This window comes from Roseovarius gahaiensis, assembly GCF_011601345.1.
In the GTDB taxonomy this organism is placed as follows: domain Bacteria; phylum Pseudomonadota; class Alphaproteobacteria; order Rhodobacterales; family Rhodobacteraceae; genus Roseovarius; species Roseovarius gahaiensis.
In genome coordinates this window covers 1-54847 of sequence record NZ_JAAORB010000004.1, presented here as the reverse complement: position 1 = coordinate 54847, position 54847 = coordinate 1, and the positions used below count along the sequence as shown (strand labels likewise).

The window sequence follows — 54847 nt, the reverse complement described above, 5'->3', positions numbered from 1 at the left end:
CTTTGTGACATAGCAATATGAACGCGATTTTCGCCATTTGGGAAACAATACACTGCAGGTTGCCAACACTAATTACAGTGATAGACATGAACACCAGTTGAATAAACAGGCTTTCTTTGGTTTTTTTAGCAGGTTAGTAACCATTAGCCCGGACAACGCGGCAAACAGATAGAGGTGGCGGGCATGGGATTTCCCGGAACGTGGATGACCGAAAGCGAAAGCATGGTCTACAGGGTCGTGCCGAAATGCGCGTGTTCGACCATTGGCCAGATCATGTATTATTCAGATCACGGCACATTTTTCGATGGCGATATTCACGACGCCACGGACGGTTTGCACAAATGGGCCCGCGATGAAAGCCAATCGCTGATCAAGGCGAATGTCAAAACCCACACGTCCTATGCGTTCACCTGTGTGCGCAATCCCTACACGCGTATCCTGTCCAGCTTTTTCGACAAAATTTGCGGAATTCAGCGCAACGGCAAACGGTATCGCGGCAAGTTGGTGCCGCTTTTGATCCAGAAATACGGCATCGAAGTTGGCGGTGATGATGGAAAACAGGACTTTGACCAAATTCAAAGTTTCCGCCGCTTTTTGTTGTTCACCCGCGATACCATTCGTTGGCGCCGCCCGATGGAGCCTGACATTCATTGGTCTGCCATGTCGGGGCATGTTTCAACGTTCATCGTCAATGGCGGCACCTATGACAATATTTTCTGGACCGAACAGTTCAACGACGGCATGAAAGAGGTGTTGGAGGCCACAAATCCCCCGAACCCGGTGGATTTGGCCAGCATTCCGCGCTTCAATGAATCCGAAGGGCACGGCCCCAAGCGCGCGCATCCTGTCGAAGATTATTTCGACGATTTGTCGATGCATCTGATGAAAGAAATCTACCACCGCGATTTCGATCTGTTCAAATATGACTTTGACGATCCGTCCAACAAGATGCCGATCGGTGAGATTGATCTGGATGAGGTTCACGCCAAGCTGGGCGAGTGATCGGGTGAAACACCAGTGATTGGGGGCGCTGCCCCCGACGTTGAAAATCGGCGATTTTCAACGCCTCCCCCGGGGTATTTCCACCAAGAAAAAGCGGCTTACGCTTTGTTAACCATCCTCTGACTAGAGTGATCGTGCGGTACAGGCTGGGGAGCCGATGACCGCCCAAGGAAAAGCCGCCGCGCTTTGGTTGGTTTGCATCGGCACAGGTCCGAACGACGCCACCGGGCAAGGCATATTTTCCCGGTGCGCCCTATGTCCCTAGATTGCGGATGGGGCGCACCTTTTGGTTTTTTCTTGGTAAAAATACCCAAATCCGACAGATGCCACAGGCATGCAGTCAAAAATTCAAATCAACCCCTCGGCCACGAACATTGCCTTCACATCCGCTTCGGGGCGGGCGCCGTAATGGGTGATGACCTCGGCGGCGGCGATGCAGCCCATGCGCCCGGAGACCTTCAGCGATTTGCCGGTGGCCAGCCCGAACAGGAACCCGGCGGCAAACTGATCCCCGGCCCCGGTCGTGTCAAGCGGGCTGATCGGGTCAACCGGAACGCTGACGCTTTCGTCGCCCTCGGTGATCACCACGTCATGGCCCGAGCGCGTGCAGACGATAAGGCCGCTTTCGCTGGCCGCTTGTTCAAGCGCTGCGCCCAGATCATCTGTTTCGAACAGGGATTTCCATTCATGCTCATTGCCAATCACGAAATCCAATTCCCCCAGCAACTTGCGGAAATCCTCGCGGTGGCGGTCTACACAGAAAGGATCGGACAGCGTTATTCCGGCTTTGCCTCCCCCGGCCCGGCAGGCGCGCGCGGCAGCTTGGAACGCCGCCTTGCCCTTGGGTTTGTCGAAAAGGTAGCCTTCAAGAAACAAAAGCGCGGCAGCGCCGGCCACGTCGTCGTCCACGTCATCGGGGCCCAGTTCGGACGAGATGCCAAGATAGGTATTCATCGAGCGTTCGCCATCGGGTGACACGAAGATCATCGAGCGCGAGGTGGGCAATTCACCATTGGCGACCGGGGCGTTGACGAAATCAATGCCCTCACGCGTCATGGCGTTCGCGTAATAGTGCCCGAGTTCGTCATCATGCACGCGGCCAATGAACCCTGTGTTCAGGCCCAAGGCCCCCAACCCGGCAATCGTATTGGCGACCGAGCCACCGGGCATCTGCGTGCGGTTTTCCATCTGCTCGAACAAGAACGCGCCGCGCTCCTGCTCGACCAGTTGCATAACGCCCTTTTCAATTCCCATGCGGGTCAGAAAGTGATCATCGGCTTGGCTGATGACATCAACAACGGCATTGCCGATGCCGACGGCCTGATATTTGGTCATTGGGTCTTGTCCTCGAATTGGCACAGGTCACGGATTATACAGGTGGGGCACATCGGCTTGCGCGCCTTGCAGTGGTAGCGGCCATGCAAGATCAGCCAGTGATGCGCGTGTTGCTGGAAATCGACGGGAATATTGTCTTCGATGGCGCGCTCGACGGCATCGACGTTTTTGCCGGGGCAGATGCCGGTGCGGTTGCCGACGCGGAAAATGTGGGTATCGACCGCCTGAGCGGGATAGTGCCACCACATGTTCAAAACCACATTCGCGGTTTTGCGTCCGACACCTGGCAGCGATTGCAGTGCGGCGCGGGAATTGGGCACGATACCGTCATAGTCTTCGACCAGAATTTTTGATAGCTTGATCACGTTCTTGGCCTTGTTGCGATACAGGCCGATTGTCTTGATATGCTCGATCAGGCCCTCTTCGCCCAAATCCAGCATTTTTTGCGGGGTGTCCGCCACTTTAAACAGGTCTCGCGTGGCGCGGTTTACGCCCGCATCTGTAGCCTGCGCCGACAGGGCGACCGCCACAACCAGCGTATAGGCGTTGACGTGATCCAATTCGCCCTTGGGTTCGGGATCAGCCGCCTGAAACCGCAAGAAAATTTCGCGTATCGTATGATAGTCAAGTTGCTTGGCCATGTCCGCCCATATGCCCCGAACGGGCGCAATGCGCAACATTCGGGTCGCGCGATCGTCTTGCCGGTCGTAGAATAACCGTGCAGCCCAAGGAAATGCCATGCCCGATACGCCCCAGCAAAGCTACCATTACCATGTCATGCGCCGCGCGCTTGATCTGATCGACGCGTCGGACGCCCCCCTGACGCTTGAGGATCTGGCCCGCGACATGCAAATGAGCCCGGCGCATTTTCAGCGCCTTTTCTCGGCATGGGTCGGGGTGTCGCCCAAACGGTATCAGCAATATCTGACATTGGATCACGCCAAGGCGCTGTTGACGCAGCGGCATACCATGCTTGAGGCGGCAGATGCCGTGGGCTTGTCTGGCACAGGCCGGTTGCATGATTTGTTTCTGCGCTGGGACGCCATGAGCCCCGGCGCATATGCCCGGCGTGGGGCGGGCCTTGAAATCTGCTATGGCTGGTTCGAAAGCCCCTTTGGCGAGGTTCTGGCCATGGGCACGGGCAAGGGCCTGTGCGGTTTGGCCTTTGTCGAGGAATGCGGGCGTGATGAAGCATGGCGGGACATGACCAACCGCTGGCCCGAGGCGCAGTTTCGCGATGCGCCAGATGCCATCGCCGCATGGGTCAGCGCGGCCTTTGGCGGGCAAGGGCAGGCGGCGCTGCACATGATCGGCGCACCCTTTCAGATCAAGGTCTGGGAGGCTTTGTTGCGCGTGCCCTCGGGCCACGTCACGACCTATTCCGATATCGCCCGTGCGGTTGGAAATCCCAACGCCGTGCGCGCCGTGGGGACGGCTGTGGGGCGTAATCCGGTCAGTTTTCTGATCCCGTGCCACAGGGCGCTGCGCAAATCCGGTGGACTTGGTGGATATCACTGGGGGCTGCCGGTCAAACGGGCGATTCTGGCATGGGAAAGCGCCCGGGCCGAGGCCTGAATGGCGCCAGTCAGAAACGGCATTATGGGCGGAATGCTGCCGATTTCCCCGTCATTTTGTCTTGGGCGCACTCATGTTATTGAATAACGTATGCATAACCCTCTTGGATTGGAGGGACATGCAAAAAAGAGGCACGCAATATGATCCGAGCGAAACATTCTATTCTACTTCTGGCCGGGGCATCCCTATTGACAGCCACTGCCTGTACCGATCCCGGTATGGTTTCGGCACAGGATCCAAACCAGAAGACCAAGCAAGGTGCCCTATTGGGCGGTGTGCTTGGGGCTGGTCTTGGGGCAATCGTCAGCGATGACAAGGCCAAAGGTGCTGCGATCGGCGGCGCATTGGGCGCGGCCGGTGGTGCGGTTTATGGCAATGTTCTGGACAAGCAAGAGGCCGAACTGCGCCAGCAGTTGGACGATGACCGCGTGCGCATCACGAACACCGGCGACCGGCTGATCGTGACCCTTCCGCAAGACATCCTGTTCGACGTCGACAGTTCAACCGTGCAGCCCGGTTTGCGCGGCGATCTTTTGAGCGTGGCCAGCAACTTGCGCAGCTATCCCGACTCGACCGTTCAGGTCGTTGGTCACACCGATAACACCGGTGCCGCTACGTATAACCAGCGCCTGTCCGAGCGCCGCGCCAACGCCGTCGCCGATGTGCTTATGGAAGGCGGCGTGTCGCGTGGTCGGATGCAGACATTTGGACGGGGCGAAAACCAGCCCGTCGCCGACAACCTGACCGAAGCGGGTAAAGCCCGCAATCGTCGTGTGGAAATCGTGATTTTGCCGAACGCCACCTAATCCGGTCTTTCAAGACTGCAAAAGAAAACCCCGGCAGGCGCGGTGCTTGCCGGGGTTTTGTATTTTCAGCGTGGTCCGCCTTACATGGCGTCGATCATCTCGGCCTGTTTGACGATCACTTCCGCCTGCTTGATTGACGCGATATCAACCAACCTGCCCTTGTAGGTGGTTGCGCCTTCGCCGCGCGCCTTGGCGTCATCCATGGCTTGCAGGATTTCGCGGGCTTCTTGCACGGCTTCGGCGGATGGGGTGAAGATTTCATTGGACAGTGCGATCTGCTTGGGGTGAATGGCCCATTTGCCGACCATGCCCAAGGTGGCCGAACGGCGCGCCTGCGCGCGGAAGCCTTCCTCATCAGAAAAATCACCAAACGGCCCATCGACGGGCAACAGGCCATGCGTGCGGCAGGCGGCAACGATGGCAGTTTGCGCCCAATGCCACGGGTCGGACCAGTATTTTTCGCCCTCGCGCAGCATGTAATAATTTTCCTGCGTGCCGCCGATGCCGGTGGTGGCCATGCCCATCGAGGCTGCGAAATCAGCCGCCCCAAGGCTCATGGCCTGCAAACGCGGGCTGGCTGCGGCGATTTCTTCGACATGGGCGATACCGGCGGCGGATTCGATGATCACCTCGAAACTGATCGGCTTGGTCCGGCCTTTGGCCGCCTCGATTGAGGTCACAAGCGCGTCAACCGCGTAGATATCCCCGGCGCAGCCCACCTTGGGAATCATGATCTGATCCAGCCGGTCCCCGGTTTGTTCCAGCAGATCGACCACATCGCGATACCAGAACGGCGAATCCAGACCGTTGATGCGCACAGAAAGGTATTTCTTGCCCCAGTCGACGGTGTTGATCGCCTCGATCGTCTGTGTGCGGGCAAGATCCTTGTCGGTCGGGGCCACCGAATCTTCGAGGTCGATATTGATGACATCCGCAGCACTGGCCGCCATTTTTTCAAACAGCTTGGCGTTGGAGCCGGGGCCAAACAACTGGCAGCGGTTCGGGCGTGCGGGGGCAGGGGGTTGTAGTCGGAAACTCATGGGCGGGCCTCTTTTCAAAAGTTGCACGATTTATCGCGTGATCGGTATATAATTGCATATCACCCCGCAACCCGCTTTTCAGGGTGGTATTGCCCCGCGTTATGGCAGAACTGCCGACACGCTGCCCAGGAGCGCGGAAAATTATTCGTTAAAATGGAATAAAGCTCGAATAATCTTGCGCTGATTGGGGCGGGTTTGACAAAATCAAATATGATCTCGCGCCATGTTCGTAGGACACTGCGCGAGAATACGAATCCCCCAAGAGGTGCCGCAATGATTGAAACCCCATATTTGCTTTTTCTGGGTGATGCGCCCGACATGTTGGCGGCCAAGGTCGCCATCGGCATTCGCGACTGGCGGCCCGACAACGCCGTAGGACAGTTGCGGCTGGACGGCTGTGGCGCTGATCTGGGCTTGGCCGACATGACCTTGGCCGAAGCCAAGGCCGCAGGTGCCAAAACACTGGTGATCGGCGTTGCGAACCGGGGTGGTGTGATTTCCAAGGAATGGAAAAAGGTATTGGTCACCGCGCTGGAGGAAGGCTTTGATCTGGCGGCGGGCCTGCATAACCTGCTGCGCGATGAACCCGATCTGGTGGCCGTGGCCGAAGCGACGGGCCGCACCCTGCACGACGTGCGCGTGCCCGAGGTGGACTATCCGATTGCCGATGGCAAGACCCGCAGCGGCAAGCGCTGCCTGCCCGTTGGCACCGATTGCTCGGTCGGGAAAATGTACACGGCCATGGCGATGGAACGCGACATGCAAGAGCGCGGGATGAAGGCGACATTCCGCGCCACCGGCCAAACCGGCATCCTGATCACCGGCGACGGCGTGCCGCTGGACGCGGTGGTTGCGGATTTCATGGCCGGATCGGTGGAATGGCTGACACCGGACAACGACCCGGATCATTGGGATTTGATCGAGGGGCAGGGCAGCCTGTTCCATGTGTCGTATTCGGGCGTGACCATGGCGCTGATCCATGGCGGACAACCCGACGCGCTGATCTTGTGCCATGAACCGACGCGCGCCCACATGCGTGGGCTGCCTGATTATACCCTGCCTTCGCTGGAGGATCTGCGCGACACCGCCCTGCCGTTGGCGCGCATCGCCAACTCGGCTTGCGTGGTGGCTGGGGTTTCGGTCAATACTCAGCACATGAGTGAGGGTGAGGCCCGCGCCTATCTGGCCGAGGTCGAAGACCGCATGGGCCTGCCGGCCACCGACCCCTACCGCTTTGGCGCGGCCAAACTGGTGGACGCGCTGGCCGCCTTATGATCTGACGGCCGCGCTTGGTGCTTTCTGTCGGATGCCTCCGGCGGGAGTATTTTGGGAACAATGAAGGGGGCGCATGTGGACATTTCAGTGACACGCGATGTGTTCCGGCTGGCACAGGTGTTTACGATCAGCCGCGGCTCGCGCAGCGAAGCGCAGGTTTTGACGGTGCGCATCAGCGATGGTGGCGCCACCGGCTGGGGCGAATGCGTACCTTATGCCCGGTATGACGAGACGCTGGACAGTGTGACCGCGCAGATCGAAAACTTGCCCGCCCGGTTTGATCGCGCCGAATTGCAGGGCTTGCTGCCCGCCGGTGCGGCCCGAAATGCTGTGGACTGCGCGCTTTGGGACCTTGAGGCAAAGCGCAGCGGCAAACGCGTGTGGGACTTGGCTGGATTACCCAAGCCGGGGCCCGAGATCACCGCCTATACCCTGTCGCTGGATACTCCTGAAAAGATGCGTGAGCAGGCGGCGCTGAATGCGCATCGTCCGCTGTTGAAGATCAAGCTGGGCACGCCCGACGATATGCCGCGTGTCGAAGCGGTACGCGCAGGCGCGCCCAAGGCCCGGATCATCGTGGATGCCAACGAGGGCTGGAGTGCTGATGTCTATGCCGACCTTGCGCCGCATTTGGTGCGGCTGGGCGTCAGCCTTGTAGAGCAACCTTTGCCAGCCGGTGATGACGAGGCACTGCGCGGGATCGAACGGCCTTTGCCGGTCTGTGCCGACGAATCCTGCCACGATCGTCAAAGCCTGCCGACTTTGGCGGGCAAATACGATGTGGTCAATATCAAGCTGGACAAAACCGGCGGCCTGACCGAAGCGCTGGCGCTGCGTGAGGCGGCGCTAAAGCAAGGTTATGATGTAATGGTCGGCTGCATGGTCGGCAGTTCGCTGGCGATGGCCCCGGCGGTGCTGGTGGCGCAAGGCGCGATGGTGACAGACCTTGACGGACCGCTTTTATTGGCCGAAGACCGCGACAACGCTTTGACATTCGACGAGGTCGGGGTTCATCCGCCGTCCTCTGATCTATGGGGATAACGCCATGCGCACTGTATACGTCAACGGAGACTACCTGCCGGAAACCGAAGCCAAGGTTTCGATCTTTGACCGGGCCTTTCTGATGGCCGACGGGGTCTATGAGGTCACCAGCGTTCTGGGCGGCAAACTCATTGATTTCGAGGGACATCTGGCGCGGCTTGAAAGGTCTTTGAACGAGCTGGATATCAAGAAACCGGCTGTGTTTGACGACTTGTTGGACATTCACCGCGAGTTGGTGCGCGCCAACCAGATCGAGGATGGTCTGGTTTATCTGCAAGTCACCCGCGGCAGCGATGGTGACCGCGATTTTGCCTTTCCCGACCGCGAGACGACCGAGCCGACACTGGTGCTTTTCACCCAGTCAAAACCCGGTCTGGCGACCAGCCCGCAAGCCGAAACAGGTCTGAAAATCATCAGTATAGACGATCAACGCTGGGGCCGTCGCGATATCAAGACGGTGCAGCTTTTGTATCCGTCGATGGGCAAGATGATGGCCAAGGCGGCCGGCTGTGACGATGCGTGGATGGTCGAAGAGGGCCATGTGACCGAAGGCACCAGCAACAACGCCTATATCGTCAAAGACGGTAAGATCATCACCCGGCAGCTGAGCAATGACATCCTGCACGGGATCACCCGCGCGGCTGTGCTGCGCTTCGCGCGCGAGGCGCAAATGACCGTCGAGGAACGTCTTTTCACGGTCGACGAGGCGAAGGACGCCGACGAAGCGTTTGTCACCTCGGCCAGTGCCTTTGTGATGCCGGTGGTGGAAATCGACGGGCAGGGCGTTGGCACGGGTACACCCGGCCCCGTTGCCAAGCGGCTGCGCGAAATCTATCTGGAAGAAAGCCAGAACGCCGCCATCTAAGGCGCCTAGTGCGGTCACTGGATCAGGTGATCGCTTCTAGCCGTTCCTTGCTGAGATCGCCGGGCACGATGGTGATGGGGATCGGCAGGCTGCCCGAATTTTTGGACAGTTGTGTGACCAATGGGCCGGGGCCTTTTTTGCTGGTGCCCGCGCCCAGAACCAGAACGCCGATGTCCGGATCGTCCTGTACTTGGGCGATAATTTCGGTAACGGGTTCGCCTTCGCGGATCACCAGCTCGGGGTCGATACCCTGCTTGTCGCGCATCCATTTTGCAAACACTTCGAAATGCGCCTCGATGCGTTCACGGGTTTCTTCGCGCATGAGGTCGCCAACGCCGATCCAATGGTTGAACTCTTCCGGCGGGATCACGGCGAGAATTTCAACACCCGCTTTGGTGTGCGCCGCGCGCATGGCGGCGAAACGCATCGCGTTCAAGCATTCGCGGCTGTCATCCAGTACGACCAGAAACTTGCGCATGTCAGTTGTCTCCTCAGGGGGGCATCATGGCCGGGAAAACGTGGTTGGGCAATGATGGAAATCGTTCCCGCAACGTGGATGGGTGTCAATCAAACGTTCCGGCAACCCGGCCCAGCAACATGAAAGCGCGGGCCGTGCGGGTGTCGGACAAGGCCGAGATTTCTGCATCACTGGCCGTTTCCGCGAATTGGGCAAACATCCGGTCGAACAGGCGCAGGAAATGATGCGCCGCATCGCGAAAAATCGGGTCTTGTTTCATCCGGGCCGCAGACAAGGCCAGCGATGACCGATCGCGCACGCCGCCAAGGGCGGCAATTGCGCGCCCGCGTTCGCCCGCGGCAAAGCGGCGCCACAATTCGGGACGGGCCATATCGGGGCGCAGATCGTCCATGTAGATGCCGTCATGCGACAACAGGGTCAGCACATCCTGCGCGGCCTGAATAAGCTGCGCGCTTTGACGATCCTTGAGAGCCTTGCGCAGCGCGGCAAAGCCGTCGCGATCTTCGGCGGTTTCGGGAAAGTTCATCGCGCGGATAAAGTCGGCACGTTCCAGCGGCGGGCGCAAATCCTCGGCCGGGGTGCCAAGCGGCAGTGCCACCTGCGAGTCGCTGTCTTCTGTTGGCTCGGCCTGATGGCGCAAGGGCACCAGTGCCGGTGTGGCATCATGGGTGGATGTGAACATCGCCAGGGCGGTTTCGGCCTTGCGCTGGGCGGCGGCGATTTCATCCAGTTTGCGCGCAACCGAAGGTTCGCTGGTGGTGTTGCGGTTTTGGTTATCGGCGACATAGGTTTTGCGGATCGCGTCGATGGCCGCCTGCAAGCGCTGGCTTTCTTCACGCATGACCTTGGATGCGCGCGCGGCGGTGGCGGCGACCCAGATCATCGCAACCGGCATGAACACCGCCAGCATCACCATGATAAAGCGCAATGCGCCGCCAGTATCCGGGGTGGCGCTGCCCGGTTCCAGAACAACGAAAAACACGGCCGCGCCCAACAGCCAAAGGGCCGAAAGGATCAGTGCGGTCAGTTCTATTCCCGTGATCCGATCTTTGCCGGAACGGTCATATATCCCCAACGGTGTTGCGGGTGTTTCCTTGCGCTCGGGCATGCTGTGCGGAACTGATCAGATATACTGAACTTTTAGCACTTCGTAAGAGCGTTCGCCACCGGGTGTACGCACTTCGACGCTGTCGCCCTCTTCTTTGCCGATCAGGGCGCGGGCGATGGGCGATTTGATGTTCAACAGACCCTGTTCGATGTCGGCCTCGTATTCGCCCACGATCTGATAGGTTTTTTCCTCGTCGGTGTCTTCGTCCACCAAAGTGACGGTGGCCCCGAATTTGATCGAGCCGTTCATTTTGGCCGGGTCGATGACATCGGCAAGGCTGATCACGCCTTCCAGTTCCTTGATCCGCCCTTCGATGAACGACTGCTTTTCCTTGGCCGAATGATATTCGGCGTTTTCGGAAAGATCACCATGTTCACGCGCCTCGGAAATGGCGCGGATGATGGCCGGGCGTTCCTCGGACTTGAGGTGTTTGAGTTCTGCCTCAAGGGCCGCGTGGCCCTTGCGGGTCATCGGGATCTTGTCCATTGCGTTTGTCCACTAGTGTTGCGGGGCCGGTTATGGTCCGTCCCGTCAGGATGTCTTCTGGTCCGCGTCAGATTGCCCCGAGCCGGTCGGATATTGCAATAGGGTAAGCATAAGACCGCGCCCTCCAGCGTCAGAAAGTGGAAAATTGCCGCTTTCGCCCCAGTTTAACGTCGTGTTTCAATTGACCTTCAAGGCGCGGGCAGGCTAACCACGTGCGCAACTTTGTGACCGAATAGCCACGCCTTGGGAAAGGATGCTCAACATGTCCGACATGACGCGCGAAGCGATGGAATATGATGTGGTGATCGTGGGGGCGGGGCCCGCGGGCCTAAGTGCTGCGATCCGCCTCAAACAACTGGATCCTGCCCGTGAAGTCGTGGTGTTGGAAAAGGGCAGCGAGGTTGGCGCGCATATCCTGTCGGGGGCAGTTTTGGACCCCTGCGGATTGGATGCGCTGATCCCGGATTGGAAAGACAAGGGCGCGCCGCTCAACACGCCAGTGAGTCAGGACAATTTCTACATGCTGGGCGAGGGTGGCAAGATCCGCGTGCCGAATTGGCCGATGCCGCCGCTGATGAACAATCATGGCAATTACATCGTGTCGATGGGCAATGTTTGTCGCTGGATGGCCGAGCAGGCCGAGGCGCTGGGCGTTGAGATTTTCCCCGGCATGGCCTGTTCCGAACTGGTTTACGGCGACACTGGCGAGGTCAAGGGCGTGGTGGCCGGTGAATTTGGCAAGAACCCCGATGGCACCCCCGGCCCTTCGTATGAGCCCGGCATGGAACTGCACGGCAAATACGTCTTCCTGTCCGAAGGCGTGCGCGGCAGTCTGGCCAAGGAAGTGATCAACAAATACGACCTGAGCGCTGGGAAAGAGCCGCAAAAATTCGGCCTCGGCATGAAAGAGATCTGGGAGATCGACCCCGACAAGCACAACGAGGGCGAGGTGACCCATACGATGGGTTGGCCGCTTGGCAAGAATGCCGGGGGCGGGTCGTTCATCTATCACCTTGAAAACAATCAGGTCTATGTGGGGTTCGTGGTGCACCTGAACTACAAGAATCCGCACTTGTACCCCTACATGGAATTCCAGCGGTTCAAGCATCACCCGATGGTCTCCGACCTGCTGAAAGGCGGCAAGCGCGTGGCCTATGGGGCGCGGGCAATCTCGGAAGGCGGGTATCAGTCGATGCCAAAGATGGTGGCCCCCGGTGTGGCGCTCTTGGGCTGTTCGGTGGGTATGGTCAACGTGCCGCGCATCAAGGGCAATCACAATGCCATGCTGTCGGGCAAAGCCGCAGCCGAGGCCGCGCATGCAGCGATCGAGGCGGGCCGCGGCAGCGATGAGTTGTCGACCTACGAGTCCGAGGTGCGCGAGGGCGCGATTGGCAAAGACCTGAAAAAGGTGCGCAACGTCAAGCCGCTATGGTCCAAGTTCGGCCTTGGCGCGTCACTGGCGCTGGGCGGGATGGACATGTGGACCAACACCATGGGCTTTTCGCTGTTGGGCACGCTGGGCCATGGCAAATCCGATGCCGAGGCGACCGAACCCGCCGAAAAGCACAAGGACATCGCCTATCCCAAGCCCGACGGCAAGCTGAGCTTTGACCGGCTGACCAATGTCAGCTTTTCGATGACGAACCACGAAGAAAACCAGCCCGTGCATCTGCATCTCAAAGATGCCAGCGTGCCGATCAATGTAAACTTGCCCAAATATGACGAGCCTGCGCAACGCTATTGCCCGGCAGGTGTCTACGAGGTTGTGCGCGAAGACGGAAAAGACCCGAAATTCGTGATCAACTTCCAAAACTGCGTGCATTGCAAGACCTGCGACATCAAAGACCCCAGCCAGAACATCAACTGGGTCACGCCGCAGGGCGGGGACGGGCCGAACTACCCCAATATGTAAACGATCTGCGAAAAATGACGCGCGGGGCGGTCCATTGGCCGCCCCGCATTGCTTTGGGGCGGTTGTCATACTAGGTTCAGGGCAAGTGATAAGCAAAGGCAGCCCCCCGTGACAGTCAGATCCCTTTCCGCCCTGATCCTTGCCGCGCTGTTTCAGGTCGCACCGCCGCCGCCCGCCGCGCAGGCGGACGAAGCCGTTGGGGCCTATCTGGCCGCCCGGCAAGCGCGCTACGAATATGATTTTGCCGCCGCCGCGCGGTATTTCACCCAAGCCCTGACCGAAGACCCATCGAACCCGGTGATCCTTGAAAATGCCGTTGTCGCCTACATGGCGCTTGGGCAATTCGACCGTGCCATTCCCATCGCCCGCAAGATGGAGGCCGACGACCTGCGCAGCCAGATTTCGCATATGGCTTTGTTTGTCGAAGCCGCCGCGAAGGATAACTACGACGCGCTGCTGACCCGGATCGAGGACGAGCGTGGCATGGGCCCGCTGGCGGATGGGCTGATAGAGGCTTGGGCCCATCTGGGCAAGGGGGACATGAGCACCGCCCTTGACGTGATTGACGATGTGGCCGAGCAACGCGGGCTGCGTGGCTTTGCGCTCTATCACAAGGCGCTGGCATTGGCTTCGGTCGGGGATTTCGAAGGCGCCGAGGCGATTTTCTCGGATGCGGAGGATGGCCCGCTGCAGCGCACGCGCCGGGGCGCGCTGGTCTGGGCCGAAGTGCTGAGTCAGCTTGGTCGCAACCAAGACGCCATTGCCATGATCGACGATACATTCGGTGGCGATTTGGACCCCGAAATCGACAGTCTGCGTGCTCGGCTGGAGACCGGCGACCAAGTGCCGTTTACCCGGATCGGCAATGTGCGCGACGGGCTGGCCGAGGTGTTTTATTCGCTTGGGCAGGCGCTGATTTCGGAAACGGGTGGGGAATACACGTTGCTTTACTCACGGGCGGCCGAACATCTACGCCCGGGGTTTGTGGATGCGATCATCATGTCGGCCGAGTTGCTGGAAGATCTTGAACGTCTGGAACTGGCAGCCGAGACCTACAGGCAGGTGCCGCGCGATGATCCGTCATTCCATGCCGCCGAGATGGGGCGCGCCGAAACCCTGCACCGGTCAGGCAAGACCGACGCGGCGATCGAAGTTTTGGTTCAGTTGACGCAAACGCATGGCGATCTGCCCGCCGTGCATGTGTCACTGGCCGATCTGTATCGGCAGGTGGAAGACTTTGAAAATGCCGTATCCGCCTATGACCGCGCGTTGGAACTCTATGCCGAACGCGAGACGGATCAGTGGTTTGTGCATTACGCCCGCGCGATCAGTCATGAACGTCTGGGCCAATGGCCGCAGGCCGAGGCCGATTTCCGCAAGGCGCTGGAGTTGAACCCCGGCCAGCCGCAGGTGTTGAATTATCTTGGCTATTCTCTGGTCGAAAAACAGATTAAACTGGACGAGGCGCTGTCGATGATCGAACAGGCCGTCGCCGCACAGCCCAACAGTGGCTATATCGTCGACAGTCTGGGCTGGGTTCTGTATCGGCTGGGACGCTATGACGAAGCGATTGAACACATGGAACGCGCCGCCGAATTGATGCCGGTGGACCCCGTGGTCAATGATCATCTGGGTGATGTTCTTTGGGCTGTGGGCCGTCAGATCGAGGCGCGCTTTCAATGGAAACGGGCGCTGTCATTCGTCGATCTGGAAAACCCGTCGCCCGATATTGACCCCGATCGCATCCGCCGCAAGCTTGAAGTCGGGCTTGACCGGGTGCTGGAAGAAGAGGGCGCGCCGCCTTTGAAGGTTGCCGATGACACCCGTTAAGGCGTTTGCCCCGGCCAAGATAAACCTGGCCCTGCATGTGACCGGGCAACGGCCTGACGGCTATCATCTATTGGATTCTCTTGTGGTGTTTGCCGACATCGGCGACCGCTTGCGCGTGCGAGTGGCAGATGAACCCGCGCTCAAGGTCGATGGGCCGATGGCGGCAGGGGTGCCGGTTGATGGGCAGAACCTTGTGATGAAGGCCGCTGACCTGATGGGGGTCAGCGCGGCGATTCATCTTGAAAAACGTCTGCCCAATGCCGCCGGGCTTGGTGGTGGATCAAGCGACGCGGCGGCGGTGCTGCGCGGCCTACATGATATAACGGGCCAACCTTTTCCCAACACCACCGCACTGTCCCGCCTTGGGGCGGATGTGCCAGCCTGTATGCAGCCCCACGCGGCGCGGATGCGCGGCGTGGGCGAAGATATATCGCCTGTGCCGGGCTTGCCCGCGTTGCATGCTGTGCTGGTCAATCCCGGCTTGCCGGTGATGACGCAAGAGGTCTTTGCCAACCTGACCAAGCGTGATAATCCTCCGATGCCGGATGTTTTGCCAGACTTTGCCAGCGACACTCAGTTCATCGAGTGGCTGGCCGGGATGCGCAACGATCTGGAGGCACCAGCGATGGCGGCGCACCCGCTGATCGCCCAAGTGTTTGACAAGCTGAAGGTGACGCCGGGCTGTTTGCTGGCGCGGATGTCAGGCTCGGGCGGGACATGCTTCGGCCTTTATGGCGATGCCGAAACCGCCGCATCGGCGGCGGGGCGGTTAAAGCAGGCCAATTCCGGCTGGTGGGTGGTGGTCACCCGGTTGAACGCCGCTAACTGATCCGCTCTACAACATAATCGGCTAGATCAATCAGCATCCGGCGCACCGGATGGTCAGGTAGGGCCTGCATGGCGGTTTTGGCCTTATCCGTCCACGCCAAGGCTTCTTGGCGGGTGGCGTCTAGCGCGCCATGCGCGTTGAGCAGCGTTAGGGCATGATCCAGATCGCCCTCGCGCTGATCGCCCTTTTCGATGGTGCGCTTCCAGAATGCGCGCTCGTCGTCATTGGCCTGTGCTATGGCCTTGATCACCGGTAGCGTTAGCTTGCGTTCGCGGAAATCATCGCCCACGTTCTTGCCCGTGGCTTTGGTGTCGCCTTGATAATCCAGCAGATCGTCAACGATCTGAAATGCGATCCCAAGGGCATCGCCATAGTCATACAGTGCCGTGATCTGCGGTTCCGGCGCGCCCGAGATCACGCCGCCCACCTGCGTCGCGGCGGAAAACAGGGCGGCGGTTTTGCCGCGCACCACTTGCAGGTAAATGTCTTCGTCGGTTCTCAAATCCCGCGCGGCGCTCAGTTGCAGAACTTCGCCCTCGGCAATCACGGCGGCGGCATTTGATAGGATGTCCAACACGCGCAGATTGCCCGGCTCGACCATCAACTGAAAGGCGCGGGCAAATAGGTAGTCGCCCACCAGCACGCTGGATTTGTTGTCCCACAACAGGTTGGCGGTGGGGCGCCCGCGGCGCTGCTGGCTTTCGTCCACAACATCGTCATGCAGCAATGTGGCGGTGTGGATAAACTCAACCGTCGCGGCCAGATGCACGTGATATGCGCCGTCATAGCCGCACAGATCGGCGCTGGCCAAGGTCAGCATCGGCCGCAGACGCTTGCCCCCGGCGTCCACCAGATGGGCCGTAACCTCGGGGATGCGTGGCGCGTGGCGGCTGGCCATCCGGTCCCGGATCAGGGCGTTGACCGCCTCCATCTCGCCGGCCAGATGCGCGGCCAGTTGTTCATGCGGCTTTGTTACGGCGTGGTCCAATCCCATCACACTCCTGTCACACCTGTCGACAAACCGCCGTTGGTGCCCTTATGTCATCCCCATGAAACAGTTGATCAGCACAAATGACCCGACGATCATCCCCTTTGCGCGCGCCCTGCTTCAGGGCGAGGGTATAGACTGCTTTGAAATGGACGTAAATATGAGCATCCTTGAAGGTTCGATCGGGGTGTTCCCGAGACGCCTGATGGTGGCCGATTCCGATTATGACGCTGCGGTTACTGTGATCACGGACAACGGGATCGAAGCGTATGAACGGCCCTGACGACGCGTCGGGCGCTGCGCTGACGCGCGATGCCTTTCTGGGCGGGCAGTTGCAGATATGGCAGCCGCGCGGGGGGTATCGCGCGGGGGTGGACCCGGTGTTGTTGGCTGCCAGCGTGCCGGCGCGTCAGGGGGACACCGTGCTGGAACTGGGCTGCGGTGTCGGGGTGGCGTCGCTGTGTCTGGCGCGGCGGATTGCCGGAGTGCAGATAACCGGGTTGGAAGTGCAGCCCGACTATGCCGATCTGGCCCGGCGCAATGCACAAGACAACGCGATTGCGTTTGATGTGCTGACCGGGGACTTGGCCGAGATGCCCGAGGCATTGCGGCAAATGCAATTTAACCACGTGATCGCCAACCCGCCCTATTTTGACCGCGCGTCCAGCACCCCGGCGCAGAACGCTGGACGCGAGGTGGCCTTGGGAGAGGGCACGCCGCTGTCCGATTGGGTCAGCGCCGCGGCTAAACGCGCCGCGCCCAGAGGATACGTCACGTTTATCCAACGTGCCGACCGCTTGCCCGAGCTGTTGGCCCATGCGGCGCGCCATCTGGGCAGTCTTGAAGTCATGCCGCTGATTGCCCGCCGGGGCCGGGCGGCGCGGCTGGTGCTTTTGCGCGGGCGCAAAAATGGGCGCGCTGCGTTTCGGATGCATGATGGATGGGTGTTGCACGACGGCGTGGCGCATGTGGTGGACGGCGAAGACTACAACGCTGCCACGGGGGCGATCTTGCGCCTTGGGGCCGCGTTGCCCTTTCCTGCGGCATCTGACTAAAAAGCGATACGCAAAATTCAGCTTATTTCGCACATGCAGCGTGACAGATTTGTAAAATTGTGGTGCACTGAAAGAGTTCAATTTCATTTAGAGAGGATACAGCCCATGAGCTTGAGTTCGCATGTCGAGCAACTGAAAATGAAACACCAGACCCTCTCGGACCAAGTGGAAGAGGCGCAACGCGCACCCGGCGTCAGCGATCTTGGGGTTGCTGAGCTGAAAAAACAGAAACTTCGCATCAAGGAAGAAATCGAACGGCTGAGCCCCAACGCCTGAACAAGCGTTCGCGCGGGTCAGACCGATAAGGCGGTTGTGATGCGATATTACGGCCGTCTTATCCAGTATGCCAAAAGGGCGGATTGCCACGGCAAAAGGGCCGGTCGTTAAGGCCGGCCCTTTGCGTGATAGATGCACCGATGGTGGCTGTCAGACGAAGAATTGGCCACCATTGGCCGAAATCGTCGAGCCGTTGATAAAGCCGGCGTCGTCCGATGTCAGGAAGGCCACGCAGCGCGCGATTTCCTCGGGTTCGCCCAAACGGCCCGTCGGGATTTGGCTGATGATTGAGTCGCGCACCTTCTCCGGCACGGCCATGACCATTTCCGTGGCGATATAACCGGGGCAGACCGCGTTGGCGGTGATGCCCTTGGCCGCACCTTCTTGGGCAAGTGATTTGATGATGCCCAGGTCGCCTGCTTTGGTCGCGGCATAGTTCACCTGCGCGAACTGTCCTTTCTGACCGTTGATCGAGCTGATCACCACGATACGGCCAAAACCACGCTCGCGCATGCCGGGCCAAACCGGATGGATGGTGTTGAATACGCCGGTCAGGTTGGTGTCGATCACCTCTTTCCACTGTTGCGGGGTCATCTTGTGGAACGGGGCGTCACGGGTGATGCCGGCGTTGGCGACCACGATGTCGATCGGGCCCAGATCCTCTTCGACCTTGGCAATGCCTGCGGCGCTTTCGTCGTAGTCGCCGACATTCCACTTGTAGGTCTTGATGCCCGTTTCTTCGGTGAACTTGGCTGCGGCCTCGTCATTGCCGGCATAGGTGGCGGCCACGGTGTGGCCTTCGGCCTTGAGGGCCTTTGAAATTGCTGCGCCGATCCCACGTGATCCGCCGGTGACAAGTGCTGTTCGTGCCATGTTATCCTCCAATATGGTCAAATGCGTTGGTAACTCTGTTACTATTCATCGCGGCAATACGCAATATTGTTGCGCAAAGAATTTGCCGCGTTGCAGCTTTTCCTGTGTCAGGTCGGCTTTGTGATAAAAAAGGGCGCCGCAATGGGCGCCCTTTGGTGTCAGTGCGATACCGGGGCGCGATCAATCCCGCTCAAGGCACATGGCGACGCCCATACCGCCGCCGATGCACAAGGTCGCAAGGCCCTTCTTGGCGTCGCGGCGCTGCATTTCGAACAGCAGGGTGTTCAGGATGCGCGCGCCCGATGCACCGATGGGGTGTCCGATGGCGATAGCGCCGCCGTTCACATTCACGATCTCGGGGTTCCAGCCCATGTCCTTGTTGACGGCACAGGCCTGCGCGGCAAAGGCTTCGTTGGCTTCGACAAGGTCTAGATCTTCGGGCGTCCACCCGGCCTTTTCCAAGGCCTTGCGGCTGGCGTGGATCGGGCCGACGCCCATGATCGACGGGTCCAGACCGGCGGTGGCATAGCTGGCGATACGCGCAAGCGGCTGGATGCCGCGCTTGCTGGCCTCATCCGCGCTCATCAACAGGGCGCCGGCGGCACCGTCATTCAGGCCGCTGGCATTTGCGGCCGTGACCGAGCCATCCTTGGCAAAGGCGGGGCGCATTTTCTGCATCGCATCAATCGTGGCGCCATGGCGGATGTATTCATCCTTATCGACCACGGTTTCCCCCTTGCGGGTCTTGACGGTGAAGGGGATCACTTCGTCGTCGAACTTGCCGGCCTTTTGGGCGGCCTCGGCCTTGTTCTGGCTGGCCAGTGCGAATTCATCTTGCTGTTCGCGATTGATCTGCCATTTTTCGGCGACGTTTTCGGCGGTCTGGCCCATATGGTACCCGTTGAAGGCATCCCACAGACCATCGCGAATCATTGTGTCGATATATTTGACATCGCCCATCTTGTGCCCGGCGCGCAGATGCGCAGCATGGGGGCTGAGGGTCATGTTTTCCTGACCGCCCGCGCAAACGATGCTGGCATCGCCCAGTTGGATGTGCTGCGCGGCCAGCGCGACCGCCCGCAGGCCAGACCCGCAAACTTGATTGATGCCCCAGGCGGCACTTTCGATGGGCAGACCGGCGTTGATATGCGCCTGACGGGCCGGGTTCTGGCCTTGGGCCGCGGTCAGCACCTGACCAAGAATCGTTTCCGAGACTTCTGACTTGTCGATGCCTGCCCGTTCGACGAGCGCTTCAAGCACGGCGGCGCCCAGATCGTGGGCGGGCGTGTTGGCGAAAGATCCGCCGAAAGACCCGACAGCGGTGCGCGCCGCGGATGCGATAACTACGTTGGTCATGTGTTTCCTCCACCAGTTGACGTAACATCGAGGGTACGCCGCACAACTGGATCGTGCAAACCCGAATGCCCCGACGGTCGCAAGCTGTGATACAGCATTTGCCGCAGTGCGGCAACGGCCCGGTTGTCACAGTTCAGGCGCTGGCTTGTGTCAGCCCCGCGTCCAGCCACGGGGGGTGCACCGATGGCGCGCTGAAAAAGTAACCTTGCAAGCAGTCGATCCCGGCAGCGGTCAGATAGGCGGCATCTTCGCGCCGTTCGACACTTTCGGCGACGGTCAGCATATCGAATTGCAGGGCGATGGATTGCAGCGCGGCTGTCAGAATTTGATTGTCCGGGTCGGTGGCGATGCCGCGAATGAATTGGCCGTCGATCTTGAGGATGTCAAAATAGAAATCGCGCAGATACCGGAATGAGGTAAAGCCCGCGCCAAAATCATCCAGCGCAAAACTGATGCCCTTTTGCTGAAGCTCGGACATGAAGCCGACCACCAGTTCGGGGATCAACATGGCCGAGCTTTCGGTGATCTCAAGGATCAGGCGCTCGCCAATCGTCGGGTCGGATTTCAGCCATTTCGACAGTATCCTGTTCCACCGCTTATACCCGATCGAGCGGGCCGACATGTTCACCGCCAGCCGCAAGTCGGGGTAATCGGCCAGCGTTTTCAAACCTTTGTCCAGTGCGAGACAATCAATCGCGCGGCCGGTTTCAGTGGTTTCGATTACGTCAATGAACTCTTTCGCCGGGATCACGCGCCCGGTGTCGTCCAGTACGCGGATCAACCCTTCGTAAAAGGTGGCGCGTGACTGGCGGCCTGCCGGAACCACAGCCTGATAGGCCAGCATCACCTGATTGTGCTGAACGGCCTGCTGCACCATTTCCAGTGTTGACCTGTCCCGCGCCGTGACAGCATAGGCCAGCGGGCTGTCGTGCCCGGCCGGGATATTGGCCCATTTGCGTTTGTGCCCCATTTGCACCTCCTGATCATCGGGTCACAGGTTGTGGGCCAGCCGCTAAAGAACTGTTAAGCTGCGCATCTAAGACAAATTGAAGGCAGTGCGCGCAGCAAGGGGTGCAAGCATGGAGCGATGTGGCTGGGTCGGAGACGATGACCTGTACAGGGCGTATCACGATACCGAATGGGGCGTTCCCGAATATGACAGCCGCGCGCTATGGGAAAAGCTGGTCCTTGACGGATTTCAGGCCGGGCTGAGCTGGATCACCATCCTGCGCAAGCGAGAGGCGTTTCGTGAATCATTTCAGGGATTTGACCCAGACCTGATTGCCGGGTGGGGCGCGGCCGAGGTGCAGCAATTGCTGGCCAATCCGGGCATCGTGCGCCACCGAGGCAAGATCGAGGCGACGATTTCGAATGCCCGTGTCTGGCAGCAGATCGAGGCCGAGCAGGGCTTTGACCGCTACCTTTGGGGCTATGTCGGCGGTGCCCCTCTTCAGAACCGATGGGCCCGTCTGGATGATGTTCCGGCCTTCACAGAAATTTCCACGGCAATTTCCAAGGATTTGAAGAAAAGAGGATTCAAGTTTTGCGGGCCGACGATTGTATATGCCTTCATGCAGGCCGTGGGCATGGTGAATGATCATCTAACCACATGCCCTTGCCATGACGAGGTGGCGAAACTGGGCCACAGATCCGGCGTGCTATGATGGGGGCCGCATGTGGGTATCGCGCCAGTGCATGGCACACGGCACTGGAATGTTTTGGAATCGGTGCGCATATCCTATATGGAACCCCATCTGACGATAGGATTGCGCGACCCCATGACCGATAGCACCGCACCGATCACCCAAGACGTGATGACCATCCCCCGCAAGCTGCCCGAGGGGCCGATTAATATTGTCGGTCTGACCCGTGAGGCGTTGCGCGACACTCTGATTGCCCAAGGCACGCCGGAAAAGCAGGCCAAGATGCGGGTCAATCAGATCTGGCAGTGGGTCTATCAATGGGGGGTGCGCGATTTTGCCGAGATGACGAATCTGTCCAAGGCCTACCGCACCGAATTGGCCCGGAATTTCGTGATCGAAATCCCCGAGATGGTCAGCCGTCAGGTCAGCGCCGATGGGACGCGCAAATATCTGGTCCGCATCGCTGGCGACCACGAGGTTGAGGTGGTGTATATTCCCGAAACCGACCGTGGAACGCTGTGTATCTCGTCCCAAGTGGGCTGCACTCTGACTTGTTCGTTCTGCCACACTGGCACCCAAAAACTGGTGCGCAACCTGACGGCGGGTGAAATCATCGGTCAGGTGATGATGGCGCGCGACGATCTGGGCGAATGGCCCGAACCCGGCCAAGGGACGGGCGACAATGGCCCGCGTTTGCTGTCGAACATCGTGCTGATGGGGATGGGCGAACCGCTTTATAATTTCGACAATGTGCGCGACGCGATGAAGATCGCCATGGATGGTGAAGGCATTTCGCTCAGCCGTCGGCGCATCACCCTGTCGACCAGCGGTGTGGTCCCTGAAATCGCCAAAACTGCCGAGGAAATCGGCTGTATGCTGGCGGTCAGTTTCCATGCCACCACAGACGAGGTCCGCGACAAGCTGGTGCCGATCAATAAAAAGTGGAACATCGCCACGCTGCTGGACGCGCTGCGTGAATACCCCAAAGTCAGCAATTCCGAGCGTATCACCTTTGAATACGTGATGCTGAAGGACGTAAACGACAGCGACGAAGATGCGCGGCGGCTGGTGCAGTTGATCAAGGGAATTCCCGCGAAAATCAACCTGATCCCGTTTAACGAATGGCCCGGCGCCCCGCACCAGCGCAGCGATTGGGACCGGATCGAGAAGTTCGCCGACATCATCTACAAGGCAGGCTATGCCAGCCCCATCCGCACCCCGCGCGGCGAAGACATCATGGCGGCCTGCGGTCAGCTGAAATCGGCCAGCGAACGCGCCCGCAAATCCCGCCGCCAGATCGAATCCGAGGCCGGAATCGGTTAATCGGCCCCAGACGCCCGGTCAGCCTTGTGCAACTGGGCCCGGAATGCTCAACTGCCGCTATGACCCGATTTGCTCCCCTTCCACAGCCCATAACTGCCAGCGGCGAACCGCGCCGTGTCGGGGTTGAGATCGAGCTTGGCGGTCTGGACGAGGCGCATGTGGCGCGCCTGTGTGCCGAAACGCTGGGCGGGCAGGCGGTGCAGGATGACAGCCATATCTGGACCGTGCAGGACAGTTCGCTTGGCAAGCTGGAGGTCTATCTGGATATCTTCCTGCGCAAGGCCAACAAGACCAAGCTACGTGATCTGGCGCTTGATCTGGGCCGCGAGGTGGTGCCGGTCGAGATTGTGACCGAGCCGTTGGACATTGAAGGTCTGGCGCAATTGGACCACCTGAACACGGTCTTGCGCAAGGCCGGGGCGCTGGGCACTGGTGCCGGCTGGGTGTTTGGCTTTGGCGTCCACTTGAACGTGCAGATCGCCTCGGACAGCGACGCCGATATCCTGCGCCCGCTTCTGGCCTATGCGCTGATCGAGGATTGGCTGCGCGCGTCCAGCCCTATTGACGAATCGCGTCGCATCCTGCCCTTTACCTACCCATACCCGACGGATTTTGTACGTGCCTTGATCGGGCTGGGGCCGGATGGCACCGCGCAAAAGGCGATGGACCTGTATCTGCAGCATACGCCGTCGCGCAACCGGGGTTTGGATATGCTGCCGATTTTCGCGCATTTCTGGCCTGACAGGATCGCAGAGGCAATATCAGATAAAACATCGGCGCGGCCCACATTTCATTTTCGCCTGCCCGATTGCCTGATCGACGATCCCGCATGGTCGCTTGCACAGGAATGGCAGCGTTGGGTCACGGTCGAGCGGGTGGCCGCCGATGACGCGCTGTTGGCCCGTTTGTGCCGTGAATGGCAGGACGATCACGGGATGGTCACGCTGACACGGGGCAGTTGGGCGGCGCGGTGCGGCGATATCCTGCGCGCGGCGGGGTTGGACATGGCCGGGTTGCCGGGATGACACGACCGTTGATTGGTGTCACCACCTCGCGCCGGTCGGGCTGGCGCATCTTTCCGCTGATCGCGCTGAATGTGTGGATGGCCGGGGGGCGTTCGCTGCGATGGGTTGATGGCTCGGACGCCGATCTGTCTAGGGTGGATGGGGTCATCATCGGTGGTGGCGATGATATCTCACCCGATCTGTATGGCGGGCAGCTGGTGCGCTCGGCGCGGCTGGATCCAGGGCGGGATGCGCTGGAACGGCGCGTCGTGCAGGATGCTTTCGATCAAGACAAGCCGGTGCTGGGGATTTGCCGGGGCAGTCAGATGCTGAACATCGCGCTTGGCGGCACGCTTCATCAGGATGCCTACGAGGTCTATCGCAACAGCCGCTACATCCGCACGATCCTACCGCGTAAAACCGTCCATATCGAACCGGCCACGCGGTTGGCGCATGTCTCGGGGACAGGCCCGATGAAGGTGAACGCGCTACACTCGCAGGCGGTCGATACGCTGGGCCGTGGCCTGCGCGTGGCCGCGCGTGACGCGGGCGGCATGGTGCAGGCCATTGAACGCGTGCGCGATCCCTTTGCCATCGGGGTCCAGTGGCACCCCGAACACCTGTTCTACGCCCACCGCCAACAGGGCTTGTTCCGTGCGCTTGTATCGGCGGCTCGCGCCCGCCAACAGCATCAGGCGCAGCTGGATCGGGTTGATCATTGCATGGATTGACCATCCGCGTTGAAAAACATTGTCGCCATGAAACCTTTTGACGGCCACATTCCGGCACGATTGTTGCCCTGTTCGTTGACTATTCCGACTTCAGTGAAACACTGTTGGAAGGCAGGAAACGATGAAACAGTTTACATGCGATAGCGAAACAGACGTTCTGAACCTCGTATTACGCGAGCGCGGCATGGCCGTGTCCGAGCGTGAATGGAAACACCGCCTGCGTGGCTACGGCTACGCAATCAAGGACACGTCCGAGGGGCGTCTGGTCACCACGCTGTTGCGCGGCGCACCGGTTTGTACCTTGCCGGTCTAATGCGGGGTCCGTGTGTGTGGGTCAGGCGTCTTCGGCATACCAGTCGTCGATGATCTGAACCGCCTCTTGCGCGGTGTCGACAAAGCGGAACAGTTCCAGATCTTCGGGGCTGATCGTGCCCGCGTCCGACAAGGCCTCCCAGTTGATGATGCGACGCCAAAAGGCTTCGCCGAACAACAGGAAGGGCACCTTGGTCATCCGGTCGGTCTGGATCAGGGTCAACGCCTCGAACATCTCGTCCAGCGTTCCAAAACCGCCGGGAAAAACGCAAATCGCCTTGGCCCGCATCAAAAAGTGCATCTTGCGGATGCCGAAATAATGAAAGTTAAAGCACAGCCCCGGCGTGACATACTCGTTCGGGGCCTGCTCGTGCGGCAGCACGATGTTCAACCCGATGGATGCCCCGCCTGCGTCAGCTGCGCCGCGATTGCCCGCCTCCATCACCCCCGGTCCACCGCCGGTGGCCACAACATATTCACGGCCATAGCTGGCCATGGATTTCATCGTGATCATCCGGGAAAATTCGCGCGCTTCATCGTAATAGCGCGACAGATTGGCCAAAGTTTCGGTGCGCGCCGTGTCTTTTTGTGAAGGCTCCGGAATGCGCGCACCACCAAAAAGCACCACGGTGCTCTCAATACCGCGTTCGTTCAGGATCATCTCGGGCTTGAGCAATTCCAACTGCAAACGCACCGGGCGCAGCTCGTCGCGGCACAGAAAATCCGAGTCTGCAAAAGCCAGCCGATAAGCCGGGGCGCGGGTCTGTGGCGTGTCAGGGACCTGTTCGGCGGTGCGACTGTCGGATTGGGCATCACGGAACTGGCTGTTGCGGTCGTCATCCATCACTCACACATCCTTTGTTGGTCGTTTCGTCCAAGGCGTATCGGGTCTGTCCCGGCTTGACCAGTCGGCGGTCTTCTTCTGTTTCAAAATATCCCGGGGGAGTCGCCGCTTGCGGCGACGGGGGCTGGCCCCCATTTGCGCGCGGTCACGCGCGCCAGACCTGACGCGCTTTTGGCGCGGCCTTTTGACAGCGAAAGGATCAGCCCCGGATGATCCGGTTGACATGGCCCATCTTGCGGCCCGGCTTGGCCTCGGCCTTGCCATACAGATGCAGCGCCGTGCCCGGCTCCTTGGCGATCTCGGGCACACGCTCCATGTCGGCGCCAATCAGGTTTTCCATCACCACATCGGCGTAACGGCTGCCATCGCCCAACGGCCAACCCGCAACGGCGCGGATATGCTGTTCGAACTGGTCGATGGTGCAACCCTGTTGTGTCCAGTGGCCCGAATTGTGGACGCGCGGGGCGATTTCATTCACCAACAGGCCTTGGGCCGTCACGAACAGCTCAACCCCCATGACGCCCACGTAATCCAGTTTGTTCAGGATTTGCGCGGTCAACAGCACCGCATCGGTGCGCTGCGCGGTTGTCAGGCGTGCAGGCACGGTGGTGGTGTGTAGAATGCCGTCCTTGTGCACGTTTTCGCCGGGATCATAGCAGGCCACATCACCCGCCGTGTTGCGCGCGCCAATCACCGAAACCTCGTGTGTGAACGCGACAAAGCCTTCCAGGATCGCCTCTTGGCCCGCCATATCGGTCAGGGCTTGTGCCGCGTCGCCTTCCGACATGATGCGCGCCTGTCCCTTGCCATCATAGCCGAAACGGCGGGTTTTCAGGATCGCGGGCAGGCCGATTTCGGCCATGGCCTCGGCCAGATCCACCGTGTCATCGACGGCGGCGAACGGGGCGGTCTTCAGGCCCAGATCGGTCAAAAAGGCTTTCTCTGTCAGCCGGTCCTGGCTGATCTTCAGGGCCTTGCGGCCGGGGCGCACCGGCACCAGCCCTTCAAGGATGTCCAAAGCCGCGGTGGGGATATTTTCAAACTCGTAGGTCACCACGTCGACAGCGGCGGCGAATTTGCGCAGCGCATCCGCGTCGTCATAGCTGGCCTGAAAATGGTAGTTGGCCACATGGCTGGTCGGGCAGTCGCCACCCGGTTCGAACACGCAGGTCTTGAAACCCAGCCGTGCTGCGGCAACCGACAGCATACGGCCAAGCTGGCCACCGCCAAGAATGCCAATGGTCGCGCCGGTCGTCAGGGGATCAGTCATCTTGAGGGTCTTCCGGAATTGAGGCCGACAGCGCCGCGCGCCAATCATCCAGCCGTTGGGCCAGTGCCGGGTCGCCATTTGCGAGAATACCTGCCGCCATCAGCCCGGCATTGGCCGCACCAGCCGACCCGATCGCCATGGTCGCCACTGGAAAGCCTTTGGGCATCTGCACGATGGAATACAGGCTGTCGACGCCGGACAAGGCCTTGGTTTGCACCGGCACGCCAATCACCGGCACCCGTGTTTTCGAGGCCATCATGCCCGGCAGGTGCGCCGCGCCGCCTGCGCCCGCGATGATCACGTGCAGGCCGCGATCAACAGCGGTTTTGCCGTAGTCCCACAGACGGTCGGGTGTGCGGTGCGCCGACACGATCCGCGCCTCGTAAGGCACGTCAAGCGCATCGAGGATTTCGGCAGCTTCACGCATCGTGGGCCAGTCGGATTGACTGCCCATGATGATCCCGACTTTGACATTGTTCATCTGTCACAGGCCCCTTGATCTTAGAGCGCGCACTATACCTATCGCGCCGCGCGACGCAATCACGCTCAGGCGATGATATCGGGATAAATACGGTCTTCGATATAGGCAATCATGTCCTTGAGGCGCAGTTTCTGCTGCTTGAGCCGCTTGACGGTCAGCGGATCGGCGGACCCTTTTTCTTGCAGGGCTGCAATCGCCTCGTCCAGATCGCGGTGTTGGCGGCGAAATTCCTCCAACTCTACGCGCAGCACCTCGTCCGATTTCATGGACAGATCGCTGAAAGCGTTCATATGTCTGATTCCTCTTGGCGGATTAGGCGCATAGCATAGCGGGTTTCGATGTGCTGGCATAGCCCCTGCAAGGGGCTTGCACGGGCAAGCGATGGCCCCCATATTCTGAATGTCGGGTTGCCGAAACCGGGGCCCGGCGTGGACTGTCGCTTGGATGTAAGGACGTGTCGATGACAAAGCTGACGATGGGGTCACACCCCTATATGCTGGGGTTTGAGCAGTTAGAGCGGATGCTGGAACGCAGCGCCAAATCAGGTAACGAAGGCTATCCGCCTTTCAATATCGAACAGACCTCGGACAATTCCTATCGGATCACGCTGGCCGTGGCCGGGTTTTCCGAAGACGATCTTTCGATCACGGTTGAGGATCGCCAATTGGTGATCCGGGGCCGCCAAAGCGACGAGGCCGATCACCGTATCTACTTGCATCGCGGTATTGCCGCGCGCCAGTTTCAACGTAGTTTCGTATTGGCAGATGGTGTTGAGGTGGGCGAAGCGATCATGGAAAACGGTTTGCTGCATGTGGACCTGACCCGCGCTTTACCGGAACCCGTGGTACAAAAGATCAAGATCAAAAAGGGGTAAGCGATATGGATAGCAAATACGATTTCGGTGCCGCCGAGGGCCGCGCAATCGTCTATGTCAGACCCGTAGACGTGGCGGACCTTCCCGAAGACATGCGCGAACAGGCCATGGGCAGTAAAACGCTGTATGCGCTGCATTCATCTGATGGTGAACGGCTTGCGCTGGTGCGTGACCGCAGGCTGGCCTTCGTGCTGGCGCGGCAAAACAATATGGACCCGGTCACGGTCCATTGATCACCATAGCTGCGGCGGTTCACCCGCCGCCGCCCAGCCTTGGCCATAGTCCATAGCGTTCGGTCAGCAAGGACAGGCAGGCGGTATTTGCATCGTGCCGGTCGCATCCGTCAAACACGCAATTTTGTAAACCATGCATGTCGTGATGGGCCAGCCGCATCGCCTGTCGGGCGGCAGGCACCGGGCGCACGAAAATGCCTTGGTGGGCCAAACACCCTGACAGCCAGATATCATCAACCGGCCATGCCGCCAGCGGCGGGTCCATGTCCCGTGCTGACAGCCACGCGGGATCGACGCAGACACCGGCAAACCCTTGGGCAATCTCGGTATGTTGTGGGGTTGGTGCGGTGGGCTGACGGTGTAGGCGCGTCACGCTGTAGCCTTGCCCGGTTGTGGCCTCGTGTGGTTGCGCGGCACCCAGTAGGGCTGCGGCCCAGCCCGGCCCCATGATCCAGTCATCATCGCAATAGATCAGGCGCGGCATCTGTCCCGCCAAATGCAGGGCGGCGGGGAGGGCCTTGGTGGCGGGGCCAAGGTCGGTGTCGTGCCATAGCAGGTCAACCCCATCGGGCAAGGGTGGGGGCGTGACCGGTCCGGGAAACCGCGCGTAACGGCGGGGCAGGCACAGGATTACCCGCGCAGGGGCAGGGCGCTGCGCCAGCAACCCCGTCAGAACAGGGCCAAGACACTCAAAGCGCGGCGGGATCGAGGTAAGCGATATGGCATACATGATCACACCCGCCTAACCGCAAACGGGCCGCCCCGGCAAGGGCGGCCCGCTGCGATCCGGCAAAGGCTTATCAGGCCTGACAGCCTGCTTCGCATCGTCGTAACGTCAACCTGCGATCAGGCCCATCTGTTCCAGCTTCAGAATCACCTGATGCGCGCAGTTGTCGACATCGACGTTTTCGGTCTCGACCCGCAATTCAGGGTGTTCAGGCACGTCATAAGGATCAGAAATACCCGTGAATTCCTTGATCTTGCCCTCGCGCGCCAGTTTATAAAGCCCTTTGCGGTCGCGGCGCTCGCATTCTTCGAGCGTGGTGGCGACGTGCACTTCGACAAAGGCGCCGTTTTCCTCGATCTCTTCACGCACGGCGCGCCGAGTGGCCGCATAAGGAGCGATTGGCGCGCAAATGGCGATGCCGCCATTCTTTGTGATTTCGCTTGCGACATAGCCGATGCGACGAATGTTCAGGTCGCGATGCTCTTTCGAGAAGCCCAACTCGGAGCTGAGGTTCTTGCGCACGATATCGCCATCCAGCAGCGTCACCGGGCGGCCGCCCATCTCCATCAGCTTGACCATCAGCGCGTTTGCGATGGTTGATTTGCCCGACCCGGAAAAGCCCGTGAAAAACACGGTAAAGCCTTGCTGGCTGCGTGGCGGACGGGTGCGGCGCAATTCCTTGACGACCTCGGGGAACGAGAACCAATCGGGAATTTCCAAACCTTCCTGCAGACGGCGGCGCAATTCGGTGCCCGAGATATTGAGGATCGTGACATTGTCCTTGTCTTCGATTTCGTCCATCGCCTCGTATTGGGCGCGTTCCTGCACGAAGACCATGTGTTTGAAATCGACCATCTCGATTCCCATTTCGTCCTGATGCGTGCGGAACAGATCCTGCGCGTCATAAGGGCCGTAGAAATCTTCGCCAGCGCTGTTCTTGCCGGGTCCGGCATGATCGCGGCCAACGATGAAATGGGTGCAGCCGTGGTTTTTGCGGATCAACCCGTGCCAGACGGCTTCACGCGGGCCGGCCATGCGCATGGCAAGGTTCAACAGGCTCATCGTGGTGGTTGAGCCGGGGTATTTGTCCAGCACCGCCTCGTAGCAGCGCACGCGGGTGAAGTGATCGACATCGCCGGGTTTGGTCATGCCGACGACCGGATGGATCAGCAGGTTGGCCTCGGCTTCTTTCGCGGCGCGGAAGGTCAGTTCCTGATGCGCGCGGTGCAGCGGGTTGCGGGTTTGGAACGCCACAACGCGACGCCAGCCCAGTTTGCGGAAATAGGCGCGCAATTCGTTCGGCGTGTCGCGGCTACCGCGAAAATCGTAGTGCACCGGTTGCTGGATGCCGGTCACCGGGCCGCCCAGATATATCTTGCCTGCGGTATTGTGCAGATAGTTCACAGCCGGATGCGCGTCGTCGTCGGCCCCGAACACCTTTTCCGCTTCATGCGATTTGTTCGGTGTCCAACGGTCGGTCACGGTCATGGTCGCCAGAATGACGCCCTCTTGATCGCGCAGTGCGATATCTTGGCCCAGTTCCAGACCTTCGGCAAAACTTTCCGGCACGTCCAGCGTGATTGGCATGGGCCAAAGGGTGCCATCGGCCAGACGCATGTTGTCGACGACGCCGTTGTAATCCTCTTCGTTCAGGAAACCCTTGAGCGGATTGAACCCACCATTCAACAGAAGTTCCAGATCGCAAATCTGGCGCGAGGTCAAATCCCAGCTTGTCAGATTGGCGGCTTCGACTTTGAGTTTCTGGGCGGATTCATAGGATACATACAGCTCGGGGATCGGAGCCAGATTTTGTTGGTACATCGCTACTCTCGGGTTTCACGGATTTCAGGAACATGTGCCGGCAAGGTGCGCGCACAACTCTTACGTGCCTTAGCCTCGCTGAAGGTTGGCTTTCAAGGCTAAGTCGCGTGTTTTTATAGTTTGAGACCATTTTGCAGCGCATTTGGCGATCCAAGGTTTGTTTTCACCTCAAAGACCGATGCAGTGGAATAATCGTACCACGTCAAACGCATGTTTTTGATATAGCTCAAGGCCCGCCCATCCGTCTGCGAATTAGAATGCTTCCAAACGTGCGAATCTCATATGACAAGCTTGGAGGCTTACATGTCATCTTTACAGAAAATTGCGCTTGCCTCGGTGTCAGCGATGGCGATTGGGTCGGCAGGTCAAGCGTCGGAATTACGCGATCAGGCGTTGGATATGTTCGCGGCTCTGCCGTCGACCATTCCGGCACTGAACAATAATATCATCACGCCCGAGAAAGTCGATCTCGGCAAGGCGCTGTTCTTTGATCCGCGCATGTCAGCGTCGGGTGTGTTCTCGTGCAACTCCTGCCACAATCTGGCAACCGGCGGCGATGACAACATGCCCACCTCCATAGGCCATGGCTGGCAGAAGGGGCCGCGCAATTCGCCCACCGTTCTGAACGCCGTGTTCAATGAGGCGCAGTTCTGGGATGGTCGGGCCGCTGACTTGGCCGAACAAGCCAAAGGCCCGGTGCAAGCGGGTGTCGAGATGGCCAACACGCCAGCCAATGTGGTGGCAACGCTGAATTCGATGCCGCAATATCAAGATTGGTTCCAAGCCTCCTTCCCTGAAGAGTCCGACCCGGTGACGTTTGACAATTTCGCCAAGGCGATCGAGGCCTACGAGGCGACATTGATCACGCCCGCGCCGTTCGATGCCTTCTTGAATGGTGACGACAACGCGCTGACCGAGCAGCAGAAAGAAGGCCTTGCCGTGTTCATGGACAAGGGTTGTGCGGCTTGCCACAACGGCGTCAACCTTGGTGGTAACGGTTACTACCCCTTCGGCCTGATCGAAAAGCCAGGCGCCGACGTGCTGCCACCGGATGACCGGGGCCGCTTCCAGGTGACCGAGACCGCGGATGATTCTTACGTGTTCCGGGCCTCTCCGCTGCGTAACATCGACCAGACAGCGCCCTATTTCCACTCGGGCAAGGTTTGGGATCTTGAAGTGGCGGTGGCCATCATGGGCACATCGCAACTTGGGATGGAGCTGAACGAACAAGAAGTCGATCAGATCGTTGCCTTCCTTGGCTCGCTGACTGGTGAGATGCCCGAAGTGGTATATCCGGTTCTGCCCACCGAAACACTGGATACACCGCGCCCGACGGGTGATGTGATCCCGAACTGATCCGCCGGATTCCAGGTTAAAATTGAAAACGGCGCGGACACTATCCGCGCCGTTTTCTTTGCTGTTTTCGTGAAACCATGGCAGGTCGCGCTTACCCCTGTCCTCTGGCCCAACATTTTCCGGGGGTGTGGCCGCGGGCCAAGGGGCACAGCCCCTTAGCTGAAACGCGAAAACGCGCTTAAGCTTATCGCGCGCCAGACGCGGCCTTTTGGTCAGGCCTTAAGCTTGGGGGACATAAGCCTCGGGTGCAGGGGCCTCATTCTCTAATTCGGCGATGAATTTCTCTGCATCCAGCGCCGCCATACAGCCCATTCCGGCGCTGGTCACGGCTTGGCGATAGATATGGTCGGTCAGATCGCCTGCAGCGAAGATACCGGGCACCGAGGTGCGGGTGCTGCCCGGCTCGACCTTCACATAGTCGCCGTGGTGCATTTCAACCTTGCCCTTAAGCAGCTCGCTGGCGGGGGCGTGGCCAATGGCGATGAAAACGCCCTTGCAGGGGATGTCGGTGCTTTCGCCGGTTTGATTGCTTTTCACGCGCACGCCCGTCACCCCCTTTGGATTGTCGTCGCCCAGAACCTCCTCCAGCTCGTGGAACCACAGGGTTTCGACCTTCGGATGCTTGAGCAGGCGGTTTTGCAAAATCTGTTCGGCGCGCAACTCGTCGCGGCGATGGATCAAGGTGACCTTGCTGGCAAAGTTGGTTAGAAACAGCGCCTCCTCAACGGCTGTGTTGCCGCCCCCGATCACCACGATTTCCTCGCCGCGGTAAAAGAACCCGTCGCAGGTTGCACAGGCCGACACGCCAAAACCCTTGAACGCCTCTTCGCTGTCCAGCCCCAGCCATTTGGCACGCGCGCCGGTGGCCATGATGACGGCATCGGCGGTATAGATGTTGCCGCTGTCGCCCTTGGCCACGAAGGGACGGCTTGTTGTGTCCAAATCGGTGATGATGTCGCCGATGATCTCACAGCCCATGGTCTTGGCGTGGGCCTCCATGCGCACCATCAGATCGGGGCCTTGCACCTCGGTGTCGCCGGGCCAGTTTTCCACCTCGGTCGTGGTGGTCAATTGGCCACCGGGTTCGATCCCTTGCACAAGGATCGGCTCAAGCATCGCGCGGCTGGCATAGACTCCGGCGGTATATCCGGCCGGGCCGGACCCGATGATAAGGCATTTGGTATGGCGGGTCTGGGACATGAAGCACCTGTTGTCAGTGGAAGTCTTGAATCGCGCCAGATATAGCCCTGCCGCGCCGGGCATGTAACCCCTTGGCGGTGGCTTTGCGCATTGCATCAGTCGCAAAAAAACATGCGAAACGATCTTGCGTAGTGGCGAAACATTATTGCGTGCGCCTGCGTGCATGATATAATAATCGCGAATTTCAGGAGTGTTTAGATGCCCGCAACCCGCCTTGATGAGATCGACCGCAAGATCTTGGCCGAACTTCAGGCCGATGGCCGCATGACGAATGTCGAACTGGCCAAGCGTGTGGGGATTTCGGCGCCGCCATGCCTGCGCCGCGTGCGCACTTTGGAAGAGCAGGGGTTTATCCGCGGCTACCACGCCGATGTCGATGCCCGTGAACTGGGTTTTGAAGTGCAGGTGTTTGCCAGTGTCGGCCTGCAAAGTCAGGCCGAGGCCGACCTGAGCGCGTTCGAGGCACGGTGCCGCGATTGGCCTTTGGTGCGCGAGTGTCACATGCTGAATGGCGAGGTGGATTTTATCCTGAAATGCGTGGCACCCGACCTGTCCACATTTCAGCGATTTTTGACCGAAGAACTGACCGCCGCCGACAATGTCGGCAGCGTCAAGACGTCGCTGGTGATCCGTGGGGCCAAGGACGAACCGGGTGTGCCCTTTGATATCCTTGAGGCGCGTCTGGCCGACGCGCCCTAGACTTCAGGCGGTTTCAAGACGCTCTGACGACACAAGCGGCAGACGCGGATGCGACAGCGTGCCGAAATGCCGAGGCTCCCGGATATGCGGGAAATACGACAGAAACAGCGATAGCATATTGCGGCTCAGGTGGCGTTCGAACCCTGCACCGGGGTGGAAGCTTTCAAAATCCAGTCCCCCAGCCGTGATCGTTGCATGGCGCCGCAGCGCGATGTGATAGACCGTCAGCGGGTGGCGCGGTGCCATGTCGATCAGGTTCATCCCGTCGGCCAGATCGCGGGCCGGGGTCAGCACCTGTTCGCCGCCAAAACTGTTGCGCATGCCCGCGGGCCGGGCCAACAGGCGCGCGCCGGGGCCGGCCACCACATCCATCATCGGGCGTCCCATCCCAAGGGCGTCGCCCATGATGCGCGTCACGCGGCGATTGTCGGCGGTGATTCCATCGGCGTTTGGCACCAGTGTCATTGACCCGACCCACAAAAGCGGCATCGGCCCATATTCGGCTGTGATGATTTTTGTGCCGGGGGTCAGATCTTCGATGGCGACGGGGCCTTGGGCTGTTTTGATCAGCGTGCCACGGGCAAACGCGGAAAACGCCGCTTCGAAGGCCGGTATGGCCGGGCCAAGATTTTCGGTGTCATGCACCGACCCATCGTTGCGCAGGGATTGAATGCGATATTTGCGCAGCATATGCCGCTTGCGCATCGGCCCGGATGCGGGCACCGGCGCGCGATCATTGGGCAAATGCCGGATGGTCTCATGAGAGGCCGCCAGAGACTCGGCGGAGAGTGGAGGAGTAGCCATGTTGTGTCACCATTCGGTCGCCACAACCGCGTCGGCCCCCACCGACAACGACAGAAGGACGGTTACCATTCACGTTGCGAGGATCAATAGATCGCCGCAACGCTGCCCATCTGTCAAATTTTACACAAAATTGTTTCTACACCTCGGCCAATGCCAAAAGCCTGGCCGTATTTGTTCCCGCGCGACGCCTTGTCGTGCCACATTTCAGGCGTGGCCCGGTCGAATCAATTCCGGGCCGTCATTGACAGCCCGGCGCATATCAGGCGGTTTTGGTCATGCGCACCGACAACGCGGCGCGCGCCGCGTTGCGCGCACGGCGTTGATAGGGCAGCGCTGGCATGTCTTGCTTACTGGTTTCGATTACCGATTTCATCCAACGCTTTTTCATGGTCTTCCTCGTTCTCGTTGCACTGCTCGTTGGGGTCACCCCATTAACGATGATATTGCCCCCGGTTTCGGGCCATGATGTGACGAATTGAAAAAAATCAGCCGTCATGCAGCGCCGGATTTGCACGAAAAATGGCAGAGCTGCCGAATTGGGGTTAAGGTATTGTTTTTAAGTGATTAAGTGAAAGACCTCGTGTTCAAACTGGCCTGAATCGCGTGATTGTTTCCGGCAATTGGGGCAAACATGTGGACAGATCTGCCAATCCTTGGCCGCAATCACAGCCTGATCGTCGAAATCATCCGTCCATAGTCGGCCTCGCCCGCGTGGGTGGCACGGCGGTAGGAAAAGAATCGCGCCGGATCGGAATAGGTGCAATGGCGGGTCCATTCGGCATGGCCAACCCCGGCCTGTCTTAGGCGGTGCAAGCCAAAGGCCGGTAGGTCGAACAGGCAGCGATCGCCGTCGCCATTGCCAAAAAAGCGGCTGTTGGCCGGATCGTCGGCGATGAAGTCGTCCAGAAATTCGGGTCCGACCTCATAGGCGCTTTGGCTGATCGTGGGACCGATCACCGCAGTGATATCACCGCGCGCCGCCCCCAAGGTTTCCATCGCATCCAGCGTCGCCTCAAGCACACCATCTAGGGCACCGCGCCATCCTGCATGTGCCGCGCCCACCACACCGGCCTTGGTGTCGGCAAACAGCACCGGCTGGCAATCGGCGGTCAACACGGCAAGCGCCAGTCCCGGCGTCGCCGTTACCATGGCATCTGCACGCGGTTTTTCAGTCAGCGGCCCGGTCACATGCGTCACATCCGCAGAATGCACCTGATGCACGGTCAGCAGGTGATCTGGCGGCACGTTCAGCGCATCAGCCACACGGCCGCGGTTAATTCTGACAATTTCGGATTGGTCCGACGACCCAGGCCCGCAATTCAGCCCGGCAAATACACCCGACGAAGCACCGCCGCGCCGGGTAAAGAACCCGTGCCGCAAGGGCGCAAGGCTGTCGGCGGTGATGATCTCAAGCGTCATGGTTCCAACCCCGGTGGCGGGCTTGCGCCTTCGGGATAAAGGCCAAGCACCTTAAAGAGCGTCCCCATTTCCTGCGGATGGGTCAAGCGCCGATGTGCAGCGATATGCGTTTCGAGTGATGCGCCGCCCAGTCCTTTGGCCAGCGCTTGCGCGCGGGCGGTGATGCCCAACCGTTCCAGAAACACGCCCTGCGGCGTCAATCGCGTATGCGCGGCAGGGGCGGCCGCCTGCGCCAATGCTTCGAAATCCACATGCGCTGTCAGGTCGGCATGGCCCGGATCGTCCAGCGGATCGGCCACAGCATGGCCGCGCACCGCCTGCAGCGTGTCGCCCAGTGACCGCCAGTCGCCATAGTCCACGATCAGCGCCGCGCCGCCGTGGGCCGCGATCCGGTTCCCGATCACGCGCACTGCATTGACCCCGGCGGCGCAGGTTTCCACGATGTCGCCGTCGCGTGTATCATCCAGCCGATGGGCTAGCTGTGGGGCCTGTTGCCGGTCGGCCAGTCCCAACGCCAAAGCGCCGTCTTGCAGCCCCATGCAGCGTTCGCGCCAGCCGTCGCCGTCGCGTTGAAACTGCCGCACCGGAAGCGCGTCGAAAAATTCGTTCGCCAGCAGGAACAGTGGCTGGTCGGGCAGGTCTTCGACGGTATCGGCCCAGATCACATCATCATGTGCCAGTGTCTTGCGCTGAACCGCGCGCAAGGTGTCTGAGGCTTCGATCAGATGCACCTGTGCAGCGGCGTGAAACCCCGGCGCGGCGCGGGTGGCGCGCAACACATCGGCCATCAAGGTGCCGCGTCCGGGGCCGCATTCGGCCAGCGTGAAGGGCGCAGGCGCGCCCTGATCCAGCCAGGCCTGCGCCAGCGAAAGGCCCAGCATCTCGCCAAACATCTGGCTGATTTCAGGCGCGGTGGTGAAATCACCCGCCGCCCCCAGCGGGTCGCGCGTGGCGTAATAGCCATGGGTGGGATGCAGCAGGCATTCCGCCATATACTCGGCCACGGTCAGCGGGCCTTGTGCCGCGATCCGGGTGGTCAGGATATCCCGCAGCCTGCTCATGTCAGGTGCGTGCGCGTTGTGCCCAAAGGGCAAAGCCCAGCCCAAGCACGATCATGGGCAGCGACAATAGCTGACCCATGCTGAGCCCCATGCCGCCTGCCTGCACGACCCAGCCCATCGGGTTGTCTGGCGTGATGAACTGCGGATCGGCTTGCCGCGCAAATTCGACCACAAAGCGCGACAGGCCGTAGCCCGCGAAAAACATGCCCGTCGCCAAACCGGGCCGGGTTAGTGCCCTGCGCATCCAGACCAGCCATAGCAGCACCGCGCCCAGAACCAGCCCTTCCAGCCCCGCCTCATAAAGTTGCGAGGGGTGGCGCGCGCATGGCCCCTCTACGCCGGGGCAATCCTGTGCTGCGCGGCCCGGAAACACCACGCCCCAGGGCAGGTCGGTCGGGCGGCCCCACAGCTCGGCATTGATGAAATTGGCGATCCGGCCCAGCAGCAGGCCCGCCGGTGTGGCCATGCACAGCACATCGGCCACCGACAGCCACGGGATGCCCCGCCGCCACGAAAACGCGATGCAGGCCACGACAACCCCCAAAAGCCCGCCGTGAAAAGACATGCCCCCCTGCCAGACTTGCAAGATTTCGGCGGGGTTTTGCAGGTAATAGGCCGGTTGGTAGAACACCACAAACCCCAGCCGCCCACCAAAAATGACCCCAAGAATGACCCAAGTCAGTAGGTCTTCGACCGCGCGGGCATCCATCGGGGCCGCGCCGCCGGGCCACAGATGCGGGCGCTTGACCGTTGCCACCACCAGCCGCCAGCCGATGACGATCCCGACGATATAGGCCAGCGCATACCAGCGCAGCGCGAACTCGATGCCAAAAAGCGAGATCGAGAAAATCTCGGGCGAAATGTCGGGGAATGGGATGATGGCTTGCATGTGCGTCTCTGTGCCTCTGGTCGCGGCGGGAAGTCAATCCTTGTCCCGCAGGGTTTGAACGCTCATATAAGGGTGGAATGTAACGCCGGAGAGAGCCATGCAGACCCGCAACAAGGTTTTGGACGATATATCGCAGCTGATGACCAACGCAATGGGCGTGGCCCAAGGTGCCAAGGACGAGGCGGAAACCGCCATGACATCCATGATCGACCGCTGGCTGGCCGACCGCGATTTCGTGACCCGCGAAGAATTCGACGCGGTGCGCGCCATGGCCCAAAAAGCGCGCGAGGAAAACGAGGCGCTCAAGGCCCGGATCGAGGCGTTGGAACGCGTCGAGACCTGAGCCTTCCCCAAGATGAACACCTCACAACCCGACGATCGGCCTGATGGCCCCTTGGCGCCCCAATCCGGGGCGCCTGCTTTTCTTTGGGTGCTGGTCGGCGTGATGGCCGCCCTTGAGGGCGCGTTCGCTTTGGCGGGCGCGGGGGTGATTGGATCGCCGGATATGCGCTGGGCGGCGTTTCGCCTCGGGGCGTTCTGGCAGCCGATTTTCTCAGGGGAAGTGCCACCGCTGTATCCCGGCCAGCCTGTGGCGATGTTTCTGACCTATGCCTTTTTGCATGGCGGGCTTATGCATCTTGCGTTCAACGGTGTGGTCCTGTTGTCGCTGGGCAAGGCCGTGGCGGCCCGGATCGGTGCGGCGCGAACTTTATTTCTGCTGGCGCTGGCTGCTGTCGCGGGGGGCGCTGGATTTGGGATGTTATCCTCTGGCACTGCGCCCATGGTCGGCGCGTCGGGCGCGGTGTTTGGCCTGATCGGGCTTTGGCAATGCTGGGATTACACGCTGCGGCGATGGTCTGGCGCGCCGGTGCGGCCCGTGCTGGGCGCGATTGCCGGGCTTGCCGTGGCGAATGTTGTGCTGTTCGTCTTCCTGTCAGGTGGCCTTGCATGGGAGGCGCATTTGGGCGGTTGGCTTGCCGGCTGGGTGTCGGGCTATGGCTACGCACGTTCGCGCCGAGGAACCCCCGCACCGTAATGGCTCCAAACCGCACGGTTTGGGCACGATCCCCACCCCCCCCCCTGTATTTCGTAGGGTCTTGAAGCATTCCCGCAATGCGGGGTGGGCCAAGCGGTATGCGCATAGCAGGCTGCGTGATCTTGCGTCTCTTTCCAATTCATCCACAACTTATTGCGGTTATCCCCAACAAATAGCTTTACAGGTCATTTCAAACCACGCACCATATCTTGTAGGACATGTGGAATTCTCCCCTGTCTGTTGAGCAGGCACCTAGCGCTTGGGGCGCTGCCAAGCCCCACCGCTAAGTTCAAAAACGAGGTGGCGCCATGGCTTTGTCCGAGCAATTCTTGCAAGAAGACCTTCACCCTATTGATATCGTTGAATATCTCGCCGAACATCACGAGTGGGATTTTGACAGGATCGCTGATGACCAGATCGCCATGGCGGTCGAAGGCCAGTGGCGCACCTATTCCATCACCCTTGCGTGGTCCGCGTATGACGAGACGCTGCGCATGGTCTGCACCTTCGAGATGGAACCACCCGAGGATAAAATTCCCGCGCTGTATCATATAATGAACGATGTGAATGATCAGTGCTGGGCCGGGGCCTTTACCTATTGGGATGAACAGAAGCTGATGGTCTATCGCTACGGGCTGGTGATGTCCGGCGCGCAGGCGGTGAGCCCTGAACAAGTTGATACCCTGATCCGCGCCGCCGTTGGCAATGCCGAACGGTTTTACCCGGCGTTTCAATTGGTTGTGTGGGGCGACAAGCACCCGCAAGATGCCATTCAAGCCGCCATCGCCGAGGCCTATGGCCGCGCGTAACCGCCCACAGCGCAGCCCGACCATTGCACCGCCCCGCCAGCCCGCGTATCTCTGATCGCAACGCAGATGACAGCAGGCACGGGAGAGCGTGATGGATATGCAGGATGTGGCCCGCAACGGCCTTGTTTTGTTGGGCTGTGGCAAAATGGGCTCGGCCATGTTGCAAGGTTGGTTGAACGGTGGATTGCCCACAGCCTCGGTCTGGGTGATTGATCCGAACCCGTCGGATTGGCTGCGCGCCACCGGGGTCCATATCAATGCGGACCTGCCCGAAAGCCCTGCTATCGTGCTGATCGCGGTCAAACCGCAGATGATGGGCGATGCCTTGCCCGCGATTGCGGCGATGGGCAATGGCGGCACTCTGTTTGTCTCGGTCGCTGCCGGAACGCCAATTGCGGCGTTCGAAGACGCCCTAGGTGCACAAAGCCCCATCGTACGCGCAATGCCCAACACCCCCGCTGCCGTGGGCCGGGGCATCACTGCGATTATCGGAAATACACATGCGTCGGCGGGTGACATGGACCTTGCCGAAGATCTGCTGTCTGCCGTCGGACAGGTGGTGCGGCTGGATGACGAGGGGCAAATGGACGCCGTGACTGGTGTATCAGGCTCTGGCCCGGCCTATGTGTTTCACATGATCGAATGCATGGCCCGCGCCGGTGAGGCGCAGGGCCTTGCGCCCGATCTGGCGATGCAACTGGCCAAGGCCACGGTGGCCGGGGCCGGGGCGCTGGCCGAAGCCGCCGAAGAGACACCGGCGCAACTGCGCGTAAACGTCACCAGCCCCAACGGCACCACGCAGGCCGGGCTTGAGGTTTTGATGAACGAAACTGATGGCTTGCCCCCGCTGATGGAAAACACGGTGCGGGCCGCCGCCGATCGGTCGCGGGAGTTGCGTGATGACTGATCCCATCGGTCTCGAGGATTTCCTGAACGTCGATATCCGTGTCGGAACGATTGTGCGCGCCGAGCCGTTCCCCGAGGCGCGCAAGCCCGCGATAAAGCTGTGGATCGATTTCGGCCCCGAACTGGGCGAAAAGAAAACCAGCGCCCAGATCACGGCGCATTACGCGCCCGAGGACTTGACCGGGCGGCAGGTGATCGCCGTTACCAACTTTCCACCGCGCCAGATTGGCCCCTTCATGTCCGAGGTGTTGGTGTTGGGCCTGTCCGATAGCAATGGCGACATCGTGTTGATGCGCCCCGACCAAAACGTTCCCAACGGGGAGAGACTGCATTGAGCCGCGTTTACCTGACCCGCCCCTTGCCTGACGCTGTTTTGGCGCGGGCCTATGAGTTGTTCGACGAAGTCGAAGTGCGCGAAGAGACCGCACCGTTGAAAATCGGCCAGATGCGCGCGGCACTGACGCTGTATGACGGGGTGCTGCCGACGTTGGGCGATATGTTCTCGGCCGAGGTGTTTCGCGACGCTGAATGCCCGCGCTGCAAGGTGTTGGCCAATTTCGGGGTTGGGTACAATCATATTGACGTGGCGGCCGCCAAAGTGGCGGGTGTGATGGTGACGAACACGCCGGGTGCCGTTACCGACGCCACTGCCGATATCGCCATGACCCTGATCCTGATGAGCGCGCGCCGCGCCGGAGAAGGCGAGCGGCTGGTCCGGTCCGGGCAATGGGCCGGGTGGCATCCGACACAAATGCTGGGCCTGCATGTGACGGGCAAAACCGTGGGCATCATTGGCATGGGCCGGATCGGGCAGGCCATTGCGCAGCGCTGCCACCACGGCTTTGGCATGAAGGTGATGTATTACAACCGGTCGGAAAAAGACCTGCCTTTTGACGCGGCCCGCGCCGATACGCTGCACGATCTGGCGGCTGGCGCTGATATTGTGGTTGTCGCCGTGCCGGGTGGGGCAGACACGCATCATCTGATCGGGGCCGACCTGTTTGCGGCCATGAAGCCTTCGGCGCATTTCATCAATATCGCCCGCGGCGATGTGGTGGACGAGGCGACGCTGATTGCCGCGCTTGAGGCTGGGCAATTGGCCGGGGCGGGGCTTGATGTGTATGAACATGAACCCAAGGTGCCCGACGCCCTGCGCAGTATGGAAAACGTCACCCTGTTGCCGCATCTGGGCACCGCCGCCCTTGAGGTGCGCGAGGCGATGGGCCTTATGGCAGTGGAAAACTTGCGCGCGGCGCTGAACGGTGAAACACCGCCCAACCTGATCGCCTGACCGGGCCTGCCGCGTCGTCACACTTGACGCCGGGGCAGGGCCTAGACGATCTAGCGGCACGCTTTGGAAAGGTCCGCCGATGTATCAGCCAGCGATCACAGGGTCGGGTGTGTTCACACCCGAGCAGGTTATCACCAATGACGAATTGGTCGATGCCTTCAACGCTTATGCCACGGCTTTTAACGACGCCAACGCCAAGGATATCGCCGCCGGCACGGTTGAGGCCAAGGGCCTGTCGTCGCCCGAATTCATTCTGGGTGCGTCCGGGATTGAGCAACGCCACGTGATGGACAAAACCGGCGTTCTGGACCCGTCTGTCATGCATCCGGTGCTGCGGCAGCGCAGTGATGACGAACCGTCGATCATGGCGGAAATGGCGCTTGATGCCTGCAAGACGGCGCTGCGGCAGGCCGGGAAGGATGCGGCGCAGGTTGATCTGGTGATTTGCGCCGCATCGAACCATGAACGCCCATATCCGGCGATAGCCATTGAAATTCAACAGCTTTTAGGTGCGGGTGGCTTTGCCTTCGACATGAATGTGGCCTGTTCTTCGGCAACGTTCGGCATTCAGGCGGCGGCGGATATGATCCGCGCCGGCTCGGTGCGGTGCGCATTGGTCGTGAGCCCTGAAATCTGTTCCGGCCATCTGGAGTGGCGCGACCGCGATTGTCACTTCATTTTCGGCGATGTGTGCACCGCGCTGGTTCTGGAACGTGCCGAGGATGCGGCGGGCGACCACTTTGTTGTGCGGTCCACACGCTGCGCCACGCAGTTTTCTAACAACATCCGCAACAACAACGGATTTTTGCGCCGCACCCGCCCCGATGGGATGGCCGACCGGCGCGATATGCAGTTCGTTCAAGAGGGCCGCAAGGTGTTCAAGGAAGTTCTGCCACTGGTCTCGCGCCACATTGCCGGTCATCTGGATCAAGAAGATGTCCACCGCGACGATTTGCGGCGGCTGTGGTTGCATCAGGCGAACAAGGCGATGAATGATTTTATCGGCAAAAAGGTGTTGGGCCGCGTGCCTGATCCTGCGGAACAGCCCAATATCCTGCAGGATTATGCGAATACCTCTTCAGCAGGGTCCATCATTGCGTTTTCGAAGTATTCCCAAGATCTTGCTTCTGGCGATGTCGGGCTGATCTGCTCATTCGGGGCGGGCTACTCGGTTGGGTCTGTCTTGTTGCAAAAGACCTAAGCTCACCGCAAAGGAATTTATGTCACACCCTGCGATCAGGTGGGGTGGGGCCTGCCTTTGCCTCGGCGCATATGTGGAAGTGACTTCCGGGGATAGAACACACGCACCGCAGACCAAGGTGGGCATAACCCTGACCCCACCCCGCCCCGCAAGGGGTTGCGGGGCATCCGGACACCCGCCGCTGACACCGCGGGATTGCGTTATGGGTTACATTTGGTGATAAAGCGCGAAATGGGAAAAGCCTTGAAGGATTCCCCACCGTAACAGGTTTTGTAGGGGTGAGTGCATGTCGACCATAGGAAGTTATCTCAAGAAGCACACCGAGGCCTTGGTCAAGGACGTGGGGATCGAACCGGCCTGCCAGTTGACCGGGAAATCCAAGGCGACATTGGGCCGGTATTATTCCGATCACGACGAACATGCCGATCGCTTCATGCCGGTTGATGCAGTGGCCGCTTTGGAAGAGGCCGCCAGCTATCCACATGTGACCGGGGCTTTGGCCGAATTGCGCGGCGTTGGCCTTGAGTTCAATGGCAGCCGCCGCAACACTGATCGGTCGGGCGGCGTCAACAGCGATGTGATCGCCCTGTCGCAGCGATTCGCCATGCTGATGGCCGAGTATCAGCAATCCATCGAAGATGGTGTGATCACCGTGAACGAGGCCAAGCGCCTGCTGCGCGAAACCACGCAATTACAGCAGGTTCTGATCAACATGAAGCTGCACCTCGAAGAGGAAACCAGCTAAGCAAACGCCCTGGCGTCGCGGGGCAGGCTCGGACTGAGTGTTGCCGAGGTTTCTTCGCAACAGCTGCGACTAAAAAGGTGTTGCACAAGCAATCACATTTGCGCGATCACGGTGGCCATGCGGAAAAACGCACCCGGATCCACGCGACTGAGCGACTTTGTGTCGCTTATCCTGACCGCCCTGTTGGCGGTTCAGGTGGCGACGGCGTATTTGCCTCCGGTTGGCAGTGCGCGGGCCGAAGCGCAAGAACTGGTCATTTGTGGTGCTGAAGGCGTCCAGACGGTCACTCTACCACAATCCAAAGGTGACAGCCCGCATGAAGACATGGCTGGGCATTGCCCGCTTTGTATCGTGTCCGTTTCTGATGTCAGCGCCACACCGCCATTGGCAGCCCATCCTGTCGTTCTTCGCAGCCTGCGCTATGCGCAGGATATCGGCGGCACGCAGCCTGTTGGCCAAACCGCGCGTCCCTATGCCATCCGCGCCCCGCCTTTGGCCGTTTGAGATCCCGAAAATACTGTCCTGCTGATGCTGACATGCACCAGGGGGCTGCATTGCGCGGCATGCATGCCGCCGACCTCTCAAACGAACAAAGGTTTACTTGTCATGTTTACGACTTTTCCGATGCGCCTTGGCGCTGTCGCTGTGGTGTTGTGCTCGGTCTCGACCTTGGCACAGGCACAGGCGCAGGCCACACTTGCCACCGATCCAGCCACTGATGGCGAAACCATTTTGCTGACGCCGATCGTAGTTGATGCGGATGTGCCGCAACACGGCCCGATGTCCACCATCCTGACCGCCACAGGCCAAAGCAGTTCACCCGCCTCGGATGCGGCCGAAGTGCTGCGGGCGGTTCCGGGTGTCACCTCGGGGCGGATGGGCGGCCACGGGCTTGAGCTTGTGATTCGCGGCCAGCAGCAGAACCAGCTGAACATCATCGACGCCGGATCATTCACCTATGGGGCCTGCCCCAACCGCATGGACCCGCCAACCAGCACGGCATCGCTGAACCGGGCGGATACGATCATCGTCGAAAAGGGCTATGCAAGTGTCACGCACGGTCCCGGCGGCTCGGGCGGGGCGGTCATTCTGGAGCGCGAGGCCCCGCAGCTTGATGCGGACAAACGGACCGAAGGCACCTTTGCAGCAGGCACTGGCACCAATGGCACCGGCACCGAATTTGGCGGCACCCTGTCGGTCGATCTGGGACGTGGGTTTTACATCGAAGGCGGGCTAGAGCGGAAATCGGGTGACAATTACACCGATGGCTCAGGCCGCACTGTGCGCAGCGCCTTTGAACAGACCAACGCCGGGATCACCCTTGGCTATGTCGGCAACGGTGTCGATCTGGCGTTCGACGTTGATTATGCACTGGCCGAGGATGTTCTGTTTCCAGGTGCGGGAATGGACAGCCCGTTGGATGAAAACTTTGTCTACCGCCTGCGCGGTGGGGTTGACGTGACTGCCGGTGCCCTGACCCGGATCGAAGGCAATCTGTATTACAGCACGGTCGATCACGTGATGGACAATTATTCGCTGCGTGTTCTACAGCCCGGAACAATGGCGATGCGCACGCCGTCTACATCCGACACCATCGGCGGCAAGCTTGAGGCGCATCTGAGTTTCGGCGCGACCGAGGCCAAATTGGGCGTTGATTACCAATCCAACACCCGCTTTGCGGCAATGTATGCCGGGATGCCGGGCATGATCCCACGGCTGGATGCGGCTGACCCGTCGCGCGGGCGGTTCCTGATGTGGCCCGATGTGACGATTGCGCAAACCGGGGTGTATTTTGAATCTCAAACCGACTTGTCGGATCGCGTGCGTCTGAAACTGGGCGCGCGCTATGACCATGTGCGCGCCAAGGCCGGGGCGGCCAATGTTTCGCCCGCACTGGATGGGGGGCGCACGCCCAACACCTATTACCTGCGCGAATACGGCACCACCTTCAACAGCGCCCGGACCGAGGACAATGTCGGCGGCCTGATCCGTCTGGAATACGATTTAACGCCTGACATGATGGTATTTGGCGGGCTGTCACGCTCGGTGCGGACGGCGGATGCGACCGAACGCGCCATGGGCCGGGCCAATTGGGTCGGCAACCCCGATATCAAGCCGGAAAAGCACCATCAGCTGGATCTGGGCCTGCAAATCGACAAGGGGCAGTGGTATCTCAACGCCTCGGCCTACAGCGATTGGGTAGACGATTACATCCTGCGTGATCAGTTCTCGGTCGCGAATGTCATTACTTACCGCAACATCAGTGCGCGCCTGTCGGGTGTTGAACTGTCCGCAGGGTGGGAACGCAATGGCTGGGAAATCTGGGGCGATGCCGCCTATACCCGTGGCCATAACGAAACCCTCAATGCCCCGCTGGCACAAATCCCGCCGCTTCAGGGGCAGGTGTCGGTGGCCTATGGTCAGGATGGCTGGCGTGCCGGTGCGAGGCTGAACTGGGCCGACGATCAAGACAGGATCGACCTGTTCCGCGATCCGAGGGCGACCAATGGCTATACCACGCTGGATCTGTTCGGCAGCTACGAGGTGCACGACAGCACGGTCTTGATGGCGGGCATGAACAACGTGACCGATGAAACCTACGCCAACCACCTCAGCCGTTCCAACCTGTTCGATCCAGCGGTCAGTCAGGTGAACGAGCCGGGCCGCACATTCTACGTCAAGCTTGAATCCAAGTTCTGAGCCATGTCCCCGGCGCGGCCTGTTGTGCCGTGCCGGGTATGCTTGCGCAGTTCAGGCGTTCCAGCGAACGCTGCCGCACTCGGCCACGTCATAGCCTGCCATCTGTCCGGCATGGGTTTTGAAGCTGTCGCTTTGGCAAAAGGTCATCAGCCGTTGCATCGGCGGCTCGAACCATGCGCGGCGATCGACCAGCAGGTCAAACCGTTCCTCGATCACCGGGACAAAGGCCAACCCGTGTTGTGCGGCCAGTGATTGCAAGCCAAAGGTGACATCGCCATGCCCGTCGGCCACGGCCATCACGGCGTCGGTTTCACTGGGGGCGGTGTCTGTCTGACGCGCGGTGGATAGCTTTAGCCCGGCCTTGGTGGCCAGTTCAACAAACAGGGCCTGCGTGCCGGTTTCGGCGGGGCGGGGCACGATCACCCGGCCTGTCAGATCGGCGATGCCGGTCACCGCGTCTGCCAGATCGGGCCGCATCACCAGCCCACGGGTGCGTCGGGCCCATGCCACCAGAACGGCGTTTTGATCGGCGCAGCGTCCGGCCACCTGCGCCACGTTCCAATCGCCGCTTTGCACGTCATGAAGATGCAGACCCGCGGCCATGCCTTCGCCCGCGCAAAACCTGTCCAGCCCGTCAAGGCTACCGTCAAAGAACGAGGCCAGCCCGCAGCGCGATTGCCGCAAGGCCCATTCCAGCAGCGGATCGTGACTGCCAAGGCAAATCGCCGGACGCGGCGCCGCAGGGGCCGGGGCGCCGCCGGTGCTGGCACTGGCGATCCATGCCTCGATCTCGCGCCGGGGAAACAGCAGTTTACCCGTGGCGCGCGACACCGGCACATCGCCCGAGGCCGCAAGATCATACACCTTGCGTTCCTTGATGCGCAGCAACTCGGCCAGTTCGCGCACGGTCAGATAGTCGGGGGGCATCTGGGCTAAGGGATCGGTGTTGGACATCTTGTCCACGATCATCCCTCAGCTTGGCCGCGCCGACAAGCCCTGACAGCCCCGGCGCGGCGATGTTTTTCACACAGGCCGGATCAATCGGCGTTCGGGAAGAACAGTTGCTGACCATTCAGCTTGTAGTCGCCAATGGCTTGCTGTCCCGCATCCGAGATCACCCAATCGACAAAGGCCTGACCCGAGGCCGCATCGACGTTTTCGCATTTTTCGGGGTTCACAAGGATCACACCGTACTGGTTGAACAGGTCTTCGTCGCCTTCGACATGGATTTCAAAATCGGCCTTGTTGTCAAAGCTGATCCATGTGGCGCGGTCGGTCATCACATAGGCATCCATGCCGACGCCCGCGTTCAGCGTCGCCCCCATGCCCGATCCGGTTTCACGATACCACGCGCCCGAACCAGCAGCCAAATCCACATCGGTATCGGCCCAAAGGCGCATTTCTTTCTTGTGTGTGCCGGAATCATCCCCGCGCGAGGCAAACAGCGCGCCACTGTCGGCGATCTTTTCAAGGCTATCTTGCGCGTCTGTCATGCCGCCAACGCCTGCGGGGTCTTCATCCGGGCCGACGATGACGAAATCGTTATACATCAGATCAAAGCGTTCGACGCCCATGCCATCGGCCACGAATTTTTCCTCGGCGGGTTTGGCATGCACCAACAGAACGTCCCCATCGCAGTTGGCTGCGTTCTTGATCGCCTGTCCTGTGCCAACGGCCACCACGTTGACCTGAATGCCTGTCTGCTTTTCGAAGATCGGCAGCAGATAATCATAAAGGCCCGAATTGGCGGTCGAGGTGGTGGATTGCACGATGATGGATTTGTCTTGGGCTGCGGCGATGCCCGCCGACAACGCCAGTGCCAATGCAGTTGCCACACTGGAACGGAATTTAAAAGACATGAGGCATCTCCCTTTGTTTTGCCAGATGAGTTTCAGGTGAGTGTCAGACGACGATGCGCCCCTGTAGAAAATCGCGGGCTTCTTGCGTTTCGGGCCGTGACAGGAACAAATCGGCAGGTCCGTGTTCATGCACCCGACCGCGATGAACAAAAACGATGTCATCGGCCAATCGTCCGGCTTGGCCGGGGTCATGCGTGACAAAGATGATCTTGGTGCCCGCGCTATGGGCTTCCTGCACGATCTCTTCGATCTTCAGCACCGAGGCCGGGTCAAGGCTGGCTGTCGGTTCGTCCAGCAGCATCACCTTGGGCTTCAACGCCAATGCGCGGGCCAGGGCCAGCCGTTGCTGTTCCCCCCCCGATAGCAGGCGGGCCGGTTGGCGGGCGTGGCCCAATAGCCCAACGTGATCCAGCAGCGCATCGCGCCGCGCCGCATCGCGGATGCCGCGCGCCCTCAGTGCGAAATCCACATTCGCCGCCACCGATCGGCGCAGCACAACGGGTTTTTGAAACACCATCGCCTGCGTTCGGCGGGCTGTGTCATCCAATGGGGTGTCGCCCCATAGAACCTGACCGCCGGTGGCAGGTGTCAGGCCATGTGCCAGCTTTAGCAACAGCGATTTGCCTGCGCCATTGGGGCCCATGATCATGGTTATACCCTCGGCGTTCAGCGTCAGGTTCGCGCCGTGCACCAGTGCCTTGTCGCCCACGGTCAGCGATACGTCTCGCAAGGTCAGCGCGCGGGGGTCATCGCGGCGCGCAGCGGTGGTTGCAGCTGCGTCAAACGTCAGGATATTTTCCACGGCGTCACGCATATGCATGGCGCACCGCCGTCATGCGCAGGGATTGGACAAGGGCATTCACCCCAAGCGCGATCACCATCAGCACCAGCCCAAGCGCCAGCGCCAGCGCCAGATCACCCTTGGAGGTTTCAAGCGCGATGGCGGTGGTCATCACCCGTGTCAAATGGTCGATATTGCCGCCAACGATCATCACCGCGCCCACCTCGGCCACGGCCCGGCCAAAGCCCGCCAGCCCGACGGTCAGCAGTGAAAACCGCGCGTCCCAGATCAGCGCCTGCACCATTTGCCAGCGGCCCAGAACAAGCGAGCGGAACTGATCGGCATATTCGCCATGCAAGTCTTCGATCACCTGCCGCGACAGGGCCATAACGATGGGGGTGATCAGAATGGTCTGCGCAATGATCATTGCCGCCGGGGTGTAGAGCAGCCCAAGAAACCCAAGCGGCCCGGCGCGCGACAGGTGCAGATAAACGATCAGACCCACCACGACCGGCGGCAAGCCCATCAGCGCATTAGACAGAATCAAAACTGCCCCGCGCCCGCGAAATCGGGTGACAGCCAAAAGCGCGCCAAGCGGCAGGCCGATGATACACGCCAAGGCCGTGGCCGACAGACTGACACGCAAGGAAAGCGCAACGATTTCAAACAGATCAGCATCGCCTGACAGCACAAGCGTAAAAGCCAGCCCGAATGCCTCACCGAAATCCTGCAAAATTTCCCTCCAGCCGCAAAATTGCGGAATTTATGCAAAGTTAGCCCATCTGTGACATAGTGCGCAAGCGCCGATATGTGCGCGACCGGCATCAAATGCGGCGCAAGCGCAGGCATAAACGAAAAGGGCCGCCCCAAAGGCGGCCCTGATCCGGTTGGCAAGCGTTCGAGCAGGCTTAGCCAAGCGCCTCGCTACAGCGTTTGCAGGTGCCGGTGTGGCTGTGCCGTCCGACATCGGGCAGAATTTTCCAACACCGCTGGCACTTGTCGCCGCTGGCGCGTTCGAACACCACGCCGACGCCCTCGGTCTCTGGCATGCGGAACGCCTCGTTGGGCAGCGGATCACCCGTCAGTCGGATATCCGAAGTGATGCAGATATCCTCGAAGTTCACCGATTTCAGCGCGTCGAGCATCTCGGGGTCGTGCACATGCACCACCGGCGCGGCCTCAAGCGAGGCACCGATCACCTTATCGGTGCGCTGGATTTCCAGTGCGGCGGTGACCACGCGGCGGGCTTGCCGCACCTTGGCCCATTTGGCCGCCAGCGGCTCGTTCAGCCAATCGGCGGGGGTGTCGGGGATATCAACCAGATGCACGCTGGTCTCGTCGCCGGGGTTCCGCTCAAGCCAGACCTCCTCCATCGTGAAGGTCAGCACCGGCGCCAGCCATGTGGTCAGCCGGTGGAACAGGATATCCAGCACCGTGCGCGCGGCGCGGCGGCGGGGCGTGTCGCCATCGCAATACAGCGCATCCTTGCGGATATCGAAATAGAACGCCGACAGTTCCACCGTGGCAAAGTTGAACAATTGCTGCACGACGCCTTGGAAATCATAGGCATCATACCCGGTCCGCACCACGTGATCCAATTCGGCCAGACGGTGCAGAACCCAGCGTTCAAGCTCGGGCATGTCCGAGGGATCAACCCGGTCGCTTTCCTCGAAATGCGCCAGCGCGCCCAGCATGAAGCGCATGGTGTTGCGCAGGCGGCGATAGCCATCGGCCACACCTTTCAGGATTTCCGGCCCGATCCGCAGGTCGGCGGTATAATCCGACTGCGCCACCCACATCCGCAGGATATCCGCGCCATATTGCTTGGTCACGTCCTCAGGCGCCACGGTGTTGCCAAGCGATTTGGACATCTTGTTGCCCTTCTCGTCCAGCGTGAAGCCATGCGTGAGAACCCCGCGATAGGGCGCGCGGCCAATCGTGCCGCAGGCTTGCAGCATCGAGGAATGAAACCAGCCACGGTGTTGGTCAGTGCCTTCAAGATACAGATCGGCCAACCCGTCATCCGAGCCATCCTCGCGGTCGCGCAGAACAAAGGCATGGGTACTGCCACTGTCAAACCACACGTCCAGAATGTCATCGACCTTGGTCCACTCAGACGGGTCATAATCATCGCCAAGGAACCGTTCCTTGGCACCGGGCTTGTACCACGCGTCGGCACCTTCGGCCTCGAACGCCTCAAGAATGCGGGCATTCACGGCCTTGTCACGCAGCAGGTAATCGGGATCGGTGGGCAGCGCGCCAACCTTGGTAAAGCAGGTCAGCGGCACCCCCCATGCGCGTTGCCGCGACAGCACCCAGTCGGGCCGTGCTTCGATCATCGAATACAGGCGGTTGCGCCCGGTCTTGGGCGTCCATGTCACCAACTGGTCGATTGAGGCCAAGGCGCGGTCGCGGATCGTTTCGCCATAGTCGTTCTGCCCATCGCCGACCGCGCGGTCGATCGCGGCAAACCATTGCGGGGTGTTGCGGTAGATCACCGGGGCCTTGGAGCGCCACGAATGCGGATAGCTGTGCTTGATCTTGCCACGCGCCAGCAGGCCACCGACCGAGGCGAGCTTGTCGATGATCGCCTTGTTGGCGTTGCCCTCTTTCCCCTTGCGGTCAAGGATGTATTTGCCGCCGAAAAACGGCAGATCGGCGCGGAAGCCGCCATCGTCCATCACGTTATACGTGATGACCTGTTCCAACATGCCCAGATCACGGTAAAGCTCGAACTCCTCCATCCCGTGCGACGGCGCGCAGTGGACGAAACCGGTGCCTTCCTCGTCGGTGACGAAATCGGCGGGGCGGAAATCGCGCGGATCGTCCCATTCGCCGTTTGATCCTTCGGCCCCAGCCAGCGGGTGGGCGAGCGACAGGCCCGAGAGTTCCTCGGAGCTGACGTCGCGCACGCGTTTCCACATGCCGTCATCCAAGCGCGCGCGGGCCATCACATCGCTTGCCAGCTTGTCGGCCAACAAGAAACGGTCACCCACATTGGCCCAGCATTCCTCGGGCGTGTCGGTGACTTCGTAGAGGCCATAGGCAAAGCTGTCGCCGAACACGACCGCCTTGTTTGAAGGGATGGTCCACGGGGTTGTTGTCCAGATCACCACATTGGCGCCTTGCAGGTCGCCCTCGGTGGTCACCGGGAACTTCACCCAGATGGTGAAACTTTCCTTGTCGTGATATTCCACCTCGGCCTCGGCCAGCGCTGTCTTTTCAACGGGTGACCACATTACCGGTTTGGAGCCCTGATACAGCGTGCCGGTCATCAGGAATTTCTGGAACTCCTCCGCGATGATCCGCTCGGCGCGGTAATCCATCGTCAGATAGGGCTTTTCCCATTTGCCGGTGATGCCAAGGCGCTTGAATTCATTGCGCTGAATATCGATCCAGCCCTCGGCGAACTTGCGGCATTCCTGACGGAAATCGACGACATCGACCTCGTCCTTGTTCTTGCCCTTTTTGCGGTATTGCTCTTCGATCTTCCATTCGATGGGCAGGCCGTGACAATCCCAGCCGGGGATATAGCGCGCGTCGCGGCCCATCATCTGTTGGCTGCGCACGACCATATCCTTGAGGATCTTGTTCAGCGCGTGACCGATATGCAGGTGGCCGTTGGCATAGGGTGGGCCATCGTGCAGCGTAAAGGGCGCGCGGCCTTGGGCGGTCTCGCGCAGGCGGTCATAGATGCCGATCCGTTCCCAACGCTCCAGCCATTCGGGCTCGCGCTTGGGCAGGCCCGCGCGCATCGGGAAATTGGTTTTCGGCAGGTTCAGCGTGTCTTTGTAATCGGGCGTGTCAGTTGTGTCGGCGCACATCGGGGGCGTCCTTTGTCAACGGAATTTCATCTTCGGGGATGGGCGGCGCGAAGGCTCATACGCCATTGTCCCGGCAGCTCGTCTCACTCAGAGCGCCGGGCAGGTAATTCGAATGATGATGGGGCAAAAGGTCATCATGAGCCGCGTTATACGCCCCAGATTGCGCAGCGTCCAGAGGGGGCAGCGCCCGCTTTCTGGCAAAGAAAGCGGTTCGAAATCTTTTCAAGATTTCGGCCACCACGCGCACCGCACTTGAAAGCGCGGGCGCGGTGGCGCATGTCAGGGCCATGCAAAACGCATTGCCGCCAAGGTTTGCCATCACCCGCCCCCAGATCGAACGCGTCGTCGCCGTGTTCTATGCGGCTGTGCGCCAGCATCCGGGGCTGGGGCCAGTCTTTGCCGTGCATGTCGAGGATTGGCCCGCGCATGAGGCCCGGGTCGCCGATTTCTGGGCCAATTCCATCTTGCATGAACGCAGCTATGACGGCAGCCCAATGGCCGCACATGTCAAGGCGGGCAACGTCAAGCCGGGGATGTTTTCGACATGGCTGGACCTGTTCGATGCCACCTTACGCGCCGAATTGCCGCCTGAAACCGCCGCCGCATGGTCGGCGCTGGCGCATCGGATCGGGCGCAGCTTGCGCGCGGGTGTGGTTGAACGCGACAGCCTGCCGGGTGGCATCCCCAAGCTGCGCTAGCTGGTGCGCAGTATCTGACACAGGGTTCTCAATGAAGGGCAGGCTTGACGTGGTGAGGCAATTATTTCGAGTGGACATGTCAGATGACGGCTTTCAGCCCATGCACTAAATCGCTTCGCGATAGGGGCTCTGGGTGGCGGGCGTTGCGCTGAAGCGGGTTTTGCTTCGCGATTTTT

General features: G+C 60.3%; 60 protein-coding genes (1 of these 60 cut by a window edge). 32 read left to right on the top strand and 28 right to left on the bottom strand.

What is annotated here, in order from left to right:
- Positions 1–37 carry the start of a DUF5928 domain-containing protein gene (locus HAT86_RS03810; protein WP_167193582.1) on the bottom strand. The gene continues 1541 nt to the left of window position 1, outside the view, so only the first 37 of its 1578 coding nucleotides appear in the window; the start codon lies at positions 35–37; its stop codon lies beyond the left edge, outside the window.
- 146 nt (positions 38–183) lie between these two features.
- Here HAT86_RS03810 and HAT86_RS03805 point away from each other — a divergent pair, with 146 nt between their 5' ends.
- Entirely contained in the window at positions 184–1002 is an 819-nt protein-coding gene (locus tag HAT86_RS03805) for a sulfotransferase family protein (protein WP_167193580.1), read from the top strand.
- Between the two features lie 348 nt (positions 1003–1350).
- On the opposite strand, the gene HAT86_RS03800 is transcribed toward HAT86_RS03805, so the two are convergent.
- Complete coding sequence (locus HAT86_RS03800; RefSeq protein ID WP_167193578.1) at positions 1351–2337, bottom strand: adenosine kinase; 987 nt, start codon at positions 2335–2337, stop codon at positions 1351–1353.
- Entirely contained in the window at positions 2334–2978 is a 645-nt protein-coding gene (gene nth / locus HAT86_RS03795) for an endonuclease III (protein ID WP_167193576.1), read from the bottom strand. Before nth ends, HAT86_RS03800 begins: the two co-directional genes overlap by 4 nt.
- 97 nt (positions 2979–3075) lie before the next feature.
- On the opposite strand from nth, the gene HAT86_RS03790 reads away from it, so the two are divergent.
- Both HAT86_RS03790 and HAT86_RS03785 read left to right on the top strand, forming a co-directional pair.
- Positions 3076–3912, top strand: a complete 837-nt coding sequence (locus HAT86_RS03790; protein ID WP_167193574.1) for a methylated-DNA--[protein]-cysteine S-methyltransferase — start codon at positions 3076–3078, stop codon at positions 3910–3912.
- Positions 3913–4052: 140 nt separating this feature from the next.
- Complete coding sequence (locus HAT86_RS03785; protein ID WP_167193572.1) at positions 4053–4718, top strand: OmpA family protein; 666 nt, start codon at positions 4053–4055, stop codon at positions 4716–4718.
- Positions 4719–4798: 80 nt separating this feature from the next.
- Here HAT86_RS03785 and HAT86_RS03780 read toward each other — a convergent pair whose 3' ends face one another.
- A complete protein-coding gene (locus HAT86_RS03780; protein ID WP_167193570.1) occupies positions 4799–5758 on the bottom strand; it encodes an L-malyl-CoA/beta-methylmalyl-CoA lyase in 960 nt (319 codons plus the stop codon).
- A 273-nt stretch (positions 5759–6031) separates the two neighbouring features.
- Here HAT86_RS03780 and dgcN point away from each other — a divergent pair, with 273 nt between their 5' ends.
- The 3 genes from dgcN to HAT86_RS03765 all read left to right on the top strand — a co-directional run bounded on the left by dgcN (position 6032) and on the right by HAT86_RS03765 (position 8939).
- Positions 6032–7033, top strand: a complete 1002-nt coding sequence (gene dgcN, locus HAT86_RS03775; protein ID WP_167193568.1) for an N-acetyltransferase DgcN — start codon at positions 6032–6034, stop codon at positions 7031–7033.
- A gap of 75 nt (positions 7034–7108) precedes the next feature.
- Positions 7109–8074 (top strand): N-acetyl-D-Glu racemase DgcA, encoded by a 966-nt coding sequence (gene dgcA / locus HAT86_RS03770; protein WP_167193566.1) that lies wholly within the window; start codon positions 7109–7111, stop codon positions 8072–8074.
- 4 nt (positions 8075–8078) lie between these two features.
- Positions 8079–8939 (top strand): D-amino-acid transaminase, encoded by an 861-nt coding sequence (locus tag HAT86_RS03765; RefSeq protein ID WP_167193564.1) that lies wholly within the window; start codon positions 8079–8081, stop codon positions 8937–8939.
- A gap of 22 nt (positions 8940–8961) precedes the next feature.
- Here HAT86_RS03765 and HAT86_RS03760 read toward each other — a convergent pair whose 3' ends face one another.
- From HAT86_RS03760 to greA, 3 genes are all read right to left on the bottom strand, one after another.
- Entirely contained in the window at positions 8962–9417 is a 456-nt protein-coding gene (locus HAT86_RS03760) for a universal stress protein (RefSeq protein WP_167193562.1), read from the bottom strand.
- Positions 9418–9502: 85 nt separating this feature from the next.
- A complete protein-coding gene (locus HAT86_RS03755) occupies positions 9503–10525 on the bottom strand; it encodes a hypothetical protein (RefSeq protein ID WP_167193560.1) in 1023 nt (340 codons plus the stop codon).
- 15 nt (positions 10526–10540) lie between these two features.
- Entirely contained in the window at positions 10541–11011 is a 471-nt protein-coding gene (gene greA / locus HAT86_RS03750; RefSeq protein WP_167193558.1) for a transcription elongation factor GreA, read from the bottom strand.
- A gap of 262 nt (positions 11012–11273) precedes the next feature.
- On the opposite strand from greA, the gene HAT86_RS03745 reads away from it, so the two are divergent.
- From HAT86_RS03745 to HAT86_RS03735, 3 genes are all read left to right on the top strand, one after another.
- Entirely contained in the window at positions 11274–12923 is a 1650-nt protein-coding gene (locus tag HAT86_RS03745) for an electron transfer flavoprotein-ubiquinone oxidoreductase (protein ID WP_167193555.1), read from the top strand.
- A gap of 108 nt (positions 12924–13031) precedes the next feature.
- Positions 13032–14753 (top strand): tetratricopeptide repeat protein, encoded by a 1722-nt coding sequence (locus HAT86_RS03740; RefSeq protein ID WP_167193553.1) that lies wholly within the window; start codon positions 13032–13034, stop codon positions 14751–14753.
- Positions 14740–15582, top strand: coding sequence for a 4-(cytidine 5'-diphospho)-2-C-methyl-D-erythritol kinase (locus HAT86_RS03735; RefSeq protein ID WP_167193550.1), 843 nt, complete (start codon positions 14740–14742; stop codon positions 15580–15582). The genes HAT86_RS03740 and HAT86_RS03735 overlap by 14 nt, the downstream gene beginning before the upstream one ends.
- Here the strand turns inward: HAT86_RS03735 and HAT86_RS03730 are convergent.
- Positions 15575–16576, bottom strand: coding sequence for a polyprenyl synthetase family protein (locus tag HAT86_RS03730; RefSeq protein ID WP_167193548.1), 1002 nt, complete (start codon positions 16574–16576; stop codon positions 15575–15577). The genes HAT86_RS03735 and HAT86_RS03730 overlap by 8 nt on opposite strands.
- Positions 16577–16631: 55 nt before the next feature.
- Here HAT86_RS03730 and HAT86_RS03725 point away from each other — a divergent pair, with 55 nt between their 5' ends.
- The 3 genes from HAT86_RS03725 to HAT86_RS03715 all read left to right on the top strand — a co-directional run bounded on the left by HAT86_RS03725 (position 16632) and on the right by HAT86_RS03715 (position 17901).
- Positions 16632–16853, top strand: a complete 222-nt coding sequence (locus HAT86_RS03725; RefSeq protein WP_167193546.1) for a putative signal transducing protein — start codon at positions 16632–16634, stop codon at positions 16851–16853.
- Complete coding sequence (locus tag HAT86_RS03720) at positions 16840–17625, top strand: tRNA1(Val) (adenine(37)-N6)-methyltransferase (protein ID WP_167193544.1); 786 nt, start codon at positions 16840–16842, stop codon at positions 17623–17625. The genes HAT86_RS03725 and HAT86_RS03720 overlap by 14 nt, the downstream gene beginning before the upstream one ends.
- A gap of 105 nt (positions 17626–17730) precedes the next feature.
- Positions 17731–17901, top strand: a complete 171-nt coding sequence (locus HAT86_RS03715; protein ID WP_167193542.1) for a YdcH family protein — start codon at positions 17731–17733, stop codon at positions 17899–17901.
- Positions 17902–18051: 150 nt separating this feature from the next.
- Here the strand turns inward: HAT86_RS03715 and phbB are convergent, their stop codons facing one another.
- From phbB to HAT86_RS03700, 3 genes are all read right to left on the bottom strand, one after another.
- A complete protein-coding gene (gene phbB / locus HAT86_RS03710) occupies positions 18052–18774 on the bottom strand; it encodes an acetoacetyl-CoA reductase (protein ID WP_167193540.1) in 723 nt (240 codons plus the stop codon).
- A 180-nt stretch (positions 18775–18954) separates the two neighbouring features.
- A complete protein-coding gene (locus HAT86_RS03705) occupies positions 18955–20130 on the bottom strand; it encodes an acetyl-CoA C-acetyltransferase (RefSeq protein ID WP_167193538.1) in 1176 nt (391 codons plus the stop codon).
- Between the two features lie 133 nt (positions 20131–20263).
- On the bottom strand, positions 20264–21100 hold the full coding sequence (locus HAT86_RS03700; protein WP_167193536.1) for an EAL domain-containing protein: 837 nt from the start codon (positions 21098–21100) through the stop codon (positions 20264–20266).
- 109 nt (positions 21101–21209) lie between these two features.
- Between HAT86_RS03700 and HAT86_RS03695 the strand changes: the two genes are divergently transcribed.
- The 5 genes from HAT86_RS03695 (at position 21210) to HAT86_RS03675 (ending at position 25144) form a co-directional block, all read left to right on the top strand.
- On the top strand, positions 21210–21794 hold the full coding sequence (locus tag HAT86_RS03695) for a DNA-3-methyladenine glycosylase I (RefSeq protein WP_167193534.1): 585 nt from the start codon (positions 21210–21212) through the stop codon (positions 21792–21794).
- Between the two features lie 114 nt (positions 21795–21908).
- The gene (gene rlmN / locus HAT86_RS03690) at positions 21909–23096 is read left to right on the top strand and encodes a 23S rRNA (adenine(2503)-C(2))-methyltransferase RlmN (protein ID WP_167193531.1); all 1188 of its coding nucleotides are present in this window, start codon (positions 21909–21911) and stop codon (positions 23094–23096) included.
- Between the two features lie 59 nt (positions 23097–23155).
- Entirely contained in the window at positions 23156–24121 is a 966-nt protein-coding gene (locus tag HAT86_RS03685) for an amidoligase family protein (RefSeq protein ID WP_167193529.1), read from the top strand.
- Positions 24118–24831 (top strand): gamma-glutamyl-gamma-aminobutyrate hydrolase family protein, encoded by a 714-nt coding sequence (locus tag HAT86_RS03680; RefSeq protein ID WP_167193527.1) that lies wholly within the window; start codon positions 24118–24120, stop codon positions 24829–24831. Before HAT86_RS03685 ends, HAT86_RS03680 begins: the two co-directional genes overlap by 4 nt.
- 121 nt (positions 24832–24952) lie before the next feature.
- A complete protein-coding gene (locus tag HAT86_RS03675) occupies positions 24953–25144 on the top strand; it encodes a hypothetical protein (RefSeq protein WP_167193525.1) in 192 nt (63 codons plus the stop codon).
- Positions 25145–25165: 21 nt separating this feature from the next.
- Here the strand turns inward: HAT86_RS03675 and HAT86_RS03670 are convergent, their stop codons facing one another.
- The 4 genes from HAT86_RS03670 to HAT86_RS03655 form a co-directional block, all read right to left on the bottom strand.
- Complete coding sequence (locus tag HAT86_RS03670) at positions 25166–25987, bottom strand: LOG family protein (RefSeq protein WP_167193524.1); 822 nt, start codon at positions 25985–25987, stop codon at positions 25166–25168.
- Positions 25988–26186: 199 nt separating this feature from the next.
- Positions 26187–27257, bottom strand: coding sequence for a 5-(carboxyamino)imidazole ribonucleotide synthase (locus HAT86_RS03665; protein ID WP_167193522.1), 1071 nt, complete (start codon positions 27255–27257; stop codon positions 26187–26189).
- Positions 27250–27738: a 5-(carboxyamino)imidazole ribonucleotide mutase gene (gene purE, locus HAT86_RS03660; protein WP_167193520.1), complete on the bottom strand. Its 489-nt coding sequence runs from the start codon at positions 27736–27738 to the stop codon at positions 27250–27252. Before purE ends, HAT86_RS03665 begins: the two co-directional genes overlap by 8 nt.
- A 65-nt stretch (positions 27739–27803) precedes the next feature.
- Positions 27804–28028, bottom strand: coding sequence for a YdcH family protein (locus HAT86_RS03655; RefSeq protein WP_167193518.1), 225 nt, complete (start codon positions 28026–28028; stop codon positions 27804–27806).
- Positions 28029–28198: 170 nt separating this feature from the next.
- On the opposite strand from HAT86_RS03655, the gene HAT86_RS03650 reads away from it, so the two are divergent.
- On the top strand, positions 28199–28612 hold the full coding sequence (locus HAT86_RS03650; protein ID WP_167193516.1) for an Hsp20 family protein: 414 nt from the start codon (positions 28199–28201) through the stop codon (positions 28610–28612).
- 5 nt (positions 28613–28617) lie between these two features.
- Positions 28618–28845 (top strand): DUF1150 family protein, encoded by a 228-nt coding sequence (locus HAT86_RS03645; protein ID WP_167193514.1) that lies wholly within the window; start codon positions 28618–28620, stop codon positions 28843–28845.
- Positions 28846–28864: 19 nt separating this feature from the next.
- Here HAT86_RS03645 and HAT86_RS03640 read toward each other — a convergent pair whose 3' ends face one another.
- Complete coding sequence (locus HAT86_RS03640) at positions 28865–29575, bottom strand: hypothetical protein (protein ID WP_167193512.1); 711 nt, start codon at positions 29573–29575, stop codon at positions 28865–28867.
- Positions 29576–29680: 105 nt separating this feature from the next.
- The gene (locus HAT86_RS03635) at positions 29681–31393 is read right to left on the bottom strand and encodes a bifunctional sulfate adenylyltransferase/adenylylsulfate kinase (RefSeq protein ID WP_167193511.1); all 1713 of its coding nucleotides are present in this window, start codon (positions 31391–31393) and stop codon (positions 29681–29683) included.
- A 345-nt stretch (positions 31394–31738) separates the two neighbouring features.
- On the opposite strand from HAT86_RS03635, the gene HAT86_RS03630 reads away from it, so the two are divergent.
- A complete protein-coding gene (locus HAT86_RS03630) occupies positions 31739–32749 on the top strand; it encodes a cytochrome-c peroxidase (RefSeq protein ID WP_408014997.1) in 1011 nt (336 codons plus the stop codon).
- Between the two features lie 219 nt (positions 32750–32968).
- Here the strand turns inward: HAT86_RS03630 and trxB are convergent, their stop codons facing one another.
- The gene (trxB, locus tag HAT86_RS03625) at positions 32969–33949 is read right to left on the bottom strand and encodes a thioredoxin-disulfide reductase (protein ID WP_167193507.1); all 981 of its coding nucleotides are present in this window, start codon (positions 33947–33949) and stop codon (positions 32969–32971) included.
- 198 nt (positions 33950–34147) lie between these two features.
- On the opposite strand from trxB, the gene HAT86_RS03620 reads away from it, so the two are divergent.
- The gene (locus HAT86_RS03620) at positions 34148–34648 is read left to right on the top strand and encodes an Lrp/AsnC family transcriptional regulator (RefSeq protein WP_167193505.1); all 501 of its coding nucleotides are present in this window, start codon (positions 34148–34150) and stop codon (positions 34646–34648) included.
- A gap of 3 nt (positions 34649–34651) precedes the next feature.
- On the opposite strand, the gene HAT86_RS03615 is transcribed toward HAT86_RS03620, so the two are convergent.
- The 5 genes from HAT86_RS03615 to lgt form a co-directional block, all read right to left on the bottom strand.
- On the bottom strand, positions 34652–35452 hold the full coding sequence (locus tag HAT86_RS03615) for a Hint domain-containing protein (RefSeq protein WP_167193503.1): 801 nt from the start codon (positions 35450–35452) through the stop codon (positions 34652–34654).
- A gap of 259 nt (positions 35453–35711) precedes the next feature.
- Positions 35712–35840 (bottom strand): hypothetical protein, encoded by a 129-nt coding sequence (locus HAT86_RS16990; protein WP_269204299.1) that lies wholly within the window; start codon positions 35838–35840, stop codon positions 35712–35714.
- 275 nt (positions 35841–36115) lie between these two features.
- On the bottom strand, positions 36116–36871 hold the full coding sequence (gene pgeF, locus HAT86_RS03610; protein ID WP_167193501.1) for a peptidoglycan editing factor PgeF: 756 nt from the start codon (positions 36869–36871) through the stop codon (positions 36116–36118).
- Positions 36868–37932: a class I SAM-dependent methyltransferase gene (locus HAT86_RS03605; RefSeq protein ID WP_167193499.1), complete on the bottom strand. Its 1065-nt coding sequence runs from the start codon at positions 37930–37932 to the stop codon at positions 36868–36870. Before HAT86_RS03605 ends, pgeF begins: the two co-directional genes overlap by 4 nt.
- 1 nt (position 37933) lies before the next feature.
- Positions 37934–38821: a prolipoprotein diacylglyceryl transferase gene (gene lgt, locus HAT86_RS03600; RefSeq protein WP_167193497.1), complete on the bottom strand. Its 888-nt coding sequence runs from the start codon at positions 38819–38821 to the stop codon at positions 37934–37936.
- A gap of 97 nt (positions 38822–38918) precedes the next feature.
- Here lgt and HAT86_RS03595 point away from each other — a divergent pair, with 97 nt between their 5' ends.
- The 10 genes from HAT86_RS03595 (at position 38919) to HAT86_RS03550 (ending at position 47509) form a co-directional block, all read left to right on the top strand.
- Positions 38919–39164 (top strand): accessory factor UbiK family protein, encoded by a 246-nt coding sequence (locus HAT86_RS03595; protein ID WP_167193495.1) that lies wholly within the window; start codon positions 38919–38921, stop codon positions 39162–39164.
- Positions 39165–39176: 12 nt separating this feature from the next.
- On the top strand, positions 39177–39857 hold the full coding sequence (locus HAT86_RS03590) for a rhomboid family intramembrane serine protease (protein ID WP_167193493.1): 681 nt from the start codon (positions 39177–39179) through the stop codon (positions 39855–39857).
- Between the two features lie 308 nt (positions 39858–40165).
- Complete coding sequence (locus HAT86_RS03585) at positions 40166–40666, top strand: type III secretion system chaperone family protein (RefSeq protein WP_167193491.1); 501 nt, start codon at positions 40166–40168, stop codon at positions 40664–40666.
- Positions 40667–40757: 91 nt separating this feature from the next.
- Positions 40758–41573 (top strand): pyrroline-5-carboxylate reductase, encoded by an 816-nt coding sequence (proC, locus tag HAT86_RS03580; RefSeq protein WP_167193489.1) that lies wholly within the window; start codon positions 40758–40760, stop codon positions 41571–41573.
- Positions 41566–41907 carry a tRNA-binding protein gene (locus HAT86_RS03575; protein WP_167193487.1) on the top strand — a complete coding sequence of 114 codons (342 nt, stop codon included), beginning with the start codon at positions 41566–41568 and terminating at the stop codon, positions 41905–41907. Before proC ends, HAT86_RS03575 begins: the two co-directional genes overlap by 8 nt.
- Positions 41904–42863, top strand: coding sequence for a 2-hydroxyacid dehydrogenase (locus HAT86_RS03570; RefSeq protein ID WP_167193485.1), 960 nt, complete (start codon positions 41904–41906; stop codon positions 42861–42863). The genes HAT86_RS03575 and HAT86_RS03570 overlap by 4 nt, the downstream gene beginning before the upstream one ends.
- A 79-nt stretch (positions 42864–42942) precedes the next feature.
- Positions 42943–44064: a beta-ketoacyl-ACP synthase III gene (locus HAT86_RS03565; protein WP_167193483.1), complete on the top strand. Its 1122-nt coding sequence runs from the start codon at positions 42943–42945 to the stop codon at positions 44062–44064.
- Positions 44065–44350: 286 nt separating this feature from the next.
- Positions 44351–44809: a phage regulatory CII family protein gene (locus tag HAT86_RS03560; RefSeq protein WP_167193481.1), complete on the top strand. Its 459-nt coding sequence runs from the start codon at positions 44351–44353 to the stop codon at positions 44807–44809.
- Positions 44810–44926: 117 nt separating this feature from the next.
- Positions 44927–45313: a DUF2946 family protein gene (locus tag HAT86_RS03555; protein WP_167193479.1), complete on the top strand. Its 387-nt coding sequence runs from the start codon at positions 44927–44929 to the stop codon at positions 45311–45313.
- A gap of 102 nt (positions 45314–45415) precedes the next feature.
- Complete coding sequence (locus HAT86_RS03550; protein WP_167193477.1) at positions 45416–47509, top strand: TonB-dependent receptor domain-containing protein; 2094 nt, start codon at positions 45416–45418, stop codon at positions 47507–47509.
- Between the two features lie 51 nt (positions 47510–47560).
- Here HAT86_RS03550 and HAT86_RS03545 read toward each other — a convergent pair whose 3' ends face one another.
- From HAT86_RS03545 to ileS, 5 genes are all read right to left on the bottom strand, one after another.
- On the bottom strand, positions 47561–48436 hold the full coding sequence (locus HAT86_RS03545; RefSeq protein ID WP_167193475.1) for a helix-turn-helix transcriptional regulator: 876 nt from the start codon (positions 48434–48436) through the stop codon (positions 47561–47563).
- 110 nt (positions 48437–48546) lie between these two features.
- Positions 48547–49368, bottom strand: coding sequence for a substrate-binding domain-containing protein (locus HAT86_RS03540; RefSeq protein ID WP_167193473.1), 822 nt, complete (start codon positions 49366–49368; stop codon positions 48547–48549).
- A gap of 43 nt (positions 49369–49411) precedes the next feature.
- A complete protein-coding gene (locus HAT86_RS03535) occupies positions 49412–50188 on the bottom strand; it encodes an ATP-binding cassette domain-containing protein (protein WP_231125803.1) in 777 nt (258 codons plus the stop codon).
- Positions 50175–50882, bottom strand: a complete 708-nt coding sequence (locus HAT86_RS03530; protein WP_167193471.1) for an ABC transporter permease — start codon at positions 50880–50882, stop codon at positions 50175–50177. Before HAT86_RS03530 ends, HAT86_RS03535 begins: the two co-directional genes overlap by 14 nt.
- Positions 50883–51057: 175 nt before the next feature.
- Entirely contained in the window at positions 51058–53973 is a 2916-nt protein-coding gene (gene ileS / locus HAT86_RS03525; protein WP_167193470.1) for an isoleucine--tRNA ligase, read from the bottom strand.
- 287 nt (positions 53974–54260) lie between these two features.
- Here ileS and HAT86_RS03520 point away from each other — a divergent pair, with 287 nt between their 5' ends.
- Positions 54261–54671 (top strand): group III truncated hemoglobin, encoded by a 411-nt coding sequence (locus HAT86_RS03520; protein WP_167193468.1) that lies wholly within the window; start codon positions 54261–54263, stop codon positions 54669–54671.
- The last annotated feature ends 176 nt before the right edge of the window (positions 54672–54847 follow it).

Excerpts from the sequence above, each read along its gene's own strand:
- HAT86_RS03665 (WP_167193522.1), bottom strand. The coding sequence starts at position 27,257 with ATGACTGATCCCCTGACGACCGGCGCGACCATTGGCATTCTTGGCGGT.
- HAT86_RS03780 (WP_167193570.1), bottom strand. The coding sequence starts at position 5,758 with ATGAGTTTCCGACTACAACCCCCTGCCCCCGCACGCCCGAACCGCTGC.
- trxB (WP_167193507.1), bottom strand. The coding sequence starts at position 33,949 with ATGTCCCAGACCCGCCATACCAAATGCCTTATCATCGGGTCCGGCCCG.
- phbB (WP_167193540.1), bottom strand. The coding sequence starts at position 18,774 with ATGGCACGAACAGCACTTGTCACCGGCGGATCACGTGGGATCGGCGCA.
- HAT86_RS03650 (WP_167193516.1), top strand. The coding sequence starts at position 28,199 with ATGACAAAGCTGACGATGGGGTCACACCCCTATATGCTGGGGTTTGAG.
- HAT86_RS03680 (WP_167193527.1), top strand. The coding sequence starts at position 24,118 with ATGACACGACCGTTGATTGGTGTCACCACCTCGCGCCGGTCGGGCTGG.
- HAT86_RS03700 (WP_167193536.1), bottom strand. The coding sequence starts at position 21,100 with ATGGGGCACAAACGCAAATGGGCCAATATCCCGGCCGGGCACGACAGC.
- purE (WP_167193520.1), bottom strand. The coding sequence starts at position 27,738 with ATGAACAATGTCAAAGTCGGGATCATCATGGGCAGTCAATCCGACTGG.
- HAT86_RS03685 (WP_167193529.1), top strand. The coding sequence starts at position 23,156 with ATGACCCGATTTGCTCCCCTTCCACAGCCCATAACTGCCAGCGGCGAA.
- HAT86_RS03595 (WP_167193495.1), top strand. The coding sequence starts at position 38,919 with ATGCAGACCCGCAACAAGGTTTTGGACGATATATCGCAGCTGATGACC.
- rlmN (WP_167193531.1), top strand. The coding sequence starts at position 21,909 with ATGACCGATAGCACCGCACCGATCACCCAAGACGTGATGACCATCCCC.
- HAT86_RS03745 (WP_167193555.1), top strand. The coding sequence starts at position 11,274 with ATGTCCGACATGACGCGCGAAGCGATGGAATATGATGTGGTGATCGTG.
- HAT86_RS03715 (WP_167193542.1), top strand. The coding sequence starts at position 17,731 with ATGAGCTTGAGTTCGCATGTCGAGCAACTGAAAATGAAACACCAGACC.
- HAT86_RS03790 (WP_167193574.1), top strand. The coding sequence starts at position 3,076 with ATGCCCGATACGCCCCAGCAAAGCTACCATTACCATGTCATGCGCCGC.
- HAT86_RS03605 (WP_167193499.1), bottom strand. The coding sequence starts at position 37,932 with ATGAGCAGGCTGCGGGATATCCTGACCACCCGGATCGCGGCACAAGGC.
- HAT86_RS03520 (WP_167193468.1), top strand. The coding sequence starts at position 54,261 with ATGCAAAACGCATTGCCGCCAAGGTTTGCCATCACCCGCCCCCAGATC.
- HAT86_RS03670 (WP_167193524.1), bottom strand. The coding sequence starts at position 25,987 with ATGGATGACGACCGCAACAGCCAGTTCCGTGATGCCCAATCCGACAGT.
- proC (WP_167193489.1), top strand. The coding sequence starts at position 40,758 with ATGGATATGCAGGATGTGGCCCGCAACGGCCTTGTTTTGTTGGGCTGT.
- HAT86_RS03590 (WP_167193493.1), top strand. The coding sequence starts at position 39,177 with ATGAACACCTCACAACCCGACGATCGGCCTGATGGCCCCTTGGCGCCC.
- HAT86_RS03735 (WP_167193550.1), top strand. The coding sequence starts at position 14,740 with ATGACACCCGTTAAGGCGTTTGCCCCGGCCAAGATAAACCTGGCCCTG.
- HAT86_RS03550 (WP_167193477.1), top strand. The coding sequence starts at position 45,416 with ATGTTTACGACTTTTCCGATGCGCCTTGGCGCTGTCGCTGTGGTGTTG.
- HAT86_RS03645 (WP_167193514.1), top strand. The coding sequence starts at position 28,618 with ATGGATAGCAAATACGATTTCGGTGCCGCCGAGGGCCGCGCAATCGTC.
- HAT86_RS03800 (WP_167193578.1), bottom strand. The coding sequence starts at position 2,337 with ATGACCAAATATCAGGCCGTCGGCATCGGCAATGCCGTTGTTGATGTC.
- HAT86_RS03730 (WP_167193548.1), bottom strand. The coding sequence starts at position 16,576 with ATGGGATTGGACCACGCCGTAACAAAGCCGCATGAACAACTGGCCGCG.
- ileS (WP_167193470.1), bottom strand. The coding sequence starts at position 53,973 with ATGTGCGCCGACACAACTGACACGCCCGATTACAAAGACACGCTGAAC.
- pgeF (WP_167193501.1), bottom strand. The coding sequence starts at position 36,871 with ATGACGCTTGAGATCATCACCGCCGACAGCCTTGCGCCCTTGCGGCAC.
- HAT86_RS03785 (WP_167193572.1), top strand. The coding sequence starts at position 4,053 with ATGATCCGAGCGAAACATTCTATTCTACTTCTGGCCGGGGCATCCCTA.
- HAT86_RS03535 (WP_231125803.1), bottom strand. The coding sequence starts at position 50,188 with ATGCATATGCGTGACGCCGTGGAAAATATCCTGACGTTTGACGCAGCT.
- HAT86_RS03695 (WP_167193534.1), top strand. The coding sequence starts at position 21,210 with ATGGAGCGATGTGGCTGGGTCGGAGACGATGACCTGTACAGGGCGTAT.
- HAT86_RS03655 (WP_167193518.1), bottom strand. The coding sequence starts at position 28,028 with ATGAACGCTTTCAGCGATCTGTCCATGAAATCGGACGAGGTGCTGCGC.
- HAT86_RS03585 (WP_167193491.1), top strand. The coding sequence starts at position 40,166 with ATGGCTTTGTCCGAGCAATTCTTGCAAGAAGACCTTCACCCTATTGAT.
- HAT86_RS03615 (WP_167193503.1), bottom strand. The coding sequence starts at position 35,452 with ATGGCTACTCCTCCACTCTCCGCCGAGTCTCTGGCGGCCTCTCATGAG.
- HAT86_RS03720 (WP_167193544.1), top strand. The coding sequence starts at position 16,840 with ATGAACGGCCCTGACGACGCGTCGGGCGCTGCGCTGACGCGCGATGCC.
- HAT86_RS03560 (WP_167193481.1), top strand. The coding sequence starts at position 44,351 with ATGTCGACCATAGGAAGTTATCTCAAGAAGCACACCGAGGCCTTGGTC.
- HAT86_RS03540 (WP_167193473.1), bottom strand. The coding sequence starts at position 49,368 with ATGTCTTTTAAATTCCGTTCCAGTGTGGCAACTGCATTGGCACTGGCG.
- HAT86_RS03555 (WP_167193479.1), top strand. The coding sequence starts at position 44,927 with ATGCGGAAAAACGCACCCGGATCCACGCGACTGAGCGACTTTGTGTCG.
- nth (WP_167193576.1), bottom strand. The coding sequence starts at position 2,978 with ATGGCCAAGCAACTTGACTATCATACGATACGCGAAATTTTCTTGCGG.
- HAT86_RS03630 (WP_408014997.1), top strand. The coding sequence starts at position 31,739 with ATGGCGATTGGGTCGGCAGGTCAAGCGTCGGAATTACGCGATCAGGCG.
- HAT86_RS03805 (WP_167193580.1), top strand. The coding sequence starts at position 184 with ATGGGATTTCCCGGAACGTGGATGACCGAAAGCGAAAGCATGGTCTAC.
- HAT86_RS16990 (WP_269204299.1), bottom strand. The coding sequence starts at position 35,840 with ATGAAAAAGCGTTGGATGAAATCGGTAATCGAAACCAGTAAGCAAGAC.
- HAT86_RS03765 (WP_167193564.1), top strand. The coding sequence starts at position 8,079 with ATGCGCACTGTATACGTCAACGGAGACTACCTGCCGGAAACCGAAGCC.
- HAT86_RS03755 (WP_167193560.1), bottom strand. The coding sequence starts at position 10,525 with ATGCCCGAGCGCAAGGAAACACCCGCAACACCGTTGGGGATATATGAC.
- dgcN (WP_167193568.1), top strand. The coding sequence starts at position 6,032 with ATGATTGAAACCCCATATTTGCTTTTTCTGGGTGATGCGCCCGACATG.
- HAT86_RS03620 (WP_167193505.1), top strand. The coding sequence starts at position 34,148 with ATGCCCGCAACCCGCCTTGATGAGATCGACCGCAAGATCTTGGCCGAA.
- HAT86_RS03640 (WP_167193512.1), bottom strand. The coding sequence starts at position 29,575 with ATGTATGCCATATCGCTTACCTCGATCCCGCCGCGCTTTGAGTGTCTT.
- HAT86_RS03705 (WP_167193538.1), bottom strand. The coding sequence starts at position 20,130 with ATGACCAACGTAGTTATCGCATCCGCGGCGCGCACCGCTGTCGGGTCT.
- lgt (WP_167193497.1), bottom strand. The coding sequence starts at position 38,821 with ATGCAAGCCATCATCCCATTCCCCGACATTTCGCCCGAGATTTTCTCG.
- HAT86_RS03675 (WP_167193525.1), top strand. The coding sequence starts at position 24,953 with ATGAAACAGTTTACATGCGATAGCGAAACAGACGTTCTGAACCTCGTA.
- HAT86_RS03575 (WP_167193487.1), top strand. The coding sequence starts at position 41,566 with ATGACTGATCCCATCGGTCTCGAGGATTTCCTGAACGTCGATATCCGT.
- HAT86_RS03635 (WP_167193511.1), bottom strand. The coding sequence starts at position 31,393 with ATGTACCAACAAAATCTGGCTCCGATCCCCGAGCTGTATGTATCCTAT.
- HAT86_RS03565 (WP_167193483.1), top strand. The coding sequence starts at position 42,943 with ATGTATCAGCCAGCGATCACAGGGTCGGGTGTGTTCACACCCGAGCAG.
- HAT86_RS03725 (WP_167193546.1), top strand. The coding sequence starts at position 16,632 with ATGAAACAGTTGATCAGCACAAATGACCCGACGATCATCCCCTTTGCG.
- HAT86_RS03545 (WP_167193475.1), bottom strand. The coding sequence starts at position 48,436 with ATGCCCCCCGACTATCTGACCGTGCGCGAACTGGCCGAGTTGCTGCGC.
- HAT86_RS03760 (WP_167193562.1), bottom strand. The coding sequence starts at position 9,417 with ATGCGCAAGTTTCTGGTCGTACTGGATGACAGCCGCGAATGCTTGAAC.
- greA (WP_167193558.1), bottom strand. The coding sequence starts at position 11,011 with ATGGACAAGATCCCGATGACCCGCAAGGGCCACGCGGCCCTTGAGGCA.